The sequence below is a fragment of the Lentibacillus songyuanensis genome (assembly GCF_039548255.1).
Classification (GTDB): domain Bacteria; phylum Bacillota; class Bacilli; order Bacillales; family Amphibacillaceae; genus Lentibacillus_C; species Lentibacillus_C songyuanensis.
Genome location: NZ_JBCLVH010000003.1, coordinates 230,685 through 288,355, shown reverse-complemented (window position 1 = coordinate 288,355; position 57,671 = coordinate 230,685). Strand labels below are relative to the sequence as shown.

Annotated in this window: 53 protein-coding genes (2 of these 53 cut by a window edge); 38 read left to right on the top strand and 15 right to left on the bottom strand. The window is 42.2% G+C overall.

Annotated elements, in window-relative coordinates; all coding sequences use genetic code 11:
- From WMZ97_RS05410 to WMZ97_RS05385, 6 genes are all read left to right on the top strand, one after another.
- On the top strand, positions 1 to 181 hold the 3' portion of the coding sequence (locus WMZ97_RS05410) for an SDR family NAD(P)-dependent oxidoreductase (protein WP_343271049.1). Its footprint begins 563 nt before the window's first position; only the last 181 of its 744 coding nucleotides appear in the window; its start codon lies beyond the left edge, outside the window; the stop codon is at positions 179 to 181.
- 72 nt (positions 182 to 253) lie between these two features.
- Complete coding sequence (locus tag WMZ97_RS05405) at positions 254 to 1,429, top strand: acyl-CoA dehydrogenase family protein (RefSeq protein ID WP_343271048.1); 1,176 nt, start codon at positions 254 to 256, stop codon at positions 1,427 to 1,429.
- Positions 1,430 to 1,451: 22 nt separating this feature from the next.
- Positions 1,452 to 2,216, top strand: coding sequence for an SDR family oxidoreductase (locus WMZ97_RS05400; RefSeq protein WP_343271102.1), 765 nt, complete (start codon positions 1,452 to 1,454; stop codon positions 2,214 to 2,216).
- Positions 2,217 to 2,237: 21 nt separating this feature from the next.
- A complete protein-coding gene (locus tag WMZ97_RS05395) occupies positions 2,238 to 2,684 on the top strand; it encodes a MaoC family dehydratase N-terminal domain-containing protein (RefSeq protein ID WP_343271047.1) in 447 nt (148 codons plus the stop codon).
- Complete coding sequence (locus tag WMZ97_RS05390; protein ID WP_343271046.1) at positions 2,684 to 3,088, top strand: MaoC/PaaZ C-terminal domain-containing protein; 405 nt, start codon at positions 2,684 to 2,686, stop codon at positions 3,086 to 3,088. Before WMZ97_RS05395 ends, WMZ97_RS05390 begins: the two co-directional genes overlap by 1 nt.
- Before the next feature lie 13 nt (positions 3,089 to 3,101).
- On the top strand, positions 3,102 to 3,527 hold the full coding sequence (locus WMZ97_RS05385; RefSeq protein ID WP_343271045.1) for an acyl-CoA thioesterase: 426 nt from the start codon (positions 3,102 to 3,104) through the stop codon (positions 3,525 to 3,527).
- A gap of 83 nt (positions 3,528 to 3,610) precedes the next feature.
- Here WMZ97_RS05385 and WMZ97_RS05380 read toward each other — a convergent pair whose 3' ends face one another.
- The 3 genes from WMZ97_RS05380 to WMZ97_RS05370 form a co-directional block, all read right to left on the bottom strand.
- Entirely contained in the window at positions 3,611 to 4,066 is a 456-nt protein-coding gene (locus tag WMZ97_RS05380) for a CoxG family protein (protein ID WP_343271044.1), read from the bottom strand.
- Between the two features lie 108 nt (positions 4,067 to 4,174).
- Complete coding sequence (locus WMZ97_RS05375) at positions 4,175 to 4,591, bottom strand: hypothetical protein (RefSeq protein ID WP_343271043.1); 417 nt, start codon at positions 4,589 to 4,591, stop codon at positions 4,175 to 4,177.
- A gap of 140 nt (positions 4,592 to 4,731) precedes the next feature.
- Entirely contained in the window at positions 4,732 to 5,466 is a 735-nt protein-coding gene (locus WMZ97_RS05370; RefSeq protein ID WP_343271042.1) for a YqjF family protein, read from the bottom strand.
- A 243-nt stretch (positions 5,467 to 5,709) separates the two neighbouring features.
- Here WMZ97_RS05370 and WMZ97_RS05365 point away from each other — a divergent pair, with 243 nt between their 5' ends.
- From WMZ97_RS05365 to WMZ97_RS05345, 5 genes are all read left to right on the top strand, one after another.
- The gene (locus tag WMZ97_RS05365) at positions 5,710 to 6,672 is read left to right on the top strand and encodes a bile acid:sodium symporter family protein (protein WP_343271041.1); all 963 of its coding nucleotides are present in this window, start codon (positions 5,710 to 5,712) and stop codon (positions 6,670 to 6,672) included.
- A 32-nt stretch (positions 6,673 to 6,704) separates the two neighbouring features.
- The gene (gene ilvD / locus WMZ97_RS05360; protein WP_343271040.1) at positions 6,705 to 8,390 is read left to right on the top strand and encodes a dihydroxy-acid dehydratase; all 1,686 of its coding nucleotides are present in this window, start codon (positions 6,705 to 6,707) and stop codon (positions 8,388 to 8,390) included.
- A 402-nt stretch (positions 8,391 to 8,792) separates the two neighbouring features.
- On the top strand, positions 8,793 to 9,542 hold the full coding sequence (locus WMZ97_RS05355; protein ID WP_343271101.1) for a FadR/GntR family transcriptional regulator: 750 nt from the start codon (positions 8,793 to 8,795) through the stop codon (positions 9,540 to 9,542).
- Between the two features lie 169 nt (positions 9,543 to 9,711).
- Entirely contained in the window at positions 9,712 to 11,664 is a 1,953-nt protein-coding gene (locus WMZ97_RS05350; protein ID WP_343271039.1) for a TRAP transporter permease, read from the top strand.
- Positions 11,665 to 11,693: 29 nt separating this feature from the next.
- Complete coding sequence (locus tag WMZ97_RS05345; RefSeq protein ID WP_343271038.1) at positions 11,694 to 12,707, top strand: TAXI family TRAP transporter solute-binding subunit; 1,014 nt, start codon at positions 11,694 to 11,696, stop codon at positions 12,705 to 12,707.
- Positions 12,708 to 13,047: 340 nt separating this feature from the next.
- Here the strand turns inward: WMZ97_RS05345 and WMZ97_RS05340 are convergent, their stop codons facing one another.
- Entirely contained in the window at positions 13,048 to 14,142 is a 1,095-nt protein-coding gene (locus tag WMZ97_RS05340; RefSeq protein WP_343271037.1) for a branched-chain amino acid aminotransferase, read from the bottom strand.
- Positions 14,143 to 14,802: 660 nt separating this feature from the next.
- On the opposite strand from WMZ97_RS05340, the gene WMZ97_RS05335 reads away from it, so the two are divergent.
- The 6 genes from WMZ97_RS05335 (at position 14,803) to WMZ97_RS05310 (ending at position 21,027) form a co-directional block, all read left to right on the top strand.
- The gene (locus WMZ97_RS05335) at positions 14,803 to 15,954 is read left to right on the top strand and encodes an ABC transporter substrate-binding protein (protein ID WP_343271036.1); all 1,152 of its coding nucleotides are present in this window, start codon (positions 14,803 to 14,805) and stop codon (positions 15,952 to 15,954) included.
- A gap of 482 nt (positions 15,955 to 16,436) precedes the next feature.
- Positions 16,437 to 17,309, top strand: coding sequence for a branched-chain amino acid ABC transporter permease (locus WMZ97_RS05330; RefSeq protein ID WP_343271035.1), 873 nt, complete (start codon positions 16,437 to 16,439; stop codon positions 17,307 to 17,309).
- Positions 17,310 to 17,330: 21 nt separating this feature from the next.
- Entirely contained in the window at positions 17,331 to 18,296 is a 966-nt protein-coding gene (locus tag WMZ97_RS05325; protein ID WP_343271034.1) for a branched-chain amino acid ABC transporter permease, read from the top strand.
- Positions 18,277 to 19,050, top strand: a complete 774-nt coding sequence (locus WMZ97_RS05320; protein ID WP_343271033.1) for an ABC transporter ATP-binding protein — start codon at positions 18,277 to 18,279, stop codon at positions 19,048 to 19,050. The genes WMZ97_RS05325 and WMZ97_RS05320 overlap by 20 nt, the downstream gene beginning before the upstream one ends.
- Positions 19,043 to 19,744 (top strand): ABC transporter ATP-binding protein, encoded by a 702-nt coding sequence (locus WMZ97_RS05315; RefSeq protein WP_343271032.1) that lies wholly within the window; start codon positions 19,043 to 19,045, stop codon positions 19,742 to 19,744. Before WMZ97_RS05320 ends, WMZ97_RS05315 begins: the two co-directional genes overlap by 8 nt.
- 341 nt (positions 19,745 to 20,085) lie before the next feature.
- Positions 20,086 to 21,027, top strand: coding sequence for an LCP family glycopolymer transferase (locus WMZ97_RS05310; protein WP_343271031.1), 942 nt, complete (start codon positions 20,086 to 20,088; stop codon positions 21,025 to 21,027).
- A gap of 182 nt (positions 21,028 to 21,209) precedes the next feature.
- Here WMZ97_RS05310 and WMZ97_RS05305 read toward each other — a convergent pair whose 3' ends face one another.
- A complete protein-coding gene (locus tag WMZ97_RS05305) occupies positions 21,210 to 22,001 on the bottom strand; it encodes an SDR family oxidoreductase (RefSeq protein WP_343271030.1) in 792 nt (263 codons plus the stop codon).
- Between the two features lie 600 nt (positions 22,002 to 22,601).
- On the opposite strand from WMZ97_RS05305, the gene WMZ97_RS05300 reads away from it, so the two are divergent.
- Complete coding sequence (locus tag WMZ97_RS05300; RefSeq protein WP_343271029.1) at positions 22,602 to 24,011, top strand: APC family permease; 1,410 nt, start codon at positions 22,602 to 22,604, stop codon at positions 24,009 to 24,011.
- Between the two features lie 375 nt (positions 24,012 to 24,386).
- Positions 24,387 to 25,574 carry a M24 family metallopeptidase gene (locus WMZ97_RS05295; protein ID WP_343271028.1) on the top strand — a complete coding sequence of 396 codons (1,188 nt, stop codon included), beginning with the start codon at positions 24,387 to 24,389 and terminating at the stop codon, positions 25,572 to 25,574.
- 49 nt (positions 25,575 to 25,623) lie between these two features.
- On the opposite strand, the gene WMZ97_RS05290 is transcribed toward WMZ97_RS05295, so the two are convergent.
- Positions 25,624 to 26,592, bottom strand: a complete 969-nt coding sequence (locus tag WMZ97_RS05290) for a 2-hydroxyacid dehydrogenase (RefSeq protein ID WP_343271027.1) — start codon at positions 26,590 to 26,592, stop codon at positions 25,624 to 25,626.
- A gap of 227 nt (positions 26,593 to 26,819) precedes the next feature.
- On the opposite strand from WMZ97_RS05290, the gene WMZ97_RS05285 reads away from it, so the two are divergent.
- The 10 genes from WMZ97_RS05285 to WMZ97_RS05240 all read left to right on the top strand — a co-directional run bounded on the left by WMZ97_RS05285 (position 26,820) and on the right by WMZ97_RS05240 (position 38,779).
- Positions 26,820 to 27,497, top strand: coding sequence for a GntR family transcriptional regulator (locus WMZ97_RS05285; protein WP_343271026.1), 678 nt, complete (start codon positions 26,820 to 26,822; stop codon positions 27,495 to 27,497).
- 156 nt (positions 27,498 to 27,653) lie between these two features.
- Positions 27,654 to 29,024: a 4-aminobutyrate--2-oxoglutarate transaminase gene (gene gabT / locus WMZ97_RS05280; RefSeq protein ID WP_343271025.1), complete on the top strand. Its 1,371-nt coding sequence runs from the start codon at positions 27,654 to 27,656 to the stop codon at positions 29,022 to 29,024.
- 14 nt (positions 29,025 to 29,038) lie between these two features.
- Positions 29,039 to 30,487 (top strand): NAD-dependent succinate-semialdehyde dehydrogenase, encoded by a 1,449-nt coding sequence (locus WMZ97_RS05275; RefSeq protein WP_343271024.1) that lies wholly within the window; start codon positions 29,039 to 29,041, stop codon positions 30,485 to 30,487.
- Positions 30,488 to 30,608: 121 nt separating this feature from the next.
- Positions 30,609 to 31,808 carry a M20 metallopeptidase family protein gene (locus tag WMZ97_RS05270; RefSeq protein WP_343271023.1) on the top strand — a complete coding sequence of 400 codons (1,200 nt, stop codon included), beginning with the start codon at positions 30,609 to 30,611 and terminating at the stop codon, positions 31,806 to 31,808.
- A gap of 174 nt (positions 31,809 to 31,982) precedes the next feature.
- Positions 31,983 to 32,957 (top strand): hydroxyectoine utilization dehydratase EutB, encoded by a 975-nt coding sequence (gene eutB, locus WMZ97_RS05265; protein WP_343271022.1) that lies wholly within the window; start codon positions 31,983 to 31,985, stop codon positions 32,955 to 32,957.
- Positions 32,958 to 32,984: 27 nt separating this feature from the next.
- Positions 32,985 to 33,815 (top strand): D-amino-acid transaminase, encoded by an 831-nt coding sequence (gene dat / locus WMZ97_RS05260; protein WP_343271100.1) that lies wholly within the window; start codon positions 32,985 to 32,987, stop codon positions 33,813 to 33,815.
- Positions 33,816 to 33,841: 26 nt separating this feature from the next.
- Positions 33,842 to 34,972: an alanine racemase gene (gene alr / locus WMZ97_RS05255; RefSeq protein WP_343271021.1), complete on the top strand. Its 1,131-nt coding sequence runs from the start codon at positions 33,842 to 33,844 to the stop codon at positions 34,970 to 34,972.
- Positions 34,973 to 35,175: 203 nt separating this feature from the next.
- Positions 35,176 to 36,732: a Na+/H+ antiporter NhaC family protein gene (locus WMZ97_RS05250; protein WP_343271020.1), complete on the top strand. Its 1,557-nt coding sequence runs from the start codon at positions 35,176 to 35,178 to the stop codon at positions 36,730 to 36,732.
- A gap of 33 nt (positions 36,733 to 36,765) precedes the next feature.
- On the top strand, positions 36,766 to 37,842 hold the full coding sequence (locus WMZ97_RS05245; RefSeq protein ID WP_343271019.1) for a tartrate dehydrogenase: 1,077 nt from the start codon (positions 36,766 to 36,768) through the stop codon (positions 37,840 to 37,842).
- Positions 37,843 to 38,116: 274 nt separating this feature from the next.
- On the top strand, positions 38,117 to 38,779 hold the full coding sequence (locus WMZ97_RS05240) for a hypothetical protein (RefSeq protein WP_343271018.1): 663 nt from the start codon (positions 38,117 to 38,119) through the stop codon (positions 38,777 to 38,779).
- A gap of 230 nt (positions 38,780 to 39,009) precedes the next feature.
- Here the strand turns inward: WMZ97_RS05240 and WMZ97_RS05235 are convergent, their stop codons facing one another.
- The 8 genes from WMZ97_RS05235 to WMZ97_RS05200 form a co-directional block, all read right to left on the bottom strand.
- Positions 39,010 to 40,701 (bottom strand): DUF6044 family protein, encoded by a 1,692-nt coding sequence (locus WMZ97_RS05235; RefSeq protein WP_343271017.1) that lies wholly within the window; start codon positions 40,699 to 40,701, stop codon positions 39,010 to 39,012.
- A complete protein-coding gene (rffA, locus tag WMZ97_RS05230; RefSeq protein WP_343271016.1) occupies positions 40,664 to 41,785 on the bottom strand; it encodes a dTDP-4-amino-4,6-dideoxygalactose transaminase in 1,122 nt (373 codons plus the stop codon). Before rffA ends, WMZ97_RS05235 begins: the two co-directional genes overlap by 38 nt.
- 52 nt (positions 41,786 to 41,837) lie before the next feature.
- A complete protein-coding gene (locus tag WMZ97_RS05225; RefSeq protein WP_343271015.1) occupies positions 41,838 to 42,203 on the bottom strand; it encodes an EamA family transporter in 366 nt (121 codons plus the stop codon).
- A 2-nt stretch (positions 42,204 to 42,205) separates the two neighbouring features.
- Entirely contained in the window at positions 42,206 to 42,892 is a 687-nt protein-coding gene (locus tag WMZ97_RS05220) for a GNAT family N-acetyltransferase (RefSeq protein ID WP_343271014.1), read from the bottom strand.
- A gap of 5 nt (positions 42,893 to 42,897) precedes the next feature.
- The gene (locus WMZ97_RS05215; RefSeq protein WP_343271013.1) at positions 42,898 to 43,857 is read right to left on the bottom strand and encodes a glycosyltransferase family 2 protein; all 960 of its coding nucleotides are present in this window, start codon (positions 43,855 to 43,857) and stop codon (positions 42,898 to 42,900) included.
- Positions 43,836 to 44,873 carry a dTDP-glucose 4,6-dehydratase gene (rfbB, locus tag WMZ97_RS05210; RefSeq protein WP_343271012.1) on the bottom strand — a complete coding sequence of 346 codons (1,038 nt, stop codon included), beginning with the start codon at positions 44,871 to 44,873 and terminating at the stop codon, positions 43,836 to 43,838. Before rfbB ends, WMZ97_RS05215 begins: the two co-directional genes overlap by 22 nt.
- Positions 44,866 to 45,798, bottom strand: coding sequence for a glucose-1-phosphate thymidylyltransferase RfbA (rfbA, locus tag WMZ97_RS05205; RefSeq protein WP_343271011.1), 933 nt, complete (start codon positions 45,796 to 45,798; stop codon positions 44,866 to 44,868). The genes rfbB and rfbA overlap by 8 nt, the downstream gene beginning before the upstream one ends.
- A 245-nt stretch (positions 45,799 to 46,043) precedes the next feature.
- Positions 46,044 to 46,364 (bottom strand): hypothetical protein, encoded by a 321-nt coding sequence (locus WMZ97_RS05200; RefSeq protein ID WP_343271010.1) that lies wholly within the window; start codon positions 46,362 to 46,364, stop codon positions 46,044 to 46,046.
- A gap of 144 nt (positions 46,365 to 46,508) precedes the next feature.
- Here WMZ97_RS05200 and WMZ97_RS05195 point away from each other — a divergent pair, with 144 nt between their 5' ends.
- From WMZ97_RS05195 to WMZ97_RS05155, 9 genes are all read left to right on the top strand, one after another.
- On the top strand, positions 46,509 to 46,967 hold the full coding sequence (locus WMZ97_RS05195) for a hypothetical protein (RefSeq protein WP_343271009.1): 459 nt from the start codon (positions 46,509 to 46,511) through the stop codon (positions 46,965 to 46,967).
- Positions 46,968 to 47,191: 224 nt separating this feature from the next.
- The gene (locus tag WMZ97_RS05190; protein WP_343271008.1) at positions 47,192 to 48,145 is read left to right on the top strand and encodes a threonine ammonia-lyase; all 954 of its coding nucleotides are present in this window, start codon (positions 47,192 to 47,194) and stop codon (positions 48,143 to 48,145) included.
- Between the two features lie 148 nt (positions 48,146 to 48,293).
- Positions 48,294 to 48,494, top strand: coding sequence for an alpha/beta-type small acid-soluble spore protein (locus tag WMZ97_RS05185; RefSeq protein ID WP_343271007.1), 201 nt, complete (start codon positions 48,294 to 48,296; stop codon positions 48,492 to 48,494).
- Between the two features lie 415 nt (positions 48,495 to 48,909).
- A complete protein-coding gene (locus WMZ97_RS05180) occupies positions 48,910 to 49,662 on the top strand; it encodes an alpha/beta hydrolase (protein ID WP_343271006.1) in 753 nt (250 codons plus the stop codon).
- 49 nt (positions 49,663 to 49,711) lie between these two features.
- Positions 49,712 to 50,665 carry a dipeptidase gene (locus tag WMZ97_RS05175; protein WP_343271005.1) on the top strand — a complete coding sequence of 318 codons (954 nt, stop codon included), beginning with the start codon at positions 49,712 to 49,714 and terminating at the stop codon, positions 50,663 to 50,665.
- Positions 50,666 to 50,828: 163 nt separating this feature from the next.
- Positions 50,829 to 52,046: a formaldehyde dehydrogenase, glutathione-independent gene (gene fdhA / locus WMZ97_RS05170; protein WP_343271004.1), complete on the top strand. Its 1,218-nt coding sequence runs from the start codon at positions 50,829 to 50,831 to the stop codon at positions 52,044 to 52,046.
- Between the two features lie 1,154 nt (positions 52,047 to 53,200).
- A complete protein-coding gene (locus WMZ97_RS05165) occupies positions 53,201 to 54,049 on the top strand; it encodes an MIP/aquaporin family protein (RefSeq protein ID WP_343271099.1) in 849 nt (282 codons plus the stop codon).
- Between the two features lie 15 nt (positions 54,050 to 54,064).
- The gene (gene glpK / locus WMZ97_RS05160; RefSeq protein ID WP_343271003.1) at positions 54,065 to 55,561 is read left to right on the top strand and encodes a glycerol kinase GlpK; all 1,497 of its coding nucleotides are present in this window, start codon (positions 54,065 to 54,067) and stop codon (positions 55,559 to 55,561) included.
- A 30-nt stretch (positions 55,562 to 55,591) separates the two neighbouring features.
- Positions 55,592 to 56,134, top strand: a complete 543-nt coding sequence (locus tag WMZ97_RS05155) for a glycerol-3-phosphate responsive antiterminator (RefSeq protein WP_343271002.1) — start codon at positions 55,592 to 55,594, stop codon at positions 56,132 to 56,134.
- Positions 56,135 to 56,190: 56 nt separating this feature from the next.
- Here WMZ97_RS05155 and WMZ97_RS05150 read toward each other — a convergent pair whose 3' ends face one another.
- Positions 56,191 to 57,671, bottom strand: partial view of a M3 family oligoendopeptidase gene (locus WMZ97_RS05150; protein WP_343271001.1) — the 3' portion only. It continues 217 nt past the right edge of the window; the window shows 1,481 of its 1,698 coding nt (coding positions 218-1,698); the start codon falls outside the window, past its right edge — the gene reads right to left on this strand; it ends in the stop codon at positions 56,191 to 56,193.

Below are 57,671 nucleotides of genomic sequence, written 5' to 3'. Positions count from 1 at the left end.
AAAAATGGTGGATGATTGGAAGAAGACAGATAAGTGGTCTGTTTTATCAACTGCCAATGCATTACGCAGAATCGGTAATCCGGAGGAAATTGCCAATGCGGTACTTTTTCTGGCATCGGATGAGGCGTCCTTTATTACAGGTGAAATTTTGGTAATCGATGGTGGGACGTTGAATATGTAAGAATACCCGTTCATGTGCATTCAGCATACCTACCGTTCAGTATTTAAAACCATAAAAAGGAGGAAAAAACCAATGCATTTACGTTTAACTGATGAACAAAAAATGGTCCAGCAAACGATTCGTAAGTTTGTGGACAAAGAATTAAAGCCACTAGAAAATGATGTATTGCGAAATGAACGTGAAGGGAAGCAGAGTCTATCGTCAGAAAAAATGGAAGAACTGCAATTAAAAGCAAAAGAGGCTGGGTTTTGGGGGATTAATACGCCCGCCAACTATGGTGGTGCTGATCTTGGGCAAATGATGATGGCAATCGTATTAATGGAGGTCGGTAAAACGTTCGTACCTTTTAAATTCGGTGGCTCCACCGATAATATACTTTATTATGGGAATAAAGAACAGAAGGAAAAATATTTAATTCCAACCATCAATGGTGATAAGAAGTCGTGTTTCGCCATGACGGAGCCTGGGGCAGGATCAGATACAAGAAATATTAAAACGACTGCTGTGAATGATGGCAACGAATGGGTCATTAATGGTGAAAAAACGTTTATAACTGGTGGAAATGAAGCTGATTTTGTAATGGTGATTGCGATCACCGACAAAGAGCGTCACCAGAAAACTGGCAGAGAAGGGGTGACCTGTTTCATCGTTGACCGAGATATGGGTTGGAAATCAGAATACATTCATACCATGGGTGAATGGGGTCCTGCTGGTCTTGTGTTTGATAATGTACGCGTACCGGAAGAAAATATACTCGGCGAGGTACACGGCGGATATAAACTTGGTCTGGAATGGATTGGCTTTGCCCGCTGGGTGGTTGGTGCTACAGCAGTTGGTGCGTCTGAGCGCTTGTTACAAATGGCGATTGATTATGCCAAGGAGCGGGAAACTTTTGGCAGACCAATTGCCGATTATCAGGCTATCCAATGGCAAATTGCCGACTCCGCAGTAGAAATTGAGGCAGCCAAATGGATTGTATTGAATGCCGCATTTACCCTTGATCAAGGGGAAGACAATCGTCATTTAGCTTCCATGGCGAAACTTTATGGATCCAACATGGGTAACCGGGTAGTCGATCGTGTCCTGCAGATTCATGGTGGAATGGGATATACCAAGGAACTGCCAATTGAACGCTGGTATCGTGAGGCACGTTTATGGCGGATCTATGATGGTACAGATGAAATTCAACGGTTGATCATTGCTAGAAATCTATTAAAAGGTAATGTAAAATTAGGACAGTTCATGTAATTTTTACTAGAGGAGGTTTATGATGACAAACAGATTTGCTGGAAGAGTAGCTTTTATAACAGGCGGCAGCCGTGGTATTGGAAAAGGGGTAGCAAAAAAGTTTGCTGAAGACGGTGCCAAGGTAGCGATCATTGATATTAACGAGGAAGCATTAAACGCCACAGCACAAGAATTTAAGGATAAAGGGTATGAAATTCTAACGAAGACAGCAAATGTTGCGAATGCCAATGAAGTAGAAGCAGCCATGGAAGAAGTGGTAAATACATTCGGTTCTCTGGATATTCTTGTGAATAATGCTGGGGTACTTCGGGATAATCTACTATTTAAAATGACAGATGATGATTGGCAAATGGTAATGGACGTCCATTTGAAAGGATCGTTTAACGCTGCTCGGGCAGCACAAAAGTACATGGTAAAAAATAAGTATGGACGCATCATCAATACATCATCTACATCCGCACTTGGCAATCGTGGTCAGGCAAACTATTCAACAGCAAAAGCTGGATTGCAAGGGTTAACGAAGACATTGGCGATTGAATTAGGTAAATTTGGGATTACAACAAACGCTGTTGCCCCAGGCTTTATTGAAACGGACATGACTAAGGCAACCGCAGAACGCATTGGCATCTCGTTTGAGGATTTGGTGGATGCAAGCGTCAGCGCCATACCAGTCGGCAGAAGCGGCAAGCCAGAGGATATCGCGAATGCAGTCGCGTTCTTTGCGGATGAAGCGTCCTCGTTTGTAAACGGGCAAGTCATCTATGTTGCTGGCGGACCAAAAGACTAAAACTGTAAGGGGTGCATGCATATGTTTACAAAAGCCATTGGCAAACGGTCGGAAAAAGTGAAAAATGTGGTGGAACGAGGAATGGTGAAAAAGTTCGCGGATTCTATTCATGATGTTCATCCCATTTTTGTTGATGAAGCGTATGGCAAGAAGTCGCGATACGGGGGAAATATTGCACCACCAACCTTTCCACGTGTGTTTGAATATGGGGAAATTAATGGCTTAGCCTTGCCGAGTAAAGGATTAATTCACGGGGAGGAAACGTATCATTATGAACGTCCATTATTGGTCGGGGAAACGATTTATTGTTATACAGAGGTCGCTGACTACTATGAAAAGACAGGTAATAATGGGTTAATGGGTTTTATTATTTTAAAACGATATGGAGAAGACCCACAAGGCGATACGATTTTTACCGAGGAACAAGTAGTTATTATTACGGAAGCGGTAAGAAAGGAATTGGTCTAATGAAACAATTACTGGATTTACAGCAAGGGGAATCCCTTTCAGAGGTAACACTTGCCCCAGTATCTAGAATCGATTTGATTAAATATGCCGGTGCATCAGGTGATTACAACCCCATTCATACCATCGATGACGAGGCCAAAAAAGCGGGATTGCCCGGTATAATCGCCCATGGCATGTGGACAATGGGCAACTTGGCAAAACTGTTCACACCCTATTTGGAATATGGGTTTGTGCAGGATTACCAGATCCGGTTTGCCGGGATGGTTTTCTTGGAAGATATACTTACGTTAAGGGCGGAACTTCAGGAAGCAAATGATAATAAGCGAATCTTCAAGGTGAAAGCAGTCAATCAGGATGGAAAAGATGTGATTAAAGGAAAGGTCCAATTTTTTATGTATGAATGAAAGGAGTGACAGGATGCAAGCAACATATGATATCGAAGTGTATGTTCGCTTTTGTGAAACGGATGCAGCTGGTCACGTGAACAATGTCAGTTATTTTTTATACCTGGAGGAAGCGCGTACAAAGTTTTTTCAGGCACTGGGAATGCATTCAAATGACGGCAGTTCTTCACTAAATTTTATCCTGGCATCCACCACATGTGATTATGTTGCACAGGCATATGCCGGTCAGCAACTAAAGGTATCGAGTTCCATTGACAAGATAGGTACGAAAAGCTTTCGTATCCATCACGTGATAACGAACGCAGACACACAACAAGTCATTGCGAAAGGATCAGCAACGACGGTTTGCTTTAATTATGTGGAGCAAAAGACGGTTGTGATCCCGGACGTTTTACGGAAAAGTCTCGAAAGTTACACTGTTGACCATGTTATTGGTTAACCAAACCAATAAAAGTGCTTCATCCCGTGTGAGAAATAATCCACACACAGGATGAAGCACTTTTAATTCGTATGAAATGCATGTTAGACAGATACCGTTTTTACTATGGCTAATTTACCAGCAATGGACTCCGTTAACTCTCTGGTCGTTTTTGGAACAAACGATTTTAAAACAGGATTAATAACAGGTCCCATCACGCCTTTAGCGGAAACACCCAGATAGCTGGTTATTTTTGTCCTATTTCCTGGTAATGCCATAGCTTTAAAATAGCCGCTACCCTTCACGTTTTCTGTTAATCCAGTTAACTGGAAGGTTACTTTTTCTGGTTCCTGCCAGTCGGTAATATCAATTCTTAGATGTACCGTTTTTTGAACAAATCCAACTTCTCCTTTAAACTTCCATGTTGATTGACGTTCGTGCATAATGTGGTGTTCCATGTATCCTGGTACTAATGGTGCCCATTTATTCATATCACTGACAAACGCCCAAACATGCTCGATTGGAATGTCCAATTCGGTTTGATGTGTTCCACTTGGCATGTTGTTTTCCTCCTTATTTTATGATCGATTTCAATGTTGTATTGAAATTAACTAATTGATTTTTATCTGCCTGATGATTATATGCAGCGAAATAATTGCTTAGAACATTTAATCCAATGCATCGTAAAATTCATTGATAATCGTATTTTCCAGTTTACCATGACGCACGTGATAAACTTTTTGATTGATCATGACTTCACTCCCATATGGAATTATAAAGTCCATTTTATCTTCTTCATATAAATAAATGGTGCTTGCACGCATGGGCATGTAGCCTGGTTCATCATTCATTACCCGCGAATAACTATGTTCGGAAAAATATTGAATAAGTAAATTGATTTTATCCTTGTCTGTTGTACTTTTGTAGGTATTACCATGAGGAACTTTCACACGTATCTTGGTGATGTGAGTTGGATCGATTTCCAACGTGGTAGCAAAATCATTGGAACTTGTTGCATAGAGGATGATACCCGAAGACGTTATGAAGCAGACTACAGCAACGGCAATTACAATGATTTTCTTCATCTCATTCACTTCCCATCGATCATCTTATCTCTATTATGAAGGATGGATAGGAAAATGAAATTGACCTACATCAATTATTGACATGAAATGCCTTTGTTCCTTAGTAAACAGTGGGGGAAGAACATGTCACTGAATGAGTTTCACTTTATTCGCTGCACCATCCAGAATAAGGCAACTTTGGCAGGTGTATACGTTGCAAGTGGAGCCCTGTTCAGCACGTCATTGGATAAAAAGTTGGGTAACATCGGCTGTTCCACATGTACTTGCGCTTGCTGCATTTTCCATGGCTGATGGTGGATGCCTACTTGATAGAGACGGTGCTGTTTCTTCGTCCATAGGAAATAGCGCTCGGCAAGCCAATAATTTAGACTATTCGTTTCAGGATAAAATGCTTCTCCCGTTGGCTGATAGCTTGCTTTAAATGCAGCATGTGAACCGAAGCGCTGACTTTCAAACGTAAACGTGTGCTGATCTTTTTTCATTCGCATATTTGCGTAAAAATAAGGCAATGTCGCCATTCGTGCTCCAAGCACCGCATGAACCTTGCTTGCATCCAGACTGAAAAAGTAGACACCTTTGATACCTCGACATTTCACATATGTCCGTACGTTTAACTCAAGGAATGTGTGAAAGTACGGAGCTCTTGGTAGCTTGCGTAAGCGCATCCGGCGAACACGGAATGGAATAAGCGAAATCCAGGCCTCTTGGTTATAGGTATCCAGTTCTAACCCGTGTGGAATGTACTCTTTTAATGCTTGCTTTGATACGGGCCAGTGAAGGAATAGAATGTTTTCCCATGTTTGCGTCATAACCCATGGGCCGTTTGGCAAGTCAAATTCCCGATGGTTAGTGCTGGTTAATAAATTGTTATGCATGGCAGCGTAAACCTCCAGTAACTTTAAACAACGTTTCTTTTCAATTATTAGTTTGACGGAAACAAAAGGAATCATACCGTTTTGTGTCAAAATATCATCATCAATTTAAAAGATATGTGTTGTCTGCCATGAAGCGTTATCAGCAAAAGGCTTTTGATAAAAAGGATTACTCGAAATATAACTATTCTATTGAAATATTAAAAAATTAAACTATAATAGAGAGAATTAGGGAGGGATAAAAAAATGAAAACGATGGAAAAAATTAGTTCATTTGCAGGTAATACATTTGCCTTATGGGTTATTTTATTTGCACTATTAAGTTTCTTCTTTCCGGGTGGATTTGCTTGGATTGCACCGCATGTATCCCTGCTTCTCGGGGTGATTATGTTTGGAATGGGGTTAACCCTGACACTGAGTGATTTTAAGGCCGTGTTACAAGTACCCAAAAGTGTGATTATTGGTGTGTTGGCGCAGTACATTATCATGCCGTTGTTAGCATATGGGCTGGCTACCGTATTCCAGCTCCCTCCAGAAGTAGCGGTAGGGGTTATTTTAGTCGGGTGCTGTCCTGGTGGAACTGCCTCAAACGTCATGACGTTTCTAGCAAAAGGGAATACGGCACTGTCGGTCACGATCACGTCGATTTCAACATTGCTGGCACCAATTCTGACGCCAACGTTAACATTGCTATTGGCAAGCAAATGGCTGCCGGTATCAGCAGGAAGCATGTTTATGTCGATTGTAAAAATCATTTTGATTCCGATCGTATTGGGAATTGTTATTAGATTATTGTTCCAGAAGCAGGTTGAAAAAAGTGTTGCAGCGTTGCCATTGGTTTCTGTTGTTGGGATTGTTGCAGTAGCTGCAGCAGTTGTTGCCGTTAACACGGAGAATATCGTAAAAGAAGGCCTGCTGATTTTCGCAGTTGTTGTTTTACATAACGTATTAGGTCTGGCAATCGGCTTTCTCTTAGCAAAAATGCTGCGTTTGGACTTATCTGATCAAAAGGCTATTTCGATTGAGGTTGGTATGCAAAATTCAGGTCTCGGTTCCAGTCTGGCGCTAGCTCACTTTGCACCTGTTGCCGCTGTACCGAGCGCTATTTTCAGTGTCTGGCACAATATATCAGGTCCAATCCTGGCTACTTGGTGGGGGAAAAAAGTCGAAGATGGTATCATACCAACCCATACAGATAAAACAGCATAAATAAAAAATGAAACAAGAAAGGATGTACACACATGACCAAAGATTTACGAATAAAAAGTCAAGTGTTCAGTGAAGGGGCAATGAAAGCTCCAAACCGCGCTATGCTGCGTGCGGTAGGTGTGACGGATGAGGATTTCAAACGTCCAATGATCGGAGTTGCCAGTACATGGAGCGAAGTGACCCCATGCAATATCCACTTGGATGATTTAGCTATTAATGCAAAAAAAGGAGCTAAAGAAGCGGGAGGCGTTCCGCTTGTATTCAATTCCATCACGGTTTCGGACGGGATCTCAATGGGAACACAAGGAATGCGTTATTCACTGCCAAGTCGTGATGTTATTGCGGATTCGATTGAAACGGTTGTAGGTGCAGAGAATTTGGACGGATTGGTTGCGATCGGTGCGTGTGATAAGAATATTCCCGGCTGTATGATTGCCATTGCCAATGCTGAAGTTCCGTCAGTATTTGTTTATGGTGGAACGATTGCCCCGGGGTCTTACCAAGGAAAAGATATTGATATTGTCTCCGTATTTGAAGGCGTTGGCAAGCACAATAATGGGGATATCGGTGATAATGAATTAAAAGGAATCGAATGTCATGCCTGTCCTGGTGCCGGTGCATGCGGCGGCATGTATACAGCTAACACCATGGCCTCAGCGATGGAAGCAATTGGCATGAGTTTGCCGGGAAGCTCGTCTAACCCAGCAGAATCGCCTGAAAAAGCAAAGGATTGTATCGCAGCAGGGGAAACGGTCTACCATCTACTTGAAAAAGGTATTTATCCAAAAGATATCATGACCAAAGAAGCTTTTGAAAATGCCATGACCGTTGTAATGGCGCTTGGCGGATCGACAAATGCCATCTTACATTTATTGGCGATCGCCCATGCTATAGAGGTAGATTTGACGATTGATGATTTTAATCGTATGCAGGAAAAGGTCCCGCACCTTGCTGATTTAAAGCCAAGCGGAAAGTACGTCATGCAGGATCTTCATCGGGCTGGTGGTGTACAGGCAGTCATGAAAATGCTTTATGAAGCTGGCTACCTGCATGGCGACTGTTTAACGGTAACTGGAAAAACAGTTGCGGAGAATTTAGCTAATGCTCCATCTCTAACAGAGGGTCAAGATGTGATTATGCCATTTGACAATCCGAAGCGGGAAGACGGTCCTTTAATCGTACTAAAAGGAAATCTATCTCCAACTGGTGCCGTTGCAAAAGTTTCCGGATTGAAAGTAACCCATCATACTGGTCCTGCACGGGTATTTGATACCGAGAAAGAAGCAACAGACGCAGTTATGAACAATGAAATTCAAGATGGTGATGTGATCATCGTACGTTATGTAGGACCAAAAGGTGGACCAGGGATGCCTGAGATGTTGTCTCTTTCCAGTATCATTGTTGGAAAAGGGTTGGATGAAAAGGTAGCATTACTTACTGATGGCCGTTTCTCAGGCGGTACACATGGCCTTGTTGTTGGTCACATTTCGCCGGAAGCACAAGATGGTGGCCCAGTTGCTTTTGTTAAGGAAGGTGATCTTGTCACCATTGACTCAGATAAAAAGGAAATTTCTATGGATGTTTCCGAAGAAGAATTGGAGCGTCGCAAGCAGGATTGGGTCGCACCGCCATTGTATAAAAAAGGTATCCTGGGCAAATATGCACACAATGTTTCCTGCGCGTCTAAGGGTGCTGTGACAGATTATCTGAATAGGTAATGCAAAGGGTTTTGTAAAGTTAGCAAAGGAAAGCTGCTAGTCTGGTAAAGTCTGGACTGGCAGTTTTTTTATGATTGATGAACAGTTAGATAAAGACATTCCAGTGGTATTATTTGGTTATACATATATCTTTCAATTTTTTTCATCATGTCGAGGCTCTGCAGAAATCATATTAACACTCATGCTATATATTTTTGTAACATCGGAGAGAGGGAGATTCTATCCTTGAAGCCGCCTATTAAGATGAAACGATTTTAATACTCATGGATAAGAATGGGCATCATTAATATTCGGATAACAGCTAATTTTCCATTTATTTTATTGACAGCGCTTTCAATAGACGTTAAAATGTTTTTACTGGACCAACCACTGGGCAACCTGGAGGGGATTAGGTGTGTGAAAATGACATTCGAACCAATCGCTAAGAAACGAATCTATCATGAGATTATCCGGCAAATAAAACTCTCCATTGTCAATGGACAGATAAATCCGGGAGAGCAATTGCCTTCTGAACGGTACTTAGCTGATGCCTTATCTGTTTCAAGAACTTCCGTCAGGGAGGCTATCAGTGTACTTGATGCGTCTGGTGTGGTAACGATCAGGCCCGGTGTGGGTGTCTTTTTAAAAGATGATCCAAATGTAGATATTCTATTAACCATCAATTCAATCTTAAAGGAATCGTTCAATCTGGTCGAAATTCTCGAATTCAGGAAAGCTGTCGAGGGAGATGCTGCATATTACGCAGCACAAAGAAGTACACCGCAGGAATTGGGTGCTATTCAAATCGCTTTTGTTGCGCTTGAGTCAGCTGTTATGCAAAGGGAAATTGCTGCAAATGAGGACTATGCGTTTCATATGGCGATTTGCAAGGCTGCAAAGAATTTGATTTTGCAAAAGGTGATTTTCTTTATTTCCGATGCCCTGCTTGATGGTTTAAATGAAAGCCGTTCGAAAACGTTACAAACACCAGGGAAAAGCGAGGTTGTACTAGAGGAGCATCGGCGGATTTACGAAGCGATTCGTAATAAAAACGCTGCATTAGCACGCAAAGAAATGTGGGAACATTTAGAACAAGTAAAAGTCCGTTTTACCCCACTTTTAAGAGAAAGTAGACTTCCATTTCAAAACTTTGAGGTAAAACAAAAAAGATAAGTGGGACTCAACTGCCCTAAAGGTCCGATTCTGTTCAACTAACATTAAGTGGGGGGAGGAAGGGGACCCCACTTAATGAAGTTTTATTTTATGCCACATTAACCGAGGTTTCTCACTTGATAAAATTCATTCTGTGTGCTGACTTGATCAAAAAAGGGGGTAATCAGATATGGGAAAAGAAAATACAATGGAGAAGCAAGAACAGGTGATTGACAGTGAAGGGATTTCCACTGTGCGTAATTATATCGGTCCTATGGCCATTGTGATATCTATTTTTGCTGTGGTTTGGGCGGTTTTTACCATTTTTGTTTCCAGCTTTGGTGTAATGATGGAGATCAAGTCTAGGGCATGGTTTTTGGGATATTTGCTGATCATGATTTTTCTCCTGGTACCAGCGAGAAAAAATGAAAAAGGAGACAGGAGACTGCCGAGTGTGTGGGACTGGTTATGTATCGCGGCAACAATCGTTTCTGTTAGCTATCTTTTGCTTAATTATGATGGTTTTGTGAATATGGCTGGTCTACATATTCCCGCGGATTTTTGGTTTGGCGGGCTTGGTATTTTGGTGACATTTGAAGCGGCAAGAAGGTCTGCTGGTATTGTCATGACCATTCTGGCTTTTATATTTTTGCTTTATAACTTTATGGGTCCGTATATTCCAGGCGTCTTTGGACATGCGAACCTTGGGTTGAACCGGGTTATTGATAATTTGTGGTGGGGAACACAGGGCATATTTGGTATCGTATTGGGTGTTGCGAGCACCTATGTTTTTGTGTTTATTGTGTTTGGTGCCTTTTTAAGAAAAAGTGGATTTATCGATTTTATTACCAATCTGTCTATGGCCATCGCTGGTAGAACGGCTGGTGGTCCGGCTAAAGTTGCGGTAATTGGCAGTGGTTTTATGGGTATGATCAATGGCAGTGGTGTCGCAAATACATCTGCTGTTGGAACGGTAACCATCCCGTTGATGAAAAAAACTGGATTTACCGGACATTTTGCTGCGGCTGTGGAATCGGTTGCCGGCACAGGTGGTGTCATTGCGCCACCAATTATGGGGGCTGCGAGTTTTGTGATGGCAGAATATCTGGGGATTCCTTATCGCCAGATTATGCTGGCTGCGCTAATTCCAGCTATACTCTATTTCACTATGTGCATGATGTCGGTGCATTTTGAAGCGAAAAAGATGGGGATTCATGGCCTATCGAAGAATCGTTTGCCAAATGTATGGAAGGTCTTAAAAGAAGGCGGGCACTTAATCATCCCCGTTATCATCATTATCATCTTGCTCGTATCAGGAACAACACCTTTATATGCGGCGGTATGGTCGATGATTGCGACGATTGTTGTCAGCTGGTTTAAAAAAGATACTCGAATGGGACCAAAGGAAATTTTCAAAGCCTTGGAAGAAGGTGCGAAGGGGGTTTTAACAGTCGGGGCTGCATGTGCGATTGTTGGAGTTGTCATCGGTACAATCTCATTAACGAGTGTCGGATTAACATTAGGAAATAACATCTTAGAGCTAGCGGGCAATCATTTGCTGCTTGTCGCTCTTTTAACTATGCTTATCAGTATCCTGCTGGGGATGGGAGTGCCGGTAACTGCATCGTACGTCATTACGGCAACTATTTCAGCTCCTTTGCTGGCAACCATGGGTGTTCCGCTTTTAGTTGCACATATGTTTGCATTCTTTTTCGCGGCGCTGTCGGATATTACACCACCAGTTGCATTGGCAGCGATGGCTGCTTCTGGAATTGCCGGGGTCCCGTTCTTTAAGGTTGCATTTACTGCAGTTCGACTTGGTTTTATCGGTTTTGCGATTCCATATTTCTTCCTCTATAATCCTGTTCTGTTATTTCAGGATGGGAGTCCATGGGAAAGTATATTAGCGGGAATTATAGCAATGATTGGAGTTACTGTATTGGCAGCCGCCTTTTCCAATTGGTTTTTGGATAAGTTGAATCTCCTGCAAAGAATACTGCTGGCGATCTCTGGCGTTTGCTTGATCATTCCAGAGTTGTCAAGCGATGTGGTGGGTATCGTTATTATTGTTGCTGTGTTCATGTGGCAAAAAATAGGCATGTCGAAAGGGGGAAGTGTCACCGAATCAGTTGAAGCAAATTAAAGTTTAAAATGAACAGGGAGGTTTTTTATATGAAGCGTTCTATTTTTCTCAGTTTACTGATCCTCATTTTATGTTTTTTGCTTGCAGCTTGCAGCAGGGGTGGTAGCACGAGCTCAACCTCAAGTGATAGTGGAAAATCGGAGTATGACGAAAGCGGACCGATTGATATTCAAATTGGTTCCGGCACCCAAACGGGGAATTATTACCCGCTTGGTGCCGCGCTGGCAAAAATGTGGGGAAACAATGTAGACGATGTGAAGGTATCTTCCCAGGCAACGGATGCCAGTGTGCAAAACCTGCAGTTAATGAAGCAAGGAGATTTGCAGATAGGATTTACGATGCTTGACGCGCTTTCACACGCATATAATGGCACTGATGAATTTAAAGATAATCAGTACAAGGATGTACGCGTCCTAGCAGCATTATATCCGAATGTTGGTCAGGTGGTAGCTCGAAAAGGAACGGGTGTTGAGTCTGTTGCTGATTTTAAAGGGAAAGGTTTCGTTCCGGGAGCTACGGGTAGTGCAACGAATGTACTTTCCAAAGTTATTTTGGATGCTTACGGGATGACCGAGGACGATGTCAAAGCGCAATACGTTGGCTTCTCAGAAGTCACGGATTTAATGAAAAACAAGCGAGTTGCTGGTGCACAGTTGACTTCTGGCCTTCCTACTTCAGCTATCGTGGAAATTCTAGCAACAGCGAATGGCGAGCTAATCAGCATGGATGAAGAACAGATAAATGCTTTAACCGAAAAATACCCTGTATATCATAAAGAAACAATTCCTAAAGGGACATATGATGAGCAGGACAAAGATATCCAAACTGTTGGTGTTACCAATGCACTTGTTGTTCCAAAAGACTTGCCTGAAGAAACAGTGTATCAATTAACGAAAACGATGTGGGAAAATATTGATCAACTCCGAGATAGTGTATCCACAGCAAAAAATATGAAATTAGAAAACGCAACGGATGGGCTTGCGGGAGTCCCACTTCATCCAGGTGCAAAAAAATATTATGAAGAAAAAGGGTTATTGAAGTAGAAAGTGGAATGACGTCTATCATTTACTGCATTTAATACATTTAATTGAATGGATGTATGATAGGGCAGAGGCTGGATTGGCAAAGAATATGATGTATGATTATGTGATTGGCGGTGGCGATGCAGCTAAGTGAGGCCCAACTAAATGACAAAGTGTGGTTCTTGAAAAGGAGGTGGAGATTTCACAACATAAGACTGGTCGTAATAACGGTATGGTTCATTCTGGAATACTAGGTGCTAATCGACCCGGAGCCGGACTAGGTCTACCTTGGTATAAACACAATAAAGGTTTACAAAAAAACACCTTGATTACCAGTCAAGGTGTCTCTTCATCAGCTTTATTATTTAATCAATTGCTCTTTATCCTCGACCTCCACTATCCAATCAAAAGGATCGGCTTCCCGTCCGTATTGGATGCCAGTCAATGAATCATATAACTTTTTGGCAATATCCCCGGTTTTGCCTTGGTTGATGATAAAATCTTCGTCTTGCCATGAAAGCTGGCCAATTGGGGAGATAACGGCAGCGGTACCTGCGCCAAATGCTTCTTCCAGTGTACCGTTCTTGTTGGCTTCATACAGCTCATCCATAGAAATTTTTCGTTCCACGACAGGAATGTCCCAATGTTTCAGTAATTGAATGACTGAGTTGCGGGTTACCCCTTCTAGGATACTTCCGTTTAACGCCGGAGTGACTACTTCACCACTGATTTTGAAGAATACGTTCATGCTGCCGACTTCTTCAATATACTTCTTTTCAACACCGTCCAGCCATAATACTTGGGCGAATCCTTGATCTGCAACCATTTCTTGTGCCTTCAGACTGGAGGCATAGTTTCCTCCGGTTTTTGCTTCCCCTGTTCCGCCTAGTACGGCCCGTACATATTGGCTTTCTACGGCGATTTTTACTGGATTAATGCCCTCTTTATAGTAGACACCTACAGGAGATAAAATAACAATAAATTTATAATGGCCGGATGGCGCCACACCTAGATATGGTTCGGTTGAGATAATAAAAGGACGAATATAAAGGGATGTTCCTTCAGCAGTTGGTACCCAGTCCTTATCAACAGCAATAAGCTGTTTGATGGCGTGAAGGGCAAATTCTTCATCTATTGCCGGAATGCAAAGACGACTATTCGATCGGTTTAATCGCTGCATGTTTTTTTCAGGACGGAACAACTGAACTTTTCCTTCCGATGTCAGGTAGGCCTTCAATCCCTCAAAAACAGATTGTCCGTAATGAAAGATCATTGCTGAAGGTTCTAATGTAAGCGGCTGATACGGGACAATTCGCGCATCATGCCAACCCTGGTCTTCTGAATAATCCATTATGAACATATGATCTGTGAAAATTTTTCCGAATTCTAAATGGTCAGGCTCCGGTTTTTCTTTTTTCGTATTACACAGGGTGATTTGAATTGACTGTTCTTCCATGGCACTATCTCCTTGTTATTTATTCAACTTAGTTTCATGATAATCAACAAATGATTAAATACTATTGTATTACTTCTAGGAATACAATTACAACCCTTTATAATGAAAAAATTTATACTTTTCATTATCTTACTCGGGAACTCCATTATTTTTACTACAGGTGTATTTATCCCGCATTAACGGGCAGTAAGACCAAGTCAATTGCATGACAAAGGTCCGGTTCTGTTCTCAGCCAGGAGGACGCAGGTCACAAAGGCGTTTCAACTCAGATGCCTGAGTATTTAACCTTTGTTCCTCTATTTTAAGTAGGGGAGAAAGGGCAGGTTTAAACCGTCACGTCCTGTGCGTCGAAAACCTCTACTGAATGAAGTTTCACTTTAAGTCTCTTTTCATCAATCTTTACGTTTGGAAAAGAAGATATTTTTGAGAGAATCCCAGTTTTCAAAATTTACCTTGATTTTTCAATTTTTTCGGGTTAAAATACTCTTTATATCAATTGGAATTTGCTAGACAAGCATGATTATATAATAGTTGCTTGATAGACTTTTATATGGAGAGGGGTTTGTCTTAATTGTGGTAAAAAGTAACTAGTGACGTCATGCTGGAATGGTAATTCTGTCAGGGTAATTATATTATTTTAATAAAAATGGGGGTATTACGATGAAGTCAATATTCGGAATGTTCATTACTGTTGTGAGTGTAATGGTATTAATTACATTGGCAGCCTGTGGCGGAGGCAGTGATGCGTCAGGTTCTACAGATGGTGGTTCGGGCGACATTTCCGCAAAAATCGGGGTCGTAACATTTAAGAGTGGTTCAGGAGCTGCTTATGGGGAGGCGATCACAAATGGTTTGGAGATGGCCCAAAAAGAAATCAATGAGCAAGGTGACGTCAATATTGACTTGGTGATTGAAGACTCTGCCGGAGAACCGGATCAGGCGCTTTCAGCTGCACAGAAGCTCATAAATTCAGAAAATGTAACGGGAATTATCGGGCCAACGCTAAGTACCGAAATGGAAGTGGTTGGTCCTGTTGCCGATCAAAACATGGTGCCAATTATGGGAACATCAAATACTGCAGAAGGAATTCCACAAATTGGTGATTACGTATTCCGTGACTCTATACCTGAAACATTAGCAATTCCGGCTTCGGTGGAAAAAGCAGTTGATAAGTATGATGCAAAAAAAGTAGCAATTATGTACGGGAATGATGATGTATTTACCAAAGCTGGATATGATTCGATGAAAAAAGCTGCCGAGGATTTGGATCTTGACGTTCTTACTACCCAGACATTTCAACAGGGTCAGTCGGATTACAAAGCACAACTTACAAAGATTAAACAGTTAGACCCGGATGTCATTCTTGCTTCTGCTCTCTACAATGAAGGTGCAGTTATTATGAAACAAGCTCGTTCATTAGGAATCGATGCCCCATTTGTCGGTGGAAATGGGTTTAACTCACCGGAAGTTATTGATATCGCAGGTGACGCTGCTGACGGTTTAATTGTTGCTACACCATGGTTTACTGGCAAGGATGATCAAAAAGTACAAGATTTTGTCAAAGCATACAAAGATAAATATGGCAAAGAGCCTGACCAATTTGCTGCACAGGCCTATGATGGGCTTTATATTATGGCAGATGCTTTAAAGCGGGCAGGAGAAGCTGATCGTGACAAACTGCGTGATGCTTTAGTCGAAACGAAAGACCTGGAGGGAGTACTGGGAAATATTTCATTAGATGACGAAGGTGATGTTGTGATGGACCCTGTTGTGTTAACTATTAAAGACGGAAAGTTCCAGGAAATGGAATAGGAACTCGTTGCATGACGGGTAATGAAATGATTGCAGACCCTGCTATAGAAGGATATTTCTTGTGATCTATGAAACTATAAAATTTACGCTTGTAAATAACTAGGTAAATCAGTTGAGCCACGTCCGGCTCCAGCGTTAAAGCCAAGCAAACTTCACACTTCTCCACGCAGATCAAGTCAATATCGGTTCAGGGGAAGAAGTTCGGTTAAAACTGCGACGTCCTGTCGCAACACCGAACTGATCTACATCCTGTAGCCCCGAGTTCACCGTGTTTGTTTTATCTCATTGCGAATGAAGGTGAGGATCGGCTAACTTTGCCGCTTTGTGCGGCAACGCCTACCCGCCCTGCTTGCAGGGCGTAGTTTGTACATGGGCCTGCCGGATGCAGGTTATGCCGACAGGACGTGCCGAACTTAGTCGGCGTTCCTTAGTCCGGGCGCTTACGCCTTTGTTTTAAGCAGGCAGGTAAAGGATGTGATGTCATGTTATTGGAACAATTGATTAATGGAATTACAACAGGAAGTATTTATGCGATCGTCGCACTGGGATATACACTTGTTTTCGGAGTGCTCGGTATCATTAACATGGCCCACGGAGAAATCTTTATGTTTGGTGCATTTATGGGGGTTGTGACAACTAGTACGCTTGGGTTGCCAATCTGGATGGCCTTTGTTGTCGCAACGGTAGTAACAGCTATCATGGGATACCTATTGGAACGCTTTGCCTTACGACCATTAAGAAGTAAATCAGAAAGCAGTCATCTCGCCCCCTTAATTAGTACGATCGGTGTGTCGATTTTCCTGGAAAATTTGGCGGATCAACTATTTGGATCGGGTAATCACCCGGTTCAAAATAGTTTTTCAGAGATTCGTTTCACAGTTGGGACTGTCAATATTTATCTGGTACAAATTGTTATTTTTTGTATCTCAATTGCATTAATGATTGCTTTGTCCTACTGGTTGTTAAAAACAAAAGGTGGTAAGGCCTTACGAGCAACGGCCGAAAACCTGGAAACGGCAAGTTTGCTTGGCGTAAATACGAAACGGATCATCACAATTACGGTAGTACTTGCCTCAGCGATTGGCGGGATTGCCGGGATTCTTGTTGGGATGGCGTTCAGTTCCGTTAACCCACAAATGGGGTTATCGATTGGACTTAAAGGGCTGGCCATCATTATTTTAGGTGGCATGGGAAATGTCAAAGGCGCCATGGCTGGAGGAATGATTCTCGGACTTTCTGAAACATTGGTTGTCGTTTTGGGGTTCTCGGGCTTTCGCGATGCTATTGCCTTTATTATCATTATCATTATTTTACTTGTCAGGCCACAGGGGCTGTTTGGCAAAAAAGCAGCATGATGGGTACGAGGAGGTGAGTCCATGCTAGGAGAATTGATTAATCCATATTATTTACAGGTTGCCTCATTTATTTTAATTAATATTATTTTGGGCTTAAGCATTTATGTGACCCTTGCTTCCGGGCAGTTGTCACTGGGAAATGCAGGATTTATGGCCGTTGGTGCCTATACGACAGCACTTTTAACAACGAATTTCGAGGTGCCACTTGTGGTTGGTGTTATTGCTGGTGCCTTGCTGGCAGGCGTGTTTGGTATTATTGTTGGTATTCCTTCATTACGGTTGCGCGGTGTGTTTTTAGCTATTGCGACGTTAGGATTTGGTGAAATTGTTCGGGTGTTTTTAATCAACGCCGAATCGGTCACAAATGGTGCAATTGGAATTTCTGGAATTCCACAAATGGGCCAGGAAATTTTAAAGCTATTCAAAAACATTGGATTTAACCCGGATGTAATTGGCTTAAGTCCGAACCAGTTTGTATTTCTGGCTATTTTTATCGTACTGGCTGTGATTGACATTATTTTGATTTGGTTTTTTATCCGACAAAAGCATTCCCGGGTTGGCCGGGCGTTTTCGGCAATTAAGATGGATGAACAAGCAGCAGCATCGATGGGGATCAACGTTACATATTATAAAGTTCTTTCCTTTACGCAAGGAGCAATTTTTGCCGGATTTGCCGGTGCGTTGTATGCACATGTTCTATCATATATTAGTCCCGCAGATTTTTCCTATCATCGGGCTGTCGAAATCTTAACGTTTTCGGTATTCGGAGGAAGTGAAGTTGTCGGAGGAGCGATTTTTGGTGCTACCTTTTTAACGTTGCTTCCGGAAATATTACGGGCGATCAGTGATTACCGGTACATGATCTATGGATTGCTTTTGGTGGTTATGATGGCCTACAGACCACAAGGAATTATCGATGAACAGATGTTGCGCTGGTTCAAAACACGCAAGGGAAGGAGGCGTAAGCATGGTATTAAAGATAAATAATATTAGCAAGCAGTTTGGCGGTATTCACGCATTGTCCGATGTGTCGTTTTCCATTTCAGAAGGAGAGATACTCGGCCTGATCGGACCCAACGGCGCAGGTAAAACAACCATGTTTAATATGATCACATCGGTGCTTTCGCCAACTTCCGGCAACATTCAATTCTTTGGTGAAAAGATTAGCGAATTAAAATCGCATCAGATTACGAACAAAGGCATTTGCCGAACGTTTCAAAACATTCGCCTGTTCCCGGAAATGACAGTAATCGAAAATGTGCTGACTGGCAGCCACAGTCGGACAAAATCGGGTGTCTGGAAAAGTGTACTGCGGACAAAGTCGCAAAAACAAGAAGAAAAAGCGATGTATCAGCAGGCAAAGAAATTATTGGAGACCGTTCACCTGCTTGATGAACAGGAAACCATTGCCAAAAATTTAGCGTATGGACAGCAGCGAAGGCTGGAAATTGCCCGGGCGTTAGCAAGTGAACCGAAACTATTACTGCTTGATGAACCAGCAGCGGGGATGAACGAGCGGGAAACAGAGGAACTCCATCATCTGATTATGAAAATTCGTCAGATGGGAATAACCATTTTGTTGATTGAACACGATATGCCGCTCGTGATGAAAACGTGTGACCGGATTGTTGTCTTAAACTTTGGTAAGAAGATTGCAGAAGGGGAACCAAAAGCTATTCAAACCAATCCGGAAGTTATCAAGGCATATCTTGGTACAGAAGGAGGGGACGATATTGCTTAACGTTTCCGGTGTACAAACATTTTATGGGAATATTCAAGCATTAAAAGGGATTGACTTACATGTAAAAGAAGGCACGATCGTCACCATTCTTGGGGCGAATGGAGCAGGAAAAACAACTACAATGAAAACCATTGCTGGGCTGATTAAGCCTAAACATGGAACGGTTGAATTTCTAGGTGAAAATGTAACAGGTTCTAGGCCGGATCAACTCATTCGCAAGGGAATTGCGCTTGTACCTGAGGGAAGGGCAATGCTTTCAGAGATGACCGTACTGGAAAATCTGGAAATGGGTGCCTATCACCGCAATGATGATGAGGTGGCTCAAGACATTAACGAGGTGATGGAACGATTTGCGATCTTGAAAGAACGGAAAGACCAGCTTGCCGGTACGATGTCAGGCGGACAGCAGCAAATGCTAGCCATAGCCCGGGCGCTGCTTGCCCGTCCAAAGCTGCTTTTATTGGATGAGCCCTCCATGGGACTAGCTCCGATCATTGTTTCGGATATCTTTAAGATGATCAAGGAGATTAATGAAGCGGGTACAACCGTTTTGCTTGTGGAACAAAACGCCAAACAAGCGTTGAAAATCGCTGATTACGGTTATGTGTTAGAAACCGGAAAGCTGACATTGGAAGGTAATGCCAAGGATTTATTGGAAGATACGAGCATTGCGGAGGCTTATTTAGGTGGTTAGTGGAATTGGGAATTGCGTAACTTTTTCAGTGAAATAAAAAAATATAGCAGGAATCCGTAATTTCCTGCTATATTTTTTGTTCGTTGCCACGAATCAGGCATCTACTCCGAAATTCTCCTATGATCGTTCCTTGATACAGTCTTCTTCTACTCTACTATGCAGCATTAGATTAGTAAGGTGGGCAATGGATAGATGTTCAACCATTATTAGTGTCTGCTCCTTAAAGTGGAAAAGTTTTTAAAATGGTATTATCAAAAATTGTCGATCTATGGTAAAATGTATAGGAGTTTATTCCTAAACACATGAAAAGTGGATTCTATGAAAATATGAGGAGTCTGAAGATGAAAAGAACAGATAAAAACAAAAAATCTAAGAAGCTATGGCTGAAAATTCCGTTAGCTATCATCTTGGTATTAGTCATCGGAGTAGGGGCATATGCATATTCCATCTATCATAATGCCAAGGAAACCGTCAATAACAAAATGCATGAGCAGGTAGATTCCATCGACCCTAGTGTGACAAAGAAAAAGGTGAAGGCAACCGAACCATTAAATATCCTGTTGCTAGGTGTCGATGAACGTGATAATGATAAAGGACGTTCTGATGCATTAATGGTGCTCTCCCTTGATCCGACCAATGATAAAATGCAGTTGATCAGTATTCCACGTGATACGAGAGCGACAATTATTGGTAAAGGCTTCGAGGATAAAATCAACCACGCCTATGCTTATGGCGGCTCGGATATGTCGATTGCTACGGTGGAAAACTTCTTGGATATTGACTTGGATTACTATGTACGAATGAATATGGAAGGGCTGCAGGAATTGGTTGATCAGCTTGGTACCATTTCTGTTAACAACGAAATCGCCTGGAAAGATGGGAAATATGACTTTGCTGTTGGTCCCGTTGAAATGGATGGCGATAAAACAATGCACTTTGTCCGCATGCGTAAACAGGATCCGGATGGAGATTTTGGGCGGACCAAGCGGCAACGAAAGGTTATTGAAGGTATTGTTGATAAAGGAGCAAGTGTTGGATCCGTCAGCAAAATTAATGGTGTCATTAATATTATGGGAAATAATATGGCAACCAATCTCGATTTTGATGATATGAAGAAGCTCCTAAAAGGCTACAAAGATACGAGGAAAAATGTAGTAAGCTATCAAATGAAGGGGACGGGAACCACAATGAAAAATGATAGCGGACAAAACATTTATTATTTAATTGTCCCTGAGGAAGAAGTTTCGAAGGTTCATGGGATGATAGCTGATATCAAGTCATAAAATATTATAGCAATTGTGTCGGTTATGGATAAGGTTTTTTACTGGTCCATAACCGATTTATATTATAATAAAGAAAATGTTAAGATCTGACAGGCAAGAGTACCGTCAAATATCAAAAAATGCTCGTAACAAAAGCCAGCTTCTGTTACGAGCATTTTTTGAAGTATTATTATTTTCAGTTCTTATAATGCCTTTACTAATCCACCATCTACAACAAGCGTTTGTCCAGTAACATAGGTATTGGCCGCAGAACATAAGAAGACAATCATTCTGGCAAATTCCTCGGGTTCACCATATCGTTGCATTGGAATAGATTGTTCAGTTTGTTTCCGTAACTTTTCAGGATTCATGTTACGTTTTTCGGCAGCGATTTGATCCAAGCTGGTAACTCGGTCTGTCGCAATCCTTCCTGGGCCAACCGTATTGATTAAGATATTGTCCGCGGCAAGTTCCTGTGACAACCCTTTTGCAAGACCGACAATTCCAGCTCGAAATGTATTGGATAAAATAAGGTTATCCAATGTCTGTTTAACGGATGAGGAAGCAATATTGATAATATGTCCGCTTTGCTGTTCTTGCATATATGGCAGTACTTCTCTGATTGCACGGACAAAACTCAACAAGTTTAATTCGAATGCGTTTTGCCACGCTTCATCATCAAAATCGCGAAATAAACCGGCTGGAGGTCCACCCGCGTTATTGACAAGGACATCAATGGTTCCATGCTGGTCCACTGCTTTTGCCATTAATTGTTTAATTGAAGTGGGATTCGTAATGTCACAAACGTGATAGTGCACGTGATTATTCCCTGTCTCACGCTGAATCTCATTTGTCGTCTTGTCCAATTCTTGTTCATCCCGGCTTGCGATAAAAACATGAGCGCCCTCTTTCGCAAACAAATGGGCAGTAGCTTTGCCTAATCCCTTACTTGCAGCTAAAACCACAACAGATTTTCCTTCAAGACCCAAGTTCATGGTTGTTTCCTCCTACAGATATGTCGTGTATTACTTCAATTATGAAAGGAATTGGTACAAAATTCAAATTTAAACGATGTTACCATTCACCACCATAACCTTATCTAAGGTGGCACTTGACCATAGGCTTTATTTTTGGTAAATTTTAAACAATGAGATTTTAAGTAGCCATCAAATCTTAATTGATCCCACTGATAAGGTGCGAGCAGGTATCTCTTAGGATAAGAAGCAGTTAAACAGGTACGAAATAAACGTAATTTCGTGCTGCCTATATTGCTGGTTTTTAATTTCACATATGGGGGGTATGGAAGCATTGATAGATAAATACTTATGTTAATAGTTGACGGAATAATCAAATTCATCCCGCCTTAACGAGCAGTAAAACCCCCACTTCAGGATTTTGAGGTTGAACTAAAAAAGAAGTGGGGTCAACTGCATGACAAAGGTCCGATTCTGTTCTCAGCCTGCACGATGCAGGTCACAAAGGTGTTGCAACAGGGTGTTGCGAACTTTGCCTTTGTTCCTCTATTCAGTGGGGGAGAAAGGGAAAACCCGACTGAATGAAGTTTCACTTTATAAAGAGCGAGTGGAGGGGAATAAATGAGTGATAATCGAAAATTATTAAAAATCCTGGGGAATAAAGATGTATTGGCTTTGGCATTCGGTGCAATGATTGGCTGGGGCTGGGTTGTTACGACAGGATTGTGGATTACAGAGGCTGGTCCGCTTGGTGCTATCCTTGCGTTTGTGATTGGTGGAGCATTGGTCATTTTTGTCGGGTTAACATATGCCGAATTAGCATCGGCATTACCACTGGCTGGCGGGGAACATGTATACAGTTATAAAGCTATGGGCAGATTGGCTTCTTTTATAACAACTTGGGCGATTATTCTTGGTTATGTTTCCGTGGTCGCCTTTGAAGCGGTTGCCTTACCGACTGTTTTTGAATATTTGATTCCGAACTATAGTCGAGGTTTTATGTATACAATTGGTGGATGGGATGTAACAGCAACCTGGGCTGGAGTCGGTATTGTTGGTTCATTGATTATCACTTGGGTAAATTATCGTGGTATAAAATTTTCCACATCGATCATGTTTATCTTAACACTGTTAATCGCAATTGCAGGTGTCCTGCTGATCACAGGAAGTTCAGTTGGCGGCACCACAGACAACATGCAGCCGTTCTTCTCTAAAGGAATCTCCGGTTTGCTGACCGTTATCATTATGACTCCATTCATGTTTGTCGGATTTGACGTGATCCCGCAAGCGTCCGAGGAAATAAATCTCCCACAGAAACGTATTGGTCAGTTATTGATATTCTCCGTTGTGTTAGCTATTGTGTGGTATGTAGCCATAATTTTCGGCGTTTCCAGGGTCATGACACCTGCGGAAATGAATGCATCAGATTTAGCCACGGCGGATGCAATGGCTAAAGCCTTTGGTGGAAGTAAACCGATGGGCAATGTACTTGTCCTTGGTGGAATTGGAGGAATTTTGACTAGCTGGATAGGTTTTTACGTTGGTGGAAGCCGGGCGATTTATGCGCTTGCCAATGCTGGGATGCTGCCAAAAAGTTTAGGAAAATTGCATCCAAAATATAAAACCCCGCATAATGCCATTTTATTAATAGGCTTGTTTTCGACGGTTTCACCATTGTTGGGGCGGCCTGCTCTTGAATGGCTGGTAGATGCTGGCGGGCTGGGGCTGGTTGTTGCTTGGCTAATGGTTGCGATTTCTTTTATTATTTTACGTAAAAAAGATCCGGATATGAAGCGACCGTTAAAGCTTCCGGGTGGAACCGTACTCGGTTGGATTGCCGTTATTTTAGCGGCAGGAATTGGTCTATTGTATATGCCGGGGATGCCATCTGCGCTGATTTGGCCATATGAATGGCTGATTATTGGCGTTTGGATTATCCTTGGAGTTATTCTTTATAAAATTGCCATTGCTAAATATGGAAAGAGGCATGCTGATGAACACATGAAAAAGGAACTAAATCGGATTGCTTAACAATTGATGTAAATCCAGCAGATATTAAGTTTCTGTTGGATTTACTATTTTAAAGATATTATACAAACAATTTAAATGATTATTGACATTCAGGAAACAGAGGAATTATAATGTACTTACAATTGATGTCGACAATCGACAGGTTCCGAAATTTGCCGTGGCTGCATTTTATATAGTAAGCAATTTAGTAATTGAATGATAAAAAGTTTACGTTATTTATCAAGCGGCAGCATAAGATAATTAAGGGTATAATACTTAGTACACGTAGCCTTCTTTACAAAAATAACTAATTATGTAAACGGATACATTAAGTTGCTATTTGTTGTTTAAGCAGTGATATATGGGAATATTTTGTCTGAGAGGATGGGATGGTGGATGTTAACATTTTCGGTTTTGGAGTTTCAAGAACGCTTAGTGAAAACGAAGGAGCGGATGGCAAATGCCGGGGTTGACATTTTATTGGTAACAGATCCGGCAAACATGAACTATTTAACAGGGTATGATGCTTGGTCGTTTTATGTTCATCAGTTGCTTATTATCCCAATCGATGAAGAACAGCCAATATGGGTCGGGCGTGGTCAGGATGCCAGTGCTGCTCAGCATACCACTTGGCTTGATGCACAACATATTATACCTTATGAGGATTATTATGTTCAGTCAACCAAAAGACACCCGATGGATTTTGTTTGTGATTTATTAAGAGAACAAAAACGTGATAACCAAACGATTGCCGTCGAATTGGATGCCTATTATTTTACAGCTAAATGTTATATGCAACTTGTTCAAGGATTGCCAAATGCGACGTTTAAAGATGGAACAAATATGGTGAATTGGGTGCGGATTATTAAATCAGATCAGGAAATTGCTTATATGAAACAGGCAGGTAAAATCGCTGAAAAGGCAATGCAAACCGCTTTTGATAAACTAAATGAAGGTGTGAGGGAATGTGATGTTGTCGCTGGAATTGCCCATGCGCAAATAAGTGGACTGGAGGATTTTGGCGGCGATTATCCAGCAATTGTTCCACTGCTGCCAACAGGGGAAAAAACGTCTGCCTGTCATTTGACGTGGACGGATGAACGCTTTAAACAGGGTGATCCAGCTATTATAGAATTGGCGGGCTGTTATAAACGGTACCATTCCCCGTTAGCCCGAACGATGGTTATTGGTGGACCGACCGAGCAGATGCAATTTGTGGCTGATTGTGTTGTGGAAGGATTAAATGCTGCATTGGCTGCGGTAAAACCTGGGGTCACCTGTGAGGAACTCGAAATGGTCTGGCGCCAGGTGATTGAAAAGAATGGAATCAAAAAGGAATCTCGTATGGGCTACTCCATGGGGTTGAATTATCCACCCGATTGGGGAGAGCATACAGCAAGTTTACGCCCTGGCGATCGTACCGTTTTGGAGCCTAACATGACATTCCACCTCATTCCAGGAATTTGGATGGAAAATATGGGCGTGGAAATCAGTGAATCGTTTCGCGTGACAGAGACAGGGTGTGAACTGCTGGCAGATTTCCCACGTGAATTGATGATAAAACCGAATATCCGTTTGGCGTAGTGGGGACAGTTCCCCACCACTTAACACGTTAGCGTGGTGGGGGCCAGGGTCAGTCCCCGATTAAATTTGGTGGTGTTTGATCATTTAATCCTGCTTCTAGATTCTTGGCGGCAAGCTGTGACATTTTTAATTCTGTTTCATTGGTGGAAGAGCCGATGTGTGGGGTGGTGACCACATTTTTTAGGGCTAATAGCGGGTTATCCGATGCGACTGGCTCGACTGTATAGACATCTAGTCCAGCAGCAGCAATTTCATTGGTTTGGAGTGCATGGATCAGCGCGGGTTCCACAACTGTTTTGCCCCGCGAACCATTAATGAACATGGCGGACGGTTTCATTAGCTGAAATTCTCTTTTACCTATCAGTCCTTTTGTTTCATTTGTTAGAGGGGTGATTAAACAAACAAAATCTGCTTCCCGTAATAAATTGTCAAGATCGCGATAGGACGCAGAAAATTTCGTTTCTGCTTCTGGCTTGCGGCTGCGGCTATGATACAAAATGTTCATATCGAAACCGAAATGGGCTCGTTGTGCCAGGGCTTGCCCGATTCGCCCCATTCCAATAATGCCTAGTGTTTTATGATGCACATCGATGCCAAAATACTCGGGACCGACTGCCTCCTGTTTCCATTCTCCGTTTTTAACTAACTGATCCAGTTCTGGTATCCTTCTGGCCGTTGCAATCAGAATGCCAAAGATTGTGTCGGCAACGGTATCGGTAAGTACATCCGGGGTATTGGTGGCCATGATTCCTCGTTTATTCAGTTGTTCCATGTCTAAATTGTTATAGCCAACCGAGACATTGCTCACAATTTTCAGGTTAGGTGCTTGCTCCAGCAATTCCTGATCCACTTTCAATTCCAGTCCGATAATGCCTTCAGCCTCTTGTAACCATGCCAGGAATGCTGGATCGGTTTTCGTGTCAATATCCTTAAAAAAACGAACGTCATATTTCTCTTTTAGTGCTTGTAATACAGGTTTTTCTACTCGATTATATGCTATCACCTTTTTCTTTTTCATACGAGTCCTCCTTTAATATCCTACCTTAAAAATAGGGGTAATTTTTCATTAAGTCAACAAGGAAACATAAAATTATTAATTATATAAATAGTTATTGACAATCAAAATAGTCTGATTTATGATGGGTGTAGACATTTAGTAATGTCGACAATCGACATAAACATGCAGTATATTTCCTGTCATACCTTACGATTTCAGATATACCAACCAGAGGGGGAGTTTTGTGGATGGATGATGACAGTATCATATTACAAAAGCCACTTAGTGTATTAATAGCGGATCAATTGAAAAAAGAGATATGGAATAAAGAAATTCAATTTGGTAAGCGTTTATTGGAAACAGAGCTTGCCAATCGGTTTGATGTAAGCAGAAGCACGATACGGGAAGCATTCAAGATTCTTGAAGTCGAAGAGCTGATCGTTAGCCAGGCAAGAAAAGGAACCTATGTTGCTGATTTCACAAGTAAGGATTTAGATGAAATCATTGAGTTACGTACATTGATGGAGTCATGGGCCTTTACCCAGGCGATCCCTAATCTGACAGAAACCCATTTGCAATATTTGAAAGCGATTACAATAGAGATGAAGCAGAAGGCGAATGAAGGCGATTGGAATCAATTATTTGATCTGGATATGCAATTTCACTGCTATGTCGTTAACTTATGTGGAAATTCGCGTATTATTAAAATATATGATTCCCTGCAGGTGCAAATCCGGACGTTCTTAATGCACCTTGACAAATATTATTCTAGTCCCCAAGCGTTTTATAACGAGCATATGGAATTATTACGTGCATTAACATCAAAGAATGCAGCACAGGTAAAGAAAAAGGTCGAGAGTCATATTGAATTTGTAGAAGAAAAGCTGCTCGGCGTGGGAGACGAGAAAAGTGGATATAACGATTAAGTGGCGAAAGGGCTGGCCTGAACCTAGGAGATCTTTTTTGCGAACTGAAGTTTGACTTATTGTACGAAGGTGAAGGAAGTCCACTAGACGCTGGTCGTTGGAACTGGACAGTCCCGTATTAAGCTGAAGTGCTAAAGTATTAAGGAGGTAACGATTATGAACAAAAAATTCGCGAATGTTCAAACGGAGCTACCAGGACCTAAGGCAAAGGAATTGCTTGCACGCAGGCATGATATTGTTCCAAATGGAGTCAGCTATGGAATTCCCACATTTGTTGAATCAGCGCAAGGCGCTTTGCTGAAGGATGTGGATGGTAATCAGTTTATCGATTTTGCCGGAGCAATTGGTACGATTAATGTCGGTCATTGCCATGAAACAGTTGTCAACGCCTTGCATGATCAGATTGATCGTTATATTCACACTGGTTTTAACGTCATGATGTATGATCCATATATTGAATTCGCGGAAAAACTCGCAGCCTTGGCACCTGGTTCGTTTAATAAGAAGGTAATGTTTTTAAATAGTGGTGCGGAAGCGGTCGAAAACGCGGTGAAAATTGCACGGAAATATACCGGACGGCAAGCGGTTGTTTCGTTTTCCGGTGGATTTCATGGCCGAACATTAATGGCAATGTCATTAACTGGTAAGGTGCGACCATATAAATATGAATATGGACCGTTCGCACCGGAAATATATCATGCACCATATCCATATGCATATCGGCGCCCAGATTCTATGAGTAAAACAGCATACTGTGAATTTATGCTGAAACAAATCGAGGAATTTTTTATCAGTGAAGTGGATCCGAGCCTAGTTGCAGCCTTTATTATGGAACCGGTTCAAGGGGAAAGCGGGTTTATCATTCCGGATAAAGCATTTGTCCAAGGGGTCCATAATCTATGTAAACAGCATGGGATTTTGTTTATTGCCGATGAGATTCAAACTGGCTTTGGCCGAACAGGGAAATATTTCGGGATCGATTATTATGACGTTGAACCAGATTTGATTACGATCTCAAAGTCCATGGCAGCCGGTTTGCCGATTAGCGGGGTGATTGGCAGGGAAGAAGTAATGGATGCTGCTAAACCCGGTGAGTTAGGTGGCACGTACTGCGGCAGTCCGCTTGGATGCAGGGCAGGAATTGCCGCATTGGATGTCATGGAGAAGGAGCATATTAATGATCGGGCAATTGCAATTGGCAGGCGGGTGATGGAGCGGCTCGCAGCCATGTATGACCGCTTTGATATCATCGGTGACTATCGTGGTCTTGGTGCGATGTGTGCATTAGAGTTTGTCAAAGACCGTACAAGTAAAGCCCCCGACCAACCACTAAGCAATCAAATTTTAAAAGAGGCTCATCAGCGCGGGCTGGTTGCGTTAAAGGCAGGTGTTTATGATAATGTGATCCGCTTATTAATGCCTCTGGTGATTACCGATGAACAATTAAATGAAGGCTTGGATTTGTTGGAGGAATCAGTGGAGGCAGTCGTAGCTGCAGTGGGAAATCAACGGTTACAGAATAATTGATTGGAGGTCAACAAATGACTGAGGTAAAAACGAAGCGTTATTTAATGAACATTAATGGCAAATGGGTTGGTGAGGATCTCGATACATTGGATGTTATTAACCCAGCAAATGGTACACTTGCAGGAAATGTACCGAATGGTGGGGAAGCGGCGGCAAAACAAGCAATCGATGCTGCCCATACGGCGTTTCAATCCTGGTCAAAAACAACTGCCTATGAACGTGCTGGCTATCTAAAGCGCTTGCATCAGCTTATGCTGGAAAACCAAGAAGAATTAGCGCAAATCATGACACTGGAAATGGGAAAGCCAATTAATGAATCACGCGGGGAAGTAAACTATGCGGCTTCCTTTATTGAATGGTTTGCCGAAGAAGGAAAGCGGATGTATGGGGAAACGATTCCGACGCACGTTTCCGGTAAGCGTCTGCAAGTCTGGAAAAAGCCGGTTGGTGTGGTTTGTGCCATTACCCCATGGAATTTCCCCGCGGCCATGTTAACCCGGAAAATGGGGCCAGCACTCGCTGCAGGCTGTACAGTTATTATGAAGCCATCAGGCGAAAGTCCGCTTTCGGCTGTTAAAATCATGGAGTTATGTGAAGCAGCTGGATTTCCTAAGGGAGTGGTTAACCTTGTAACAGGTTCATCATCGAAAATAGCTACCGCGATGATGGCTGATGACCGCGTTCGAAAAATTACCTTTACCGGCTCTACCGAAGTAGGAAAACTACTAATCAGGCAAAGTGCTGACCAGGTGAAACGGCTGTCTCTTGAGCTTGGCGGGCATGCACCATTGATTGTACTTGATGATGCAGATGTGGATTTGGCGATAAAAGGAGTCATGGCATCGAAATTTAGAAATTCAGGGCAAACATGCATATGTGCCAACCGCATTTATGTTCAAGCAGGTATATATGATACGTTTATCGAGAAATTTACCGAGGCAGCCAAGCAATTAAAAGTCGGAAATGGTGCGGATGAATCAGTCAATATTGGTCCGTTAATTAATCAAGCAGGATTGGAGAAAGTAAATCATCATGTCACCGATGCTACTGCAAAAGGGGCGAAAGTGATGACTGGCGGAAAACAGCTTACCAATCAAGCAGGCGGCGTGTTCTATGAACCGACCGTTTTGAAAGATGTGGATCAGTCGATGATTGTAATGCAGGAAGAAACCTTTGGACCGATCGCACCTGTGCAGAAAGTAGCCACGGAGGAAGAAGCGATTAAACTGGCAAATACTACCTCCTATGGTTTAGCAGCGTACGTCTTTACTGAAAATGTTGCCCGCGGAACCCGTGTTATTGAACAACTGGATTTTGGTATTGTCGGCTGGAACGATGGCGCACCGTCTGCAGCCCAAGTTCCTTTTGGCGGTATGAAAGAAAGTGGTGTTGGCAGAGAAGGAGGACATGAGGGAATCGAGGCATTTATTGAATCACAATATGTTGCGATTGGCATGGAGTAATGGGTGGCTGTTGATTGAATTGATATCGTAGTCGGGGAGTTGGCAGGCTGATTCAGGTTAGATGGACTCCACTTGTTCCGTTTTCCTCGGTGCTGCTTGCTTGAAAGGGGATTGGAATTAGATGGCTATGGAAAAGTCTGTACGAGAAAAAGCAAATGAACTAGCCCCACAGCTGATTACTTGGCGGCGAAAACTCCATCAATATCCGGAATTAAGCTTTCAAGAAACGAAAACATGCAAGTATGTGAAGGATGTTTTAGTCCAAATACCCGGGATGCTTGTAGAAGAGGGCATTGGTTATCCCACCGCTATAGTCGGCATACTTACAGCCGGTTCAGGACCAACCGTTGCTATTCGTGCTGACATGGATGCGTTGCCGATTCAAGAAAAGAATAAGCATGATTTTTGCTCCAAGCATGAGGGGGTCATGCATGCATGCGGCCATGATGCCCATACGGCGATTGGCTTAGGCGTTGCTAGTTTACTAGGCGAAATCTTGCAAAGTAGCGATTTTTGTGGAACAGTTAAATTTATTTTTCAACCTGCCGAGGAAATGGCCGATGCCACCGGTTCCACAGGATCCCCGTACATGATCAAGGCCGGTGTGTTAGATGACGTGGACTATTGTTTGGCACTGCACATGAGTCCAGAAGACGAACTTGGTATTGTCAAAATTCATGATGGATATAGTATGGCAAATGTGGATGTGTTTACTGCCAAAATTTACGGATCAGGCGGGCATGGAGCATATCCGCATCTGGGAACGGATCCGATATGGATGCTTGGACCGGTGCTGCAGGCGTTACATGGAATCGTGGCAAGAAGGGTCTCTCCATTGGATCCAGCCGTCATCAGTATTGGTAAAATCATAAGTGGTTTAGCAAGCAATGTAATTCCATCAGAAGTGGAAATAAACGGAACAATTCGGAGTTACCACCCAGATGTGCGCAAAAAGATACATGCGGAGCTGGAAAAAGCTTTTTCATTAGTAACTGTATTGGATGGGGACTATACGTTGACGATAACCCCGGAGGATTCAGCCTTAAAAAATGATTCAACAGTTAATCAGCATATCAAATGGGTTATAAACGATTTGTATCCTCATTTTACTATTTTAAATTGCCCGTTTGGTATGGGCGGGGAAGATTTTGCTCATATGACGCAGGTCGTGCCTGGAGCGATGTTTTTCCTTGGATGTGCCGTTGGGGATGGCGTTCATCGCGATTTGCATACACCAACCTTTGACATTAATGAGGGGGTACTGCCGATCGGTGTGTCTATTTTGGCAGAGGCGGCAGTACGGTATTTACAAAAAGGATGACTCGATCGGAATATCTTAAAGGTCTGGAGAACGTATGACCAAAATGAGAGGGCACGCTTAAAACGGGGGAGAGTATGCCTAAAGCGGGAGAAGCCTCAAAACAGAAGTCTGTGCGGACCCCGAGCCGCTTGAAAATAGCCATCGCCAGCAAAAATCAAAAGGGAGCGGAATAGTATGGCAGGAACACCGGTAGTGCTACGTGATATTTGGAAAGCGCGGCAACGGATAGCTTCCATTGTTCAAAAAACACCATTAATTTTTTCCCCGGCATTGTCTGAAGCAACCGGCACTTCAGTTTATTTAAAACTGGAAAATATAAATGTCACCGGGTCATTTAAAATAAGAGGGGCTGCCAACAAGATGCTTTCGCTTACCCCTGAACAACGTAAACGCGGCGTAACAACATTTTCGACAGGTAATTTTGGCCTGAGTGTTGCCTATCTCGCTAAAAAGCTTGAAATAGATGCAACGATTTGTATTTCCAGGCGGGTGCCAAATGCAAAGAAGGAGCAGTTGAAACGTTCAGGGGCGCACCTTGAGATGATAGGCGAATCACAGGATGATGCCGAACAGCATAGTTATCGACTGGAAAAAGAACAAGGGCTTACTGTTGTTCATCCGTTTGACGATCCAGAGATTATTGCTGGGCAAGGAACGATCGGACTGGAGCTGCTGGACGATTTGCCGGAAGTTGACACTGTTATTGGTGGATTATCGGGAGGCGGACTGCATTCTGGACTGGGTGTTGCCTTGAAAGAAACAGATCCGGTAATTCAGATCCTTGGGCTATCAAGTGCAAAGGGCGCAGCCATGTATCATAGTATTCAAGCAGGTAAACCAATAACAGTTCAAGAGGAAGATACGTTAGCCGATAGTTTGCTAGGTGGGATCGGCATGAATAATCGTTATACATTTGCCATGGTGCAGCAGTATGTAGACGACATTGTTTTATTAAATGAGGAAGAAATTGCGCAAGGGATGGCATTCATGTTTACCAATCACCGAATGGCAATTGAAGGAGCAGCAGCATCGGGAATTGGTGCTATTTTAAATCATCGACTGAAGCTCGGTTCTAATGTCGTTATCGTGATTAGCGGTGGTAGTGTGGATTCTTCTGTGATACTGGGGATTGCAAAAGGGAATGAATAGAGAGAAAGGGTGATTGGGTTGCAATACATGTTATACAATGACCAGATTGTAGAAAGGGAAAATCGTATTGATATTGAAGACCGTGGATATCAGTTTGGGGATGGAATTTATGAAGTGATCGGTGTCTATGATGGAAGTCCATTGATGCTTGATGAACATTTACAGCGATTACAACGGAGTGCACATGAAATCCAACTACCGTTACAAGAGACACGAGAGCAATTAAGGAATAATTTAATGGAATTGGTCAAGAAAAATAGGTTAACAGAGGGTATTATTTATATGCAAATAACCAGGGGAATCGCTCAACGCTGGCATGAATTCCCTAGTCCAGATGTTGTTCCTGTGACGGTTGCTTATACAAGAGCAGAGAAACGTGAAACGGAAATAGAGGATCACGGGGCAACAGCGGTATTGGCTGAGGATATCCGCTGGCTGCGCTGTGATATAAAAACATTAAACCTGCTTCCTAATGTACTTGCTAAACAAAAAGCAGTGGAACAAAGCGCCATTGAAGCGATTCTTCATCGGGGTGATGTAGTTACTGAAGCTAGTTCGTCCAATGTATTTATTGTCAAAAATGGAGAATTGTTTACCCATCCAGCAAACAACTATATATTAAATGGAATTACCCGGCAAAAGGTTTTGCAATTATGTGACGACCTACATCTACATGTCAATGAAATAACATATACGGTTGAAGATTTACTGCAGGCTGATGAAGTATTTGTAACGGCGACAAAATTGGATGTTGTTCCTATTTTAAAAGTCGATAACCAAATCATTGGTACCGGGACACCTGGTGAGGTCACGAAACAGGTGATTGACGCGTTTCGTTCATTCTACAAGCAAGTTTAGACCTGATTCTGAAGGGATGTGTCGTGATGCATGCTAAATCACAAAATTCCAATAATCCGACCATCGCAGAAATCAATCTTCATCACTTTGAAGAAAATCTTGTCAATTTAAAAACTGTGGCCATGAACAGTGAACTGCTCGCTGTTATCAAAACAAACGGGTATGGGCATGGTATTGTTCCAATCGGGCATGCGGCTATTCGTGCTGGAGCAGAGCGGCTTGGTGTCACAACCGTTGATGAAGGGGTATTGCTTCGAAATAGTGGCATTGATGTCCCCATCCAACTATTAAGCTCCATTACACTAAATCAAGTGGAAGCTGTTGTTTCGCATCAACTGACAGCTTCCATTTCTTCCTCAAAAATCGCGAAAGCAATTAGTCAGCAGGCAGTAAAACAACGGACAACTGTACCTGTCCATCTGAAAATAAATACGGGATTACATCGATTTGGTATTGACCCAAATCAGGCGGTGGATTTTTGTCAATCATATTTTATGCTTCCGGGACTGTCATGGGAAGGTATTTATACACATTTTTCCAGTGCTGATGAAGGGGATTGGGAGACTACCGAAAAACAATTTTCCTTGTTTATGTCAACGGTTACCAATCTGAGTAGGCATGGATTTCATTTTACGCTCCGCCACGTGGGCGGCTCTACTATTACGATGGAACGAAAGGATATGCATCTTGACATGGTACGTCCCGGGATTGCTTTATTTGGATATTATCCAAATAAAAGGCAGCAGGAACTCGTTATATTGAAACCAGTTTTAACACTGAAATCAAAACTCCTTCACGTTCGGGAACTGCCGCCGCATACTCCTGTAGGCTATGGGGGGGAATACGTTACAAAAACAACTGAGAAAATTGCCGTCGTGCCAATTGGGCATGGGGATGGCTACCAACGAATTCTTTCCAATAAAGGAGAGATGCTGGTCAGAGGAAAAAGAGCCAGAGTTGTCGGTACAATTTCTCTTGATCAAACACTAATTAATGTAACAGGGATATCGGATGTCCAAGAAGGAGATGAGGTTGTTTTAATCGGAAAGCAGGAAAATGATCATATATCTGCCAATGATGTCGCAGATTGGATGAACAGTATTGTTGATGAAGTACTGGCTGGATTGATGGGACGTATTACCAGGATATATGTGTGATGGTGGAACGGGGTATTTATAAAGCGGTGTTTTAAAGGAAAGTTGACAGGTAGTTCTACTTATCGTGGCTAAATAAGCTTAATTGTGTTACTACCGATCGGTTATCGTGCGTTCTCGCTAGCTTGAGTGCCGTTCCTGATCGGATGCAAGGCATTCCATTCGCTTAGCTGTGTATATGGAACAAAACCACTAAGAAGGGATTTATGGTAATGGACTTTCTATCCATCGTGCCACCTATTGTTGCGGTGGTACTGGCAATTCTTACAAAACGTGTTTTGCTATCGTTGTTCATCAGTATTTGGGTCGGGGGATTAATTGCGGCAGGGGGAAATCCGTTTGCTGGAATTGGCATTACGTTCACGTGGATGAAGGATGTGATGATCGATCCTTGGAATGCTCGTTTTCTTGTCATGACATCATTGCTTGGAGCAGGTGCGGCATTTATGTTTAAGACAGGTGGTTCACAAGGACTTATTAACATGCTGGAAAAGAAATTAACAACGAAAAAAAGGGTTCAGTTTCTGCCATATGTATTAGGCATTATTATCTTTTTTAATGACTATGTCAATTCCGTTATTGTTGGCAACGCATCAAAGGATATTACTGCCAAACATAAAATTTCCAGAGAAAAACTAGCCTATATTCTTGATTCGACGGCGGCACCAATGGCAACACTTGGACCTGTTTCTGATTGGATTGGTTTTCAGGTCTCCTTGATCGCGGCTGCTTTTGCAAGTGCAAGTATTATGGGCATGGAACCGTATTTTGCTTTTTTACATTCGGTCCCATGGAATTTTTATGCTATCCTTTGCCTGTTAGCTGTACCGATGATTATTATCGGCAAAGATTTCGGACCAATGGCTAAGGCGGAACACCGGGCCCAAACGACAGGAAAGTTGATACCGGATGGTTCTACGCCGCTGTCATCCGTAGATCAGGATTTAGGGGAGCCATTCAAAAAAGACGGCAATGTGTGGAACTTTATCCTTCCCCTTATAGCACTTATTTCGGTGAGTATCTGGGGGTTGTGGTACACTGGTGGTGGAGCAGAAGGAAAATCGATCATGGATGCCCTTGCAGCAACGGATGTTTCCATAGCTTTAACTTGGGGTGCGTTCGCTATGATTGTCACCGGAATGATCCTTGCGCTCACACAGGGAATGAGCTTAAAAGCGTGTGAAGATACCTTGCTTGGCGGGATTCGTACCATGCTGCCAGCGCTTGTGATTATTGTACTGGCGTGGTCGATTGGAACCGTTACATCTGAATTAGGTACAGCGGAATTTGTTGTTAATGTAACAGAGGGGTGGATGACGGCGGCACTTGTACCGTTTATCGTGTTTGTGATTGGCATGTTCATCTCTTTCGCTACGGGAACTTCGTGGGGAACGATGTCTATTCTCACTCCAATTGCTATTCCACTTGCTTATTCTATTGGTGGGGCTGATCTTGTTCATATTGTGATTGGCGCTATTTTCGCTGGTTCTATCTTTGGTGATCATGTTTCACCAATTTCGGATACAACTGTTATGGCATCTATTTTTGCTGAATCGGATCATATTGCACATGTCAATACACAACTTCCTTATGCGCTTGTTCCAGCGGGAATTGCCGGAATATTATATTTATCTTATTCAGTGATTGGAAATAGTATCGTGCTGTTAGTTGTTGGTATTGTGCTTCAGTTTTTCTTACTGCGGTATCTTGGCAACTACCATAATAAAAAATATAATGAGGATGCAAACCAAGTCGGGGCGTGAAATGCAACAAAAAGGAAGCTGAGGGGATAATCTTTGAAAAAAATGAAAATCGCACTAATTCCTGGAGATGGAATTGGGCCAGAAGTTATTGCAGAAGGGGTAAAAGTTTTACGTGCTATTGAAATGATGGATTCATCACTAGCTTTCTCATTTTCTACTTTTCCATGGGGGTGTGAGTATTATCTCCGGGAAGGCAAAATGATGGACGATGATGGTATTGAACAGCTTAAACCATTCGATGCGATTTATCTTGGTGCGGTAGGCTATCCGGGAGTACCAGACCATATTTCGTTGCGTGATTTACTAATTAAAATACGCAGGCAGTTCGATCAGTATGTTAATTTACGACCGGTTACCTTATTAAATCCTTCGTTAACCCCGCTAAAGGGAAAAACAGAATCAGATATTGATTTTCTTGTGATTCGGGAAAATAGTGAAGGGGAATATGCAGGGGCAGGGGACTGGTTGTATAAAGGAAAGCCGGAAGAAGTGGTATTGCAAACGGGTGTATTTTCCCGAAAAGGTACCGAGCGGATTATCCGCTATGCCTATGAGGAAGCACGAAGAACAAATCGGACATTGACGAGTGTGAGCAAAGGAAATGCGTTGAATTACTCCATGGTATTCTGGGATGAAGTGTTTGCAGAAGTTGGTAAGGAATACCCAGATGTACAGACATATTCTTATTTAGTTGATGCCGCAAGTCTTTATTTTGTATCAAATCCCGAGCGGTTTGGGGTTGTGGTGACATCCAATTTATTTGGTGATATCTTAACGGATATTGGTGCGGCAATTACTGGTGGTATGGGGTTGGCGACAGGGGCAAATATTAATCCGGAAAAACAGTTTCCATCCATGTTTGAGCCTGTTCATGGATCCGCACCAGATATCGCAGGAAAGGGAATTGCTAATCCAATAGCCGCAATCTGGTCGATCAGCCAGATGATGGACTTTTTTGATGAAGAACGATGGGGAAAAGCTGTTCTTCAAACGATCAAAGAACTGCTGGCCGATACTGGGTCATTGACTCCTGATCTAGGCGGGCAGGCATCGACAAGTGATGTTGGAGATCGGTTTATTGAAATGCTAAAAAGCATCGCCCCTAAATAATATATGGCTGTGTGTAACCCGCTATTTTCTAAATGAATCATAAATAGCGGGTTATTTGTTTGCCAAAATTAAAAGGATTTTGCAGGTTCATGTCGAATGGTGTAAATAGTTAATTTTTCCTGTATGATAGATGAAAAACAGGCGATTTAATGTTGTGAATGACTCTTACGGTTAACGCCCCCTTAATATTACAAACTGGGTGTTTTCCATTCGTTATTTGGCCCTGATTTTTGGTTACATACTTTACTTTTGAGACAGAGGATGATGTGTACATATGGACGTAAAAAAAGAGGCAGTAGGAATCGCAGCGACATTATTATTACTTATTCCATTGGCTGCTGGTGGATATTGGATTTTTAAAAGTTTAACCAGCGGCCCGGCAGTATCCAAAGCAGATAGCCTGGTTGTACATGATCATGCGATGTATGTATTTGCTGGGAATGAGAAGAAGCTATCAGAACTAGCTGCATTGTTTCCGGAAGAAAAGGAAGAGATGGTTTTGGCTGAGGAAGAACAAGAGCAAGAAATAGACGAAATGGAGGATGATGCGTTAGCCACTGATGAGGTTGTTGGGATGGACGATGATTCACAAGTCACCTGGGATGGAGGAACACAAAATGATGATAGCGGCGGTCCATCAGGTTCAACGGTGAATAACCGTTCAAGCAATACGAATGTATCGAGCACTAACAAGCCTGCTGTGGATACCAAAGTGAAAAAGAAACCCAATAAGGCGGGGAATAAAGATGATAATGAGAGTAAAAATGCCGATGAAAGTAACGACGAAAATAAGCAGTCAGATGAGCCATCATCGGATAATAGGGTAGATGAGGAAAAATCAAATAAAGAAAATGATATGGACGAGGGTGAAAACACGGGTGAGGGGAATCCAAGTGATGAAGGAGAAAAGCATCTGGACGGGGAAGACGAGGATTAGATGGAAGAAAAACTGAAAAACGAAAGACACATAAGCTAGTATGTATCATTCGTTTCAAAGGTTTAAAAAGATAAATTATCCATCTATTTAACGACAATATAATAGACAAGAGCTGTCCATGTAGCAGCTGCAAAACTATAATAAACCCGATGGCCCGTGATGGTGCCAGGTAAACCAGGATAGCTTGCTACGAAAAATCAGCTGATGTACTAATAAGTCTAAGTATGTATTCACTCCACTTGATACAGGTAGATCTTCCATGGATAGCCTTTCTTTTCGAAGCTTTGCTTATAGTTCAGGTTGTTTTCTTGGTAATTTTCAATTGGGACGGCGGAGAGGATATAATCACCTCCAAGGTCTTTTAGTGCTTTGGTATTGATATCAAGATCTTTGATTATCTTGTTGCTGTTTTTGGTAAACATGTAATGCTTCCCTATTTCGTCGACATAGAGATATGCTCTACCGCCCCACGTATCATAGTAGTTTTTTAATGTTTTGTTTTTATCTAGCTCCGATGCGAATACTTTACGGAATTTGTGCTTATAGGAAACCGGATAACTGTTATTGTAGGTATCCAGAGTATAGAAGCCATTATACTGGGTAATGGCCGGATATAATCCAATATTGACGACGCGATAATCGGAAGGGTCCTTTCCAATATAGTCTTTTATATCTGCAAATAAATCCGTTGCGTAAAATTGTTTAAAAGTCGGGTTACTTGTGGCACTGTATTTGGTTTCCTCGTTTAATTGGAACACCATCCAGCATTGTAAAATGAGCAGCACAACGACGACAGGTTTAAAGGATTTAAAATGCTTCCATAAAATCGTTAAGGCGATGGCGAAACAAATATACCAAACTGGTGGATCAAGAAAATGGATACGACTGAAATTAAATGTATTGGCAATCATTACATGATCTTTCACAACCCGCCAGCCTTCCCAATACCAAAAAGCGTACCATAAGGAGAGAAACACATTAAATAGAAAAAGAAATAACAGCCATTTCGGTTGCAACCGACGATATGCGGCAACAATCAAGGCTAAACCGATGACCGGAAAGATAATTAAATAATGGATCGCTAAATCATGGGTGTGTCCATTGATCAGGTTGTGCTGAAACAACTCGAACGTTCCTGGAAGATCTTTGTGACCAAGATTTAATTCATCACGATGGGAAGTAAATCCACTCTCGAAAAACATGGAAAAAATAAGCAAATAGTTTTTAGCAAGATAAATAGCTGTCATTGCCGCAATTGCCGTAAAAAAAGTCCAGTTGCTATGCTTATTACGAACCCAGTCCACGATCCAAACAAGTTCCATCAATCCAAGGAAAAAGACAAAGGTCAAGATAAAGCTTGAGAAAAAAGGGATCAGTAATAAAGTGATCCAATAATAGATTGGTGTTGCTTTCCCATTATTTCGGATGGTTAAAAAAATATGTAATGCTAACGGTAACCCGGCAATGGATAACATCCCAGATGGCCAAAACGGTAAAAGGGCAAAACCAAGTGATGCTCCAACGGAAATAAAGGTTGCCTTTGGACCAGGAAGAAAGTTCCTTTTTAGCAGTAAATACATGCCAAAAAAGGCGACAAAGCGCATTAGTGTTTGACCGATTGCATAAGCTGTCATGGGCTTAAACAAAACATATAACCAGACCATGGCATCAAGCCCGGATGGCAGCGTGCTTCTTGGTAAGCCATTAATGACATTTGGTAACGCAACATCCTTCAACGTAAAGATATGCCCGCTTTCTGCAAGAAGTTTGTACCAGACGATATTGGAGTCCATATTATCGTGCACCCGAATATGCGCATCTTCCCCTAACGAATAATACGGAAATAAATAAGCAACGATGACCAAACATGCGATCAGGATATATTTATGGTTGATAATACGCGTGAATACTTTTGACCACATGATCGACAGCCTCTTCTCCAATTCCATAATATAACGGCAGCCGTAATAACCGTCCACTTTCTGCGGTTGTATATTGATCGGTACCGCTAAATTTTCCGAACTTTTTTCCAGCATGTGAACTGTGTAATGGGACGTAATGGGTAACCGTCATAATTTCTTGATCGTTTAAAAAGTTAATCAAGCTATCCCGTTCTGATTCATCCCTGGTTTTCATGAAAAACATGTGCGCATTGTGCTGACAATCGTTTGGGATAAAGGGAGTCTCAATATTCGTCAAGGATTGTAATTGGTTTTTATACTGATTCCAAGCTTGAAGACGATTTTGTGTAATGATTTTCCCATGCTCCAGCTGAATTGACAAATAGGCGGCATTGAGTTCACTTAATAGAAAGGATGATCCAATATCACGCCAGGTATACTTGTCGACCATTCCTTTTTTAAATTGGCTGCGGTTGGTCCCTTTTTCCTGGATGATCTCCGCGCGATTGACGGAGTTGGCATCATTAATGATAAGCGCACCACCTTCCCCGCTTGTATAATTTTTTGTTTCATGAAAGCTAATCGTTCCAAAATGACCAATGGTGCCTAGTGCCCGCCCTTTATATGTACTAAATAGTGCTTGAGCTGCATCCTCAATCACCCATAATTTGTAACGATTAGCGATATCCATGATCGCATCCATATCACAAGCAACCCCCGCATAGTGAACGATAACGATGGCCTTTGTACGGGGCGTTATTGCCGCTTCTATTTTAACGGGATCGATGTTCATGGTGGCAGGTGTAATATCAACAAAGCGAATGGATGCGCCTCTGATCGCAAACGCATTCGCTGTGGAGACGAAGGTATAAGATGGCATAATTACCTCATCACCGGTCGAGACCTCGGTTAATAATGCAGTCATCTCTAAAGCCGCCGTACAAGAAGGCGTTAACAGTACCCGTTGACATTGCAAGTGGTCCTCTAGCCAATCAGTACATTTTTTGCCGAATGGGCCATTACCTGCTAGTTTACTATTTTTGATGGCTTCCTTCATGGCAGCTTCTTCCTTGCCTATGGAACATGGTATATTAAACGGAATCATATTGCTCACCTCGTTCTGTCTTAATCGAAAACATTCAGTTTGTGTTCATTTCTTATAAGGATTGGCTGGTAACTATAATGCCTAATACAATTAGTGATAAGCCGACTACTTTTTGTGTCGTTACCGGTTCTTGAAATAAGAACACGGAAAGCAGGAATACGAGCACAAATGATAGGCTCATAAATGGATAGGCATAACTGATATTAAATTTGGTCATAGCCGCCATCCAGAATAAAGAGGCAACAAAGGCGGAGAGAAATCCGCTCAGAATGATCGGGTCCAATAATAGCTTGAATAAGAAAATTAATTTATCGATCGATCCATCCGGCAGACTGCCAGCGCGATCAATTTTCCACTTTAAAATTAATTGACCATATACAGTAAAAAAGATAGTCCCAAAAATATATGCGTATCCCATCGTTATCGCTCCACCGGGGCTGGACCTGTCAATTTGTGATAAACATCGATGGTCTGCTGTAATTTAAACCCGAGACGGATAAAAAGGTTTAAGGATGCAAGATTTGCCGCGGATATCGATGTACGTAATTGTTCATACCCGAGATCGAAATGTGCCTGACAGCAAAGACTGGTAAATGCTTTGGTAAGCCCTTTACCTTGATACGCAGCCTTCATCCCTAGCAATAGTACTTTGTCAACTTCATAGCCAAAAAAACCCGCCAGTTCGCCCTGATCATATAATGCGATGATTAAATCTTTTTCCTGCAGGTCACGGACCCAGTTCATATAACGGCGGTCGGCCATGGAAGAAGGGATGTTAAAATCACGATGAAAGCGGCTATTTTCAAATACTTGTTCCGCTACGGCCAAAACATCTTCTTTGTGATACTCTTTGGAAATGGAAATTCCTTCACGCGAAATAATCTGTAAATGATCTTTATCACATACCGGTTCGATCATCGTATCCATATAATAAAAACCATAATTGTAAAGCTGTTGGGTGTTCGCTGTTGGGTCCACCTTAATCGTATAATGTCCATCATATTGGTCGGTTTCCCGTAATGCTTTCTCAGAAAGAGAGGTTACCTCATATGTATCAATATGAAAATTTCGTTTGTCCCATGGGGTGGGGTGCAAGTAAGTTGCCATCCATATCAACTCCTTTCGTTTGTTTCCTGCGTTGTGTTCGTTTTTTCACGAATAAGGTAAAGCGGTCTGGCTTTTGTTTCGTTAAAAACTTTTCCAAGATACAGCCCAAGTACACCAATATTGAAGAAAATCAACCCACCGATAAAATAGATGGAAACCATGACACTAGTCCAGCCTTGGACAGGTTCATCAAGGAAGAAATATCTGGCAAATAAATAGACACCATACAAAAAAGAAATAAACGAAACCAAAAACCCGAACTGAATCGATAACCGTAATGGTTTATTCGATTGGGAGACAATGGCATCTGTACCAAGCTTGACGAGGCGTTTGATATTATATGAAGTTTTACCTTCTTTTCTGGCATTATGTTTTATATGAACCGTCCCTGTTTTATAGCCCATCCACTGAACAAACAGCGGAAAGAAGCGGTTCTGTTCACGCATGGTACGAAAACCTTCAATCACCTTTTTTTCACTAATACTGAAATTGGCAATGGTATGATCTGAGGCCCATCCCGTGAAAAAATCATAGACACGATAGAAAAACTGAGATGATTTACGTTTGATCCATTTGTCCTGTCGTTTCACACGATTGCCGAAAACGACCTCATACCCTTCAAGTGCTTTGTGATATAAGGTGGCAATTTCCTCCGGGCAGTCTTGCAAATCGCAATCCATTACGACTACCCAGTCTCCGTTTGTGTGATCGAGGCCAGCAGTAATGGCATGGTGCTGCCCGAAGTTTCGCGCAAGGTCAATGCCCTTGATCCGGTTATCATTGTTACTTAACTGTTTGATCGTTTCCCAAGCATGATCAGGGCTTGCATCATTAACGAGAATAATCTCAAGGTGAGCTGGAATGGCTTCAATTGTTTTAATTACCCGGCTACAAAGTTCCACCAGGCAGGATTTACAACCGTATACAGGGATAACAACAGAAATTAAAGGAATACTTTTTCCCATTTGTCCACATACCATTCTACGGTTTGTTTGATGCCTTCATTAAACGCCATTTCTGGTTTCCAGCCCAATGTTTTGCGAATCTTTGTATCGTCAACAGCATATCTTCTATCATGTCCTAATCGATCCTCGGTAAATTGAATGAGGTCAGCAAACTCCTGTATATCCCCTTTGGCTTTGACTTCCGGTTTTAGCTGGTCAAGCGTGGTACAAATTTTCTGGGCAATAGACATATTGGTCCATTCATTGCCGCCGCCAATATTATATGTTTCCATCGTTTTTCCATGATGATAGATATCATCAAGCGCCCGGCAATGATCTGTTACATACAGCCAGTCACGAATGTTTTTTCCATCCCCATAAATCGGGATGGGCTCCAGGGCGAGTGCTTTGGCGATAATCGTTGGGATTAGTTTTTCTTCATGCTGTCGCGGTCCGTAATTATTGGAACTGCTCGAAATGACAACATTCATACCATATGTATGGCCAAAGCTTTTCACTAAAAGATTGGCACTTGCCTTGGATGCGCTATAAGGATTGCGTGGGTCGTACGATGTTTGTTCGTTAAATTTACCAGTGTCACTAAGCGAGCCATAAATCTCATCAGTGGAAATATGATGAAACCGTCGTTCGCCAAGGAACTCTTGCTGTTCCCATGCTTTTTTTGCAGCCTGCAATAGCACCAATGTCCCGGTGATATTTGTTTCCACAAACTGCTTGGCATCTTGAATGGATCGGTCCACATGGGATTCTGCTGCAAAGTGGATCACTCCAGAAATATCAAATTCAGCGAAGATACGATTGACGACTGTTTCATCGGCAATATCACCGTTGATAAAATGGTAATTTGGATGGTCCCTTACCTCAGAAAGGTTATCGATTGATCCGGCATATGTCAGTTTGTCGATGTTAATGAGTTGATAATCAGGGTGTTGTTGTAAAAAGTACGTGATGAAATTGGATCCGATAAATCCTGCCCCTCCTGTTATGAGCAGTGTTGGCTTGTGTTGCTTATTCATTTTCTACCAGTCCTAACATTGGGTTGCGATCGATGGCTTCCCAGTACTGTTGAGTATGTTTTCGATCCGCGATTTCCAATAGGTATTTGCCATAATCGTTTTTCTCCATCGATTTTCCTTTTTTATATAACATATCCTTGGAAATATAACCCATATAATAGGAAATTTCCTCCAAACATGCTAGTTTAAAGCCCTGCCGTTGCTGAATGTTCTTCACAAACGCGGCAGCATCAAACAGTGATTCATGGGTGCCTGCATCCATCCAGGCGAATCCTCTTCCAAGTAATTGGACGTCTAATTGTCCACGTTTTAAATATTCCTTGTTTAGGTCGGTGATTTCCAGTTCCCCACGGTTGGAAAAGCTTAATTTACGAGCAAAGTCAACTGCTCGGGCATCATAGATATATAGCCCGGTCACCGCAAAATCGGATTTTGGTTCAGCGGGTTTTTCATCTAAGGAAATGACCTTTTGCCGGTGATCAAATTGCACCACGCCAAATCGCTCTGGATCTTTGACACGATAACCGAACACGGTGGCATGCTGATGGTTTCGGATGGCATTTCGAAGCATGGTTGTAAAGCCCTGACCATAGAAAATGTTATCGCCGAGGATCAGGGTTACGTCATCCTTTCCGATGAATTCCTCTGCAATAATCAATGCCTCTGGAATTCCATTCGGATCTGCTTGTTCCATATAGGAAAGGGAAATACCAAACGCGGAACCATCGCTCAGCAAATCCTCGAACCTGGGACGGTCATGGGGTGTGCTGATAATCAAGATGTCTTTGATACCACCTAACATCAAGACGGATAACGGATAATAAATCATTGGCTTGTCAAAAACAGCCAATAGATGTTTATTGATGCTATTTGTACTTGGTGATAATCGGCTCCCGCTGCCACCAGCCAGTATAATGCCTTTCATGGTACCATCATCCCTTCCAATTTTTAACTGTTCAGCATTAAAGTATAAACGGCCTCTTATCAAGGTATAACCGTTTTTCATGAAAGTTAATCTTACAATTTGATTTCATATTTGTTAGAAAATTGTTAAATGATGATGGGTAAGGGCTTAGACCGAAAGAAATAAAAATAAGCCACCATTTTCTTTGCTAGTGAAATAGTGGCTTACGTTACATTTTGGAAAATACCTATAAAGTTAAAGGAAGGTTACTGATTGGAGACATTTCGAAGTTTTTTCTCATGTTGCGCGTTCTTGCTAGCCAAAAAGTCGACTGTTTCCTGTGTCTCTGAAAGCTCGATTCGTGTACTGCGCATTTTTACATCAAGCTGGTCAAAGCGATTGTCCATTCGAGTTTCCAACTTATCAAACCGTGTTTCCATTTCATCCATCCGTTTATTCATTCGATTCTCCATTCCATCCATCCGTTTATTCATTTGTGTTTCCATTCCATCGATTCTTTTATTCATTTGTTTGGAATGCAGTTCCAGTGCTTTTTTGATTTCTTGAATAATAGTTGATTGTTCCATTTTCTTACCTCCTCATTTAGTATACCGGAAAATGTATCACCTGGGAAGATGCTTTCCGACACTTTTTGCACTCAAACCTTCTACTATTTATCCTGGCAAATGAATAAAAATATAGAAGAAGCTTGATGGGGGAGATGAATAGGCATGAAAGGTCGGATGATAGGGATCATAATCCTGCTGCTGATGGCGATTGCTAGTGCAGTTGTTGGGTACTTTTATTTTCATAAGTCAGCAGAGGATATGGCCAAAGCTGCGGTTGATACGTTTTATACATATGAACAGGATGGTGCTTTTTCGCAATCATGGTCAATGTTTCATCCACAAATGAAGGGAAAGATCGATAAGGTGAATTATTTACAAATGCGACCACATGTGTTTATGAATGACTTTGGGGTAAAAACTTTTTCTTATACGTTGGGAGAACCGGAAAAAGTAAAGGAATGGACACTTGAGAAAGGTGCCGAACCTGTTCATAACGCATATAAAGTAACAGTAACGCAGACATTTAAAGGGAAGTTTGGAAACTTTGACATTGTACAGGATGTATACACTACCATGGTGAAAGATGAATGGATGATTCTGTGGGATTATGGTGATAGGTGAATATGTTTTGAGACCACTGAAAAAGCGAACCGCTGATAAAAGTTGTGAAACCGCTGATAAAGTGAATAACGATAAAATTTGAAAGTGGTTTTTCCAATTTAAAATCTTTTCAATAGCCCCGAGTATATTACAAGATCCCAAACGGATTAAAATAGATTGATTATTCATGACTAATTCGACTACACTAAATGTAATAAATAGCTGCGCAAGGGGGACACATTTTTATGGTACATATTCGAGATATCCATCAGGCACGAGAACAAATTGCTGACATCATTCATACAACACCACTACTTACATCCAAACAGCTTTCATCCATATGTGGAAACAATATATTTCTAAAAGGAGAGCACCTGCAGAAAACAGGCGCATTTAAAATTAGAGGAGCGACGAACAAGGTGAAACAAGCGGCACAAGAAGGCGCTACATTTGTTACGGCTGCATCATCTGGAAACCACGGGCAAGCGGTTGCCTATATTGCTAATGTGTTGGGCATAGATGCGACAATTGTTGTTCCCGAAGATGCTACGGCTAGCAAACTTCATGCAATCGAGTCTTATCATGGAACAATTGAAAAGTGTGGGTTCACTTCAGCAGAACGCATCCCGAGAGCCAAAGAATTAGCACAGGAGAAAAATGGCGTATTTATTCCGCCATATGACGATCCGTTGATTATTGCCGGTCAAGGAACGGTTGGATTGGAAATACTAGAACAATTGGCAGATGTGGACACGATAGTTGTTCCGGTTGGTGGTGGCGGGTTGATCTCCGGCATTTTAACAGCAGTCAAGGAAACAAAGCCACAGGTAAGGGTCATTGGCGTGGAACCAGCAATCGCCAATGATACCTATCAATCATTGGAACAAGGGGAAATCACTGCAATTGCTGGTACGCAAACACTTGCTGATGGGCTCCGCACCATCCAGCCAGGAGATATGACGTTTCCGATTGTGCAAAAATATGTGGATGATCTCGTATTAGTTAGTGAACAAGAAATTCGTCAGGCATTATTCTTTGTCTTGGAACGTATGAAGCAACTAATTGAGCCTTCAAGTGCGGTATCTGTCGCAGCGGCCATGTTTGATAAACTGGGTGTTAGAGACAAAAAGGTGGTATGTGTACTTTCAGGTGGAAATGCAGATGTGCGTAAATTAGCTGATATTTTTCCGGAAGATTGAATGCGGAGATAGAACATCTGAAAAGCCTGTCAGCCGTTTCAGATAACTGACCGACCAACTTTTAACAGACATAAATAGGCTGTGGCAACAAATGATACAAAATGGACAGAGATGCTTCTGTTCCTAAATCCCACAAGGAGTGATCAGTGTGGCCGACAACAATCGTAATCAATTGTTAGTGCCTGGTGCAAAAGATGCAATGGAAAACATGAAGGAAGAAATTGCAAATGAAATGGGTGTCGAGCCTGGAGCGGACACCACTGCACGTGAAAACGGATCGGTGGGTGGCGAAATGGTCAAACGAATGATTCAAATCGCCGAACAAAATATGCAAAATGGCAAACAGTAGTAATTACTGTTAAACCAGTCTGCATAGCAAAAGAGGGCACGCTAATCTGTGCCCTCCTTTGCTTTAGCTGGGAAAGTGTGAATACGCATAAAGAGAAACTTCATTAAGTAGGGGGTTCAGACGCTCAGAACGTGCTAGTGTAGGCGAAGGCATAAGGACGTGACGCTTTTAACCTGCCGTTCCTCCTCCACTTAATAGAGGAACAAAGGCTAAGTTCTCAGGCATTTGAGTTGCAACGCCTTTGTGACCTGCATCGTGCAGGCTGAGAACAGAATCGGTTGACTGCTACTTATCTTTTTTTGATTTCACCTCAACATCCTGAAGTGGGACTCTTACTGTCCGTTAAGAGTGGGATAAAAATTAATTTCATGTTAAACTGTTGATGTCAGAATTTTGCTAAAGGAGAAGGGATATAATGTCTGAATCGTTTCAAGTCATGAAAGAAGCAGAGGAATTTTATTTTCCGGGAAATGATACAGGTGTATTGGTCATTCATGGGTTTACTGGTTCCGCGCAAAGTATGTATTATCTTGGTAAACAACTCGCGGATACTGGGTTCACGGTGTTTGGACCACGATTAACCGGACATGGAACTCAACCGGAGGATATGGAGCAAGCGAGCTATCAAGATTGGATCCAAACAGTAGAAGATGGGCTGGAGAAATTACAGGTAACCTGCTCCAATGTCTTTGTGGCTGGATTATCGATGGGTGGCACATTAACCTTATACTTAGCCGAAAAGTATCCGGAAATAAAAGGGATTGTGCCAATCAATGCAGCAATTGAGATGCCAGAGCTAATCAAGAATTACCAGGATCTCTCGCCAACCGATACACGTTTTGTGGATGGTATAGGATCAGATATTAAGCAAGCTGGTGTACAAGAACTGGCATACTCGAAAACCCCAGTGAAATCTATGGGTGAACTGATTCGTTTAGCAGAACTAGTCAGGGATGATTTGGGCAAAATAACAGCACCTGCACTTATTTTTTCATCAGTAGAAGACCATGTGGTGCCTCCAGAGAATTCGCGGGAAATATATGAGTCTATAACATCGGAAAACCGTACGATTACACTGTTGGAAAATAGTTATCATGTTGCAACGTTGGATCATGATAAGGAGTTAATTGCAGAAAAAAGTATTGCATTTATCCGTTCGCTTCTATAAAAATTGGAATTAAATAGCAGTAAATGAACCAAACGAGGGAGTCTTGGAAATGAACATCATTGACACACATTGCGACGTATTATTAAAACTGCAAATGGCAAAAAGAGGAGAAATGTTTGGTCAAAAACCAGCCCGATTTCGGGATTCTGATCAATTGGATAGCAATCTAATCAGGTTAAAACAGGGCGGGGTACGTGTCCAATTTTTTGCTATCTTTATTCATCCTGAAGTGCCATCCGACGAAAAATGGCAGCACGCATTGGAACAAATCGATTTGTTTTATACGGAAATAGTGGGAAAACACCCAGAAATAAAACATATTACCGAATGGACGGGCTTGAATCATCTGCAGGATGGCGAGATGGGGGCTGTGCTGACATTAGAGGGTGCGGATGCGTTTGGTAATGATCTGGTTAAATTGCGACACTTGTACCAGCTTGGTGTGTTATCCATTGGTCTAACCTGGAATAATGCCAATCTATGTGCTGACGGTGCAGGAGAACCACGCGGTGGAGGGCTAACGCTGTTAGGGAAAGAAGTTGTCAGCCTCAATAATCAACACCATATATTCACCGATGTCTCCCACGCTACCATCAACGGCTTCTGGGATATTTTGGAGCATGCCAATTATCCATTTGCCAGTCATTCCAATGTACGAGCGCTTTGTGATCATCCACGCAATCTATATGATGACCAGATTAAGCAATTGTTTGCCAAGAATGGTTTGATTCATGTTGTCTTTCATCCGCTATTTTTATCCGGGGATGAAGATTGTGCAAACATTTCCGATCTACTAAGACATATTGATCATTTATGTGGACTTGGCGGTGTGAAGCAAATCGGCTTTGGTTCAGACTTTGATGGTATTAACCATTATGTTCATGATCTGGAAAATGCGGCGAAATATCCGAATTTAATCAATGAGCTGCAAAAGCATTATTCAGAGGATGAAGTGAAAGGGTTTTGTTATCAAAATTTTTTAGATCACCTCCCAACCCTTTAAAAATTGACCATTCTAGGTCCGATGTTTAATTTGATGTTCATACTCTTGGCTTGATGTTTATACTATAATGTCGCTTTCATCTCTTTTGAGCATTTATTCCTATTCCCAAACATAGAATGCTAGTACGTACAATTTGTACAGCAATCATAAAGGGAGTGGTTAAATGGCAGGAAACCGTGGAGTAACCTATGTGAGACCTGGAGAAGTGGAGATCCGGGATATCGACTTTCCTGATTTAATGTTGCATGATGGCCCAGGGGTTAATCCGTTAAATGTTGGCAGGAAATGTAACCATGGGGTGATTATTAAGGTGGTTACAACCAATATTTGCGGCAGCGACCAGCATATGGTTCGAGGCAGAACAACGGCACCAAGTGGCTTGGTGTTGGGACATGAGATTACCGGAGAAGTTATTGAGATTGGCAGTGACGTGGAATTTATCAAAAAAGGTGACTTGGTTTCGGTCCCATTTAATATCGCATGTGGCCGCTGTCCGAGCTGCCGGAGACAGGACACCCACATTTGTGAAAATGTAAATCCTGATCGTCCGGGTTCAGCATATGGGTATGTAGATATGGGTGGCTGGGTTGGTGGTCAATCAGAGTATTGCATGGTGCCATATGCTGATTTTCAGTTATTAAAATTTCCTGATAAAGACCAAGCTATGGAAAAGATTCTCGATTTAACCATGCTTTCTGACATTTTCCCGACTGGGTATCATGGTGCGGTAAGTGCAGGGGTGAAAACAGGCTCGACCGTATATGTTGCCGGCGCCGGCCCGGTTGGTTTAGCAGCGGCTCATTCGGCCCAGTTGCTCGGTGCGTCAGTTGTCATTGTTGGGGACATGATTGAGGAGCGACTGCAACAAGCAAGAAGCTTCGGATGTGAAACCATAAATTTACGCAAACATACGAATGTAGGAGAACAAATCGAACAAATTCTTGGGGTGCCTGAAGTAGATTGTGCAATAGATGCGGTTGGCTTTGAAGCAAGTGGTCATGGGGAAGAAGCAGGTGAGGCTCCGGCAACTGTACTTAATACAGCGATGGATATTACACGTGCTGGTGGAAGACTAGGCATCCCAGGTCTTTATGTAACAGGTGACCCTGGTGCATCAGAAGTGGATGCGAAAGAAGGAACTCTAAAAATCAGACTTGGATTAGGCTGGGCCAAGGCACATACATTTGTGACTGGGCAGACACCAGTAATGAAATACCATCGCGACCTTATGAAGGCTATTTTAAGTGGAAAAGCCCAAATTGCCAAAGCGGTAAATGCTACATTGATTTCACTTGATGAGGCACCGGCGGGTTATAGGGCGTTTGATGGTGGGGTATCGAAGAAATTTGTTATCGACCCACATGGTTTGGTACGGAGCTAATTTGTTTGTCTAATAAAGTAAAGAAAAAAGAAGGCTGGGACAAGAGTGTTTTAATTGTAGAGAAATCCGAACAGATACACGTTTCTTTAATTAAAACGTATATTCGTTCGAGTTGTTCTTTTTACACTTAGGAACGTATAAACTTTAACAAGGATGTATCTCGATATGGATAAAGATTTTTAAGTAATAAGTATAGGAAACTGATTATATCTAGATTGTGACGTAAATTGAAATTATGTTTGGTTCTTTCCGACCGCTACGGGAAAACACTACGCTTTTTAGTGGGCTCGCGCTAAGCCTCCTCGCTCGCAAAGACCGCTCCCTGTGGGGTCTTTGCGTCTTCGCTTTTACACAGGATTCTCCGTATTTTCCCTTCGCTGGTACAGAATTTGCAAATATCAGTGGTTCTTTCGCTAAACGGGTTATCCGGAAGCAGCTGCACTAGTCCGAGTGAGCGAAGGGCAAACCCCGATTTCGGTCGATGAGTGACCAAACGAGGGTTTATTTTCTTCATTCGGTCGCTCAACCTGCCAGTGAGTGACCGAACCAGAGTTTTTTCCCCGCATTCGGTCCCTCATTCCTCATCTTCCAGTAGAATGAACAAGGTGTCATGTAGGAATTGTCACTTCATCGCATTTTCCATCAATTACGCATTACACTTCAGCCCAAAAAATAATATTCTAAACTTCCCATCTTATAATCGTTCATCTTTCGTGCGCAACGTCTTTGTTATGTCCCAACCTCCTTTTTCTTTGAAATGTATCTTAAAGATATAAAAAAATCAACCAATTTCTGGATTAAGCGTTGAGTATTAGGGAATAAGAAGATAACAACAGTCTCTTAACTATGGAGCAAACTCGAATGCCAATTCCAAATAATAGGGAGTATATATGTATAAATGGTATGAAAGTGGCATAAATATCAACAGATCAATGAGTGTGTAGTACCAAGTGCAGACCCTGATCAAAATAATATTGTCTTTGACAGCGATTACAACATAGGGTATACTTATCCTAACAAGTTAATGAAGTGGTGGAGATTTGGAGACCCACATTTCAATAGCACCTTTGTTGGGAAAGGTATGTCTATTGAAGTGTGGGTCTCTTTGTTTTGCATTCATTTCCTTGTGATTTACAACATGAAAGAAAAAGCAGATAAAGGGGTGGGAAAATATGACGGAATTTTTAGCTGAACTTATTGGTACAATGATTCTGATTATCCTTGGGGGCGGTGTCGTTGGAGGCGTGGTACTGAAGGGTTCTAAAGCAGAGGGTTCAGACTGGATAGTTGTTACGGTCGGATGGGGTCTTGCTGTCACAATGGGTGTCTACGCTGTTGGCAATTTTACCGGCGCACACATAAACCCTGCAGTGACATTAGGATTTGCTGCTGCAGGTGAATTTCCATGGGCGAAAGTACCGATGTATATTAGCGCGCAAATGATTGGGGCGATCATTGGTGCCTGTATTGTATTCTTGAACTATTTGCCACATTGGAAGGAAACCGAAGATCAAGCGGCAAAACTGGGTGTGTTTTCGACTGATCCTGCTATTCGTAGTTTTTTCTCCAACCTGGTAAGTGAGATTATTGGTACATTTGTCCTTGTTATGGGGTTAATGTTTATTGGTGCCAATGAGATTACGGAAGGATTGAACCCATTAATTGTTGGATCGTTGATTTTAGCGATTGGGGTTTCACTGGGGGGCACAACGGGGTATGCGATTAATCCCGCACGTGATCTGGGCCCGCGAATTGCTCATGCCATTTTACCGATTCCGGGAAAAGGTGGATCGGATTGGAAATATGCTTGGATTCCCGTGGTTGGACCTATTATTGGCGGGGTCTATGGTGCTGTTTTTTATAACGCTATCTTTTTAAGCAACTTTTCGGTATTATTTTGGGTAGGAAGCGTTGTTGTTCTTGTTATCTTGATTGGGGCAGCGGCTAACGAATTAAATAAAGGTAAGGCAACGAACAAGACAGGAGAAAATATAAAGAATTAATAGGGAGGAATTATCATGTGTGCGAAACAGTATATTTTATCTTTGGACCAAGGAACAACAAGTTCTCGAGCTATTTTATTTGATCATAGTGGGGCGATAGTGGAAACAGCACAAAAAGAATTCGAGCAATTTTTCTCACATCCTGGCTGGGTTGAGCATGATGCCAATGAAATTTGGAACTCGGTATTAGCTTGTATGGCCGAAGTATTACGAAAAGCCGATGTGGAACCAGGGCAAATTGCCGGTATTGGGATTACCAATCAGCGGGAGACTGCAGTTGTTTGGGACAAAAACACTGGAAAACCAATTTACAAGGCAATTGTTTGGCAGTCTCGGCAAACGGAGGATATTTGCAAAGAACTACGTGAAGCCGGATATAACGATACATTTCGCGATAAAACAGGGTTGTTGATTGATCCTTATTTTTCTGGGACAAAAGTAAAGTGGATTCTTGATCATGTTGACGGCGCAAGAGAAAAAGCAGAAAATGGCGACTTATTATTCGGCACGATGGACACATGGCTGGTTTATAAGTTATCGGGAGGAAAGACACATATTACCGATTATTCTAATGCTGGCAGAACCTTAATGTTTAATATTTATGATTTGAAGTGGGATGAGGAGCTATTGGAAACTCTAACGGTTCCAAAAAGTATGCTCCCAGATGTGCGTCAATCTTCTGAAGTGTATGCTCATACGGTTGATTATCATTTCTTTGGACACGAGGTACCGATTGCTGGTATCGCTGGCGACCAACAGGCAGCGCTATTCGGCCAAGCGTGTTTTGAAAAAGGGATGGCGAAAAACACGTATGGAACAGGCTGTTTTATGTTAATGAATACCGGTGATAAAGGCGTACAGTCGGAAAATGGCTTGTTAACTACATTAGCATGGGGCGTTGATGGTAAGGTAGAATATGCACTGGAAGGAAGCATTTTCGTTGCTGGCTCGGCGATTCAGTGGCTGCGTGACGGGTTGAAGGTAATTGAAAGTGCCCCAGACAGTGAAGATTTCGCAACAACCGTTGAGTCGACCGATGGTGTTTATATGGTTCCCGCTTTTGTTGGCTTGGGAACACCATATTGGGATAGTGATGCACGGGGAGCTGTGTTTGGCTTGACTCGCGGTACGACCAAGGCCCACTTCATTCGGGCAACACTTGAATCGTTAGCATACCAGACGAAAGATGTATTGGATGCGATGATTGCTGATTCAGGCATCGATTTGAAAGGCTTGCGTGTGGATGGTGGAGCAGTGAAAAATAATTTCTTAATGCAGTTCCAAAGTGATATGCTAGGTGTGCCGGTAGAACGGCCGGTGGTGCAGGAGACAACCGCTTTAGGTGCTGCATATTTAGCCGGTCTGGCTGTCGGATTTTGGAAGAGCAAAGAAGAAATTGCCAATCAATGGCAAAACGACAAAACGTTTACGAATAAAATGGATGAAGAAAAGCGCAATAACCTTTATGATGGATGGAAAAAAGCAGTACATGCAACCAGACAGTTTAAATAGCACCACGACTTACACGAGGTGAGCATAATCATGGAACTAAATGGAATACTACCCGCTGTTAGAGAAATGAAAGATTTTGAGAAACTGCTGTCCAGTGAACATGACTATATCATTTTTTTGGAAACACGACTTTCGCAAATTAAGTCACTTGTTGATTATTCCCGGCGAAGCAATAAAAAAGTATTGGTACACGCTGATTTGATTCAAGGATTAAAAACCGATGATTATGGAATTGAATTTATTCTGCGGGAAATGAAGCCTGATGGAATTATTTCAACTAGGGGAAATGTCATTTCAATGGCCAAACAGCATCATCTACTAGCTGTTCAGCGAATATTTGCTGTCGATTCACACGCACTTGAAAATACGATTCAAATTATTAATCGGGTGAAACCGGATTATATTGAAATTATGCCAGGAATTATTCCGGCTCTCATTACGGAAATTTACGAACGGACAGGGATCCCGGTGATTGCCGGGGGCCTGATACGTACGAATGAAGATGTAAGCAGTGCCTATCGTGCAGGTGCTAAAGCTATCACCACTTCAGATAGCGAATTATGGAGCGTGTAAATGAAAAGCTACCCGATTATTTTTTCGAGTAGCTTTTCCTTTTTGTGTACAACATTTTACAATGCTTGAGCATCCACTGATTCCAGCCAATTGTCAATTGTGTCAACAACCGATTCCACACAGCCTTCATGAAATGGTGATTGTAAATTTGCAGCCTCGACAAGTCCAAGGAACGATTTCGATCCACCTAATTTACAAAGGCACAAATAATCAGCCCATGCTTCTTCATGATTCTCTCGCGAACGTTTCCAAAACTGGAAGGCACAAATTTGTGCAAGCGTATAGTCGATATAGTAAAATGGATCCTCATAAATATGTCCTTGGCGCTGCCAAAAGCCGCCAGCTTCTAAATAACTGTTCCCGGCATAGTCGCGGTGGGGAAGGTAGGTCTTCTCCAATTCATGCCAAGCTTGCTTACGCTGTGTTGGTGTCCATTCCGGATTTTCATAAACGAGATGTTGAAATTCATCAACAGCAACACCATAAGGAAGAAATTCCAACCCGCCAGCAAGATGGGAATATTTATATTTATCCGTATCCTCTTTGAAAAATAGTTCCATCCATGGCCAGGTAAAGAACTCCATGCTCATGGAATGAATTTCTGCTGCTTCGGACGTTGGGATTAAATATTCCGGGATCCCAATGTTTCGGCTGGAATAAAATTGAAATGCGTGACCAGCTTCATGGGTAAGTACATCAATATCACCGGACGTCCCATTGAAATTCGCAAAAATGAACGGCGATTGGTAATCTTCGATGAATGTACAGTATCCTCCTGCTTCTTTTCCTTTTTTAGCTAGCAGATCCATTAAATGGTGGTCAAGCATAAAATTAAAAAATTCATTTGTTTCATCAGATAAATCTGCATACATTTTCTTGCCATTATCGATAATCCAGTCTGGAGATCCTTTTGGTTCGGCATTGCCATTTTGAAACTCAAAGGATTCGTCATAAAATTTTAAGGCATCAATACCGATTCGTTCGGCTTGTTTATCATAAAGCTTGCTAACTAATGGAACGACCGACTCACGCACTTGCTTGCGGAATACCTTGACCATTTCCTGATCATAATCGATTCGCTGCATCCGCAAATAACCGACATCCACAAAGTTTTCGTAGCCTAGTGTGGTGGCAATCTCATGACGTACCTTGACAAGCTGATCATAAATGGTATCGAAACGCTCATTGTTATCAGCAAAAAAGTTGGCGCTTGCTTCGGCTGCTTTTTTGCGAACGGATCGGTCTTTGTTTTGGGTAAATGGGCCAAGCTGTGCCAGTGTATATGTTTTCCCGTCAAGCTCGACTTGGGCTGAGGCCACTAATTTAGAGTATTCGGATGTTAATTTATTTTCCTTTTGTAATAACGGAATAATCTTCGGGGAAAAAGCCTTCATCTCGCAATCCGCAATGTTAAAAAGTTGGGAGCCCCACTGGTTTTCCAACTCCTCACGAAAGGCCGACTGTACTAATTCCTTATAAAAATCTGTATCCAGCGCCCTGATTTCCGGCTCAACCTCGTCAAAGAAGTCGCGTTCCC

What these genes read in the sequence shown, in the direction of transcription:
- WMZ97_RS05405 (WP_343271048.1), top strand. Translation starts at nt 254, where the DNA reads ATGCATTTACGTTTAACTGATGAACAAAAAATGGTCCAGCAAACGATT.
- WMZ97_RS05400 (WP_343271102.1), top strand. Translation starts at nt 1,452, where the DNA reads ATGACAAACAGATTTGCTGGAAGAGTAGCTTTTATAACAGGCGGCAGC.
- WMZ97_RS05395 (WP_343271047.1), top strand. Translation starts at nt 2,238, where the DNA reads ATGTTTACAAAAGCCATTGGCAAACGGTCGGAAAAAGTGAAAAATGTG.
- WMZ97_RS05390 (WP_343271046.1), top strand. Translation starts at nt 2,684, where the DNA reads ATGAAACAATTACTGGATTTACAGCAAGGGGAATCCCTTTCAGAGGTA.
- WMZ97_RS05385 (WP_343271045.1), top strand. Translation starts at nt 3,102, where the DNA reads ATGCAAGCAACATATGATATCGAAGTGTATGTTCGCTTTTGTGAAACG.
- WMZ97_RS05380 (WP_343271044.1), bottom strand. Translation starts at nt 4,066, where the DNA reads ATGCCAAGTGGAACACATCAAACCGAATTGGACATTCCAATCGAGCAT.
- WMZ97_RS05375 (WP_343271043.1), bottom strand. Translation starts at nt 4,591, where the DNA reads ATGAAGAAAATCATTGTAATTGCCGTTGCTGTAGTCTGCTTCATAACG.
- WMZ97_RS05370 (WP_343271042.1), bottom strand. Translation starts at nt 5,466, where the DNA reads ATGCATAACAATTTATTAACCAGCACTAACCATCGGGAATTTGACTTG.
- WMZ97_RS05365 (WP_343271041.1), top strand. Translation starts at nt 5,710, where the DNA reads ATGAAAACGATGGAAAAAATTAGTTCATTTGCAGGTAATACATTTGCC.
- ilvD (WP_343271040.1), top strand. Translation starts at nt 6,705, where the DNA reads ATGACCAAAGATTTACGAATAAAAAGTCAAGTGTTCAGTGAAGGGGCA.
- WMZ97_RS05355 (WP_343271101.1), top strand. Translation starts at nt 8,793, where the DNA reads ATGACATTCGAACCAATCGCTAAGAAACGAATCTATCATGAGATTATC.
- WMZ97_RS05350 (WP_343271039.1), top strand. Translation starts at nt 9,712, where the DNA reads ATGGGAAAAGAAAATACAATGGAGAAGCAAGAACAGGTGATTGACAGT.
- WMZ97_RS05345 (WP_343271038.1), top strand. Translation starts at nt 11,694, where the DNA reads ATGAAGCGTTCTATTTTTCTCAGTTTACTGATCCTCATTTTATGTTTT.
- WMZ97_RS05340 (WP_343271037.1), bottom strand. Translation starts at nt 14,142, where the DNA reads ATGGAAGAACAGTCAATTCAAATCACCCTGTGTAATACGAAAAAAGAA.
- WMZ97_RS05335 (WP_343271036.1), top strand. Translation starts at nt 14,803, where the DNA reads ATGAAGTCAATATTCGGAATGTTCATTACTGTTGTGAGTGTAATGGTA.
- WMZ97_RS05330 (WP_343271035.1), top strand. Translation starts at nt 16,437, where the DNA reads ATGTTATTGGAACAATTGATTAATGGAATTACAACAGGAAGTATTTAT.
- WMZ97_RS05325 (WP_343271034.1), top strand. Translation starts at nt 17,331, where the DNA reads ATGCTAGGAGAATTGATTAATCCATATTATTTACAGGTTGCCTCATTT.
- WMZ97_RS05320 (WP_343271033.1), top strand. Translation starts at nt 18,277, where the DNA reads ATGGTATTAAAGATAAATAATATTAGCAAGCAGTTTGGCGGTATTCAC.
- WMZ97_RS05310 (WP_343271031.1), top strand. Translation starts at nt 20,086, where the DNA reads ATGAAAAGAACAGATAAAAACAAAAAATCTAAGAAGCTATGGCTGAAA.
- WMZ97_RS05305 (WP_343271030.1), bottom strand. Translation starts at nt 22,001, where the DNA reads ATGAACTTGGGTCTTGAAGGAAAATCTGTTGTGGTTTTAGCTGCAAGT.
- WMZ97_RS05300 (WP_343271029.1), top strand. Translation starts at nt 22,602, where the DNA reads ATGAGTGATAATCGAAAATTATTAAAAATCCTGGGGAATAAAGATGTA.
- WMZ97_RS05295 (WP_343271028.1), top strand. Translation starts at nt 24,387, where the DNA reads ATGTTAACATTTTCGGTTTTGGAGTTTCAAGAACGCTTAGTGAAAACG.
- WMZ97_RS05290 (WP_343271027.1), bottom strand. Translation starts at nt 26,592, where the DNA reads ATGAAAAAGAAAAAGGTGATAGCATATAATCGAGTAGAAAAACCTGTA.
- WMZ97_RS05285 (WP_343271026.1), top strand. Translation starts at nt 26,820, where the DNA reads ATGGATGATGACAGTATCATATTACAAAAGCCACTTAGTGTATTAATA.
- gabT (WP_343271025.1), top strand. Translation starts at nt 27,654, where the DNA reads ATGAACAAAAAATTCGCGAATGTTCAAACGGAGCTACCAGGACCTAAG.
- WMZ97_RS05275 (WP_343271024.1), top strand. Translation starts at nt 29,039, where the DNA reads ATGACTGAGGTAAAAACGAAGCGTTATTTAATGAACATTAATGGCAAA.
- WMZ97_RS05270 (WP_343271023.1), top strand. Translation starts at nt 30,609, where the DNA reads ATGGCTATGGAAAAGTCTGTACGAGAAAAAGCAAATGAACTAGCCCCA.
- eutB (WP_343271022.1), top strand. Translation starts at nt 31,983, where the DNA reads ATGGCAGGAACACCGGTAGTGCTACGTGATATTTGGAAAGCGCGGCAA.
- dat (WP_343271100.1), top strand. Translation starts at nt 32,985, where the DNA reads ATGTTATACAATGACCAGATTGTAGAAAGGGAAAATCGTATTGATATT.
- alr (WP_343271021.1), top strand. Translation starts at nt 33,842, where the DNA reads ATGCATGCTAAATCACAAAATTCCAATAATCCGACCATCGCAGAAATC.
- WMZ97_RS05250 (WP_343271020.1), top strand. Translation starts at nt 35,176, where the DNA reads ATGGTAATGGACTTTCTATCCATCGTGCCACCTATTGTTGCGGTGGTA.
- WMZ97_RS05240 (WP_343271018.1), top strand. Translation starts at nt 38,117, where the DNA reads ATGGACGTAAAAAAAGAGGCAGTAGGAATCGCAGCGACATTATTATTA.
- WMZ97_RS05235 (WP_343271017.1), bottom strand. Translation starts at nt 40,701, where the DNA reads ATGTGGTCAAAAGTATTCACGCGTATTATCAACCATAAATATATCCTG.
- rffA (WP_343271016.1), bottom strand. Translation starts at nt 41,785, where the DNA reads ATGATTCCGTTTAATATACCATGTTCCATAGGCAAGGAAGAAGCTGCC.
- WMZ97_RS05225 (WP_343271015.1), bottom strand. Translation starts at nt 42,203, where the DNA reads ATGGGATACGCATATATTTTTGGGACTATCTTTTTTACTGTATATGGT.
- WMZ97_RS05220 (WP_343271014.1), bottom strand. Translation starts at nt 42,892, where the DNA reads ATGGCAACTTACTTGCACCCCACCCCATGGGACAAACGAAATTTTCAT.
- WMZ97_RS05215 (WP_343271013.1), bottom strand. Translation starts at nt 43,857, where the DNA reads ATGGGAAAAAGTATTCCTTTAATTTCTGTTGTTATCCCTGTATACGGT.
- rfbB (WP_343271012.1), bottom strand. Translation starts at nt 44,873, where the DNA reads ATGAATAAGCAACACAAGCCAACACTGCTCATAACAGGAGGGGCAGGA.
- rfbA (WP_343271011.1), bottom strand. Translation starts at nt 45,798, where the DNA reads ATGAAAGGCATTATACTGGCTGGTGGCAGCGGGAGCCGATTATCACCA.
- WMZ97_RS05200 (WP_343271010.1), bottom strand. Translation starts at nt 46,364, where the DNA reads ATGGAACAATCAACTATTATTCAAGAAATCAAAAAAGCACTGGAACTG.
- WMZ97_RS05195 (WP_343271009.1), top strand. Translation starts at nt 46,509, where the DNA reads ATGAAAGGTCGGATGATAGGGATCATAATCCTGCTGCTGATGGCGATT.
- WMZ97_RS05190 (WP_343271008.1), top strand. Translation starts at nt 47,192, where the DNA reads ATGGTACATATTCGAGATATCCATCAGGCACGAGAACAAATTGCTGAC.
- WMZ97_RS05180 (WP_343271006.1), top strand. Translation starts at nt 48,910, where the DNA reads ATGTCTGAATCGTTTCAAGTCATGAAAGAAGCAGAGGAATTTTATTTT.
- WMZ97_RS05175 (WP_343271005.1), top strand. Translation starts at nt 49,712, where the DNA reads ATGAACATCATTGACACACATTGCGACGTATTATTAAAACTGCAAATG.
- fdhA (WP_343271004.1), top strand. Translation starts at nt 50,829, where the DNA reads ATGGCAGGAAACCGTGGAGTAACCTATGTGAGACCTGGAGAAGTGGAG.
- glpK (WP_343271003.1), top strand. Translation starts at nt 54,065, where the DNA reads ATGTGTGCGAAACAGTATATTTTATCTTTGGACCAAGGAACAACAAGT.
- WMZ97_RS05155 (WP_343271002.1), top strand. Translation starts at nt 55,592, where the DNA reads ATGGAACTAAATGGAATACTACCCGCTGTTAGAGAAATGAAAGATTTT.